Source organism: Rufibacter radiotolerans (assembly GCF_001078055.1).
GTDB lineage: Bacteria > Bacteroidota > Bacteroidia > Cytophagales > Hymenobacteraceae > Nibribacter > Nibribacter radiotolerans.
On record NZ_CP010777.1, the window covers coordinates 2,535,247 to 2,592,917 of the forward strand.

At 51.3% G+C, this 57,671-nt stretch carries 42 protein-coding genes and 1 tRNA gene (1 of these 43 running past the window's edge); 11 read left to right on the forward strand and 32 right to left on the reverse strand.

The features are described 5' to 3' along the window. Positions 1-1,083, forward strand: partial view of a M1 family metallopeptidase gene (locus TH63_RS10555; protein WP_048920918.1) — the 3' portion only. Its footprint begins 792 nt before the window's first position; only the last 1,083 of its 1,875 coding nucleotides appear in the window; its start codon lies beyond the left edge, outside the window; the stop codon is at positions 1,081-1,083. A 108-nt stretch (positions 1,084-1,191) separates the two neighbouring features. Here the strand turns inward: TH63_RS10555 and TH63_RS10560 are convergent, their stop codons facing one another. From TH63_RS10560 to TH63_RS10620, 13 genes are all read right to left on the reverse strand, one after another. After that, positions 1,192-1,899 (reverse strand): fatty acid desaturase, encoded by a 708-nt coding sequence (locus TH63_RS10560; protein WP_048920919.1) that lies wholly within the window; start codon positions 1,897-1,899, stop codon positions 1,192-1,194. 99 nt (positions 1,900-1,998) lie between these two features. Further along, positions 1,999-2,844 (reverse strand): 4-hydroxy-3-methylbut-2-enyl diphosphate reductase, encoded by an 846-nt coding sequence (locus tag TH63_RS10565; RefSeq protein ID WP_048920920.1) that lies wholly within the window; start codon positions 2,842-2,844, stop codon positions 1,999-2,001. Between the two features lie 5 nt (positions 2,845-2,849). Continuing rightward, a complete protein-coding gene (locus TH63_RS10570) occupies positions 2,850-3,557 on the reverse strand; it encodes a lycopene cyclase domain-containing protein (protein WP_048920921.1) in 708 nt (235 codons plus the stop codon). Next, positions 3,554-4,084, reverse strand: coding sequence for a hypothetical protein (locus tag TH63_RS10575; RefSeq protein WP_048920922.1), 531 nt, complete (start codon positions 4,082-4,084; stop codon positions 3,554-3,556). Before TH63_RS10575 ends, TH63_RS10570 begins: the two co-directional genes overlap by 4 nt. A 1-nt stretch (position 4,085) precedes the next feature. Further along, complete coding sequence (locus tag TH63_RS10580; RefSeq protein WP_048920923.1) at positions 4,086-4,919, reverse strand: phytoene/squalene synthase family protein; 834 nt, start codon at positions 4,917-4,919, stop codon at positions 4,086-4,088. 11 nt (positions 4,920-4,930) lie between these two features. After that, positions 4,931-6,448, reverse strand: a complete 1,518-nt coding sequence (locus tag TH63_RS10585; protein WP_048920924.1) for a phytoene desaturase family protein — start codon at positions 6,446-6,448, stop codon at positions 4,931-4,933. A 151-nt stretch (positions 6,449-6,599) separates the two neighbouring features. Next, the gene (locus tag TH63_RS10590; protein ID WP_048920925.1) at positions 6,600-7,115 is read right to left on the reverse strand and encodes a sigma-70 family RNA polymerase sigma factor; all 516 of its coding nucleotides are present in this window, start codon (positions 7,113-7,115) and stop codon (positions 6,600-6,602) included. A gap of 558 nt (positions 7,116-7,673) precedes the next feature. Then, on the reverse strand, positions 7,674-8,588 hold the full coding sequence (locus tag TH63_RS10600; RefSeq protein WP_048920927.1) for a MerR family transcriptional regulator: 915 nt from the start codon (positions 8,586-8,588) through the stop codon (positions 7,674-7,676). Positions 8,589-8,617: 29 nt separating this feature from the next. Beyond that, a complete protein-coding gene (locus tag TH63_RS10605) occupies positions 8,618-9,067 on the reverse strand; it encodes a sterol desaturase family protein (RefSeq protein ID WP_048920928.1) in 450 nt (149 codons plus the stop codon). Positions 9,068-9,251: 184 nt separating this feature from the next. After that, the gene (locus tag TH63_RS10610) at positions 9,252-10,064 is read right to left on the reverse strand and encodes an enoyl-CoA hydratase/isomerase family protein (RefSeq protein ID WP_231583459.1); all 813 of its coding nucleotides are present in this window, start codon (positions 10,062-10,064) and stop codon (positions 9,252-9,254) included. A gap of 204 nt (positions 10,065-10,268) precedes the next feature. Then, on the reverse strand, positions 10,269-12,377 hold the full coding sequence (locus tag TH63_RS10615; protein WP_048920929.1) for a ComEC/Rec2 family competence protein: 2,109 nt from the start codon (positions 12,375-12,377) through the stop codon (positions 10,269-10,271). Continuing rightward, entirely contained in the window at positions 12,370-12,516 is a 147-nt protein-coding gene (locus TH63_RS20330) for a hypothetical protein (protein WP_156180537.1), read from the reverse strand. Before TH63_RS20330 ends, TH63_RS10615 begins: the two co-directional genes overlap by 8 nt. 72 nt (positions 12,517-12,588) lie before the next feature. Next, positions 12,589-13,632, reverse strand: a complete 1,044-nt coding sequence (locus TH63_RS10620; RefSeq protein WP_048920930.1) for a PhoH family protein — start codon at positions 13,630-13,632, stop codon at positions 12,589-12,591. A gap of 112 nt (positions 13,633-13,744) precedes the next feature. On the opposite strand from TH63_RS10620, the gene TH63_RS10625 reads away from it, so the two are divergent. The 5 genes from TH63_RS10625 (at position 13,745) to TH63_RS10645 (ending at position 17,110) form a co-directional block, all read left to right on the forward strand. Then, positions 13,745-14,524, forward strand: a complete 780-nt coding sequence (locus tag TH63_RS10625; protein ID WP_048920931.1) for an SAM hydrolase/SAM-dependent halogenase family protein — start codon at positions 13,745-13,747, stop codon at positions 14,522-14,524. Between the two features lie 174 nt (positions 14,525-14,698). After that, on the forward strand, positions 14,699-14,992 hold the full coding sequence (locus TH63_RS10630; RefSeq protein ID WP_394331423.1) for a putative quinol monooxygenase: 294 nt from the start codon (positions 14,699-14,701) through the stop codon (positions 14,990-14,992). Positions 14,993-15,078: 86 nt separating this feature from the next. Then, complete coding sequence (locus TH63_RS10635; protein ID WP_076606462.1) at positions 15,079-15,618, forward strand: iron-sulfur cluster co-chaperone HscB C-terminal domain-containing protein; 540 nt, start codon at positions 15,079-15,081, stop codon at positions 15,616-15,618. A gap of 45 nt (positions 15,619-15,663) precedes the next feature. Further along, a tRNA-Leu gene (locus TH63_RS10640) sits at positions 15,664-15,744 on the forward strand. 745 nt (positions 15,745-16,489) lie between these two features. Further along, positions 16,490-17,110, forward strand: a complete 621-nt coding sequence (locus TH63_RS10645; protein ID WP_053093781.1) for a hypothetical protein — start codon at positions 16,490-16,492, stop codon at positions 17,108-17,110. Between the two features lie 179 nt (positions 17,111-17,289). On the opposite strand, the gene TH63_RS10650 is transcribed toward TH63_RS10645, so the two are convergent. From TH63_RS10650 to TH63_RS10665, 4 genes are all read right to left on the reverse strand, one after another. Continuing rightward, entirely contained in the window at positions 17,290-19,824 is a 2,535-nt protein-coding gene (locus TH63_RS10650) for a glutaminase family protein (RefSeq protein ID WP_048920932.1), read from the reverse strand. A 334-nt stretch (positions 19,825-20,158) separates the two neighbouring features. Continuing rightward, on the reverse strand, positions 20,159-21,592 hold the full coding sequence (locus TH63_RS10655) for a TolC family protein (protein ID WP_048922748.1): 1,434 nt from the start codon (positions 21,590-21,592) through the stop codon (positions 20,159-20,161). A gap of 4 nt (positions 21,593-21,596) precedes the next feature. Further along, complete coding sequence (locus TH63_RS10660; protein ID WP_076606463.1) at positions 21,597-24,788, reverse strand: efflux RND transporter permease subunit; 3,192 nt, start codon at positions 24,786-24,788, stop codon at positions 21,597-21,599. 26 nt (positions 24,789-24,814) lie between these two features. Continuing rightward, positions 24,815-25,897, reverse strand: a complete 1,083-nt coding sequence (locus tag TH63_RS10665) for an efflux RND transporter periplasmic adaptor subunit (RefSeq protein WP_048920934.1) — start codon at positions 25,895-25,897, stop codon at positions 24,815-24,817. 1,140 nt (positions 25,898-27,037) lie between these two features. On the opposite strand from TH63_RS10665, the gene TH63_RS10675 reads away from it, so the two are divergent. Next, positions 27,038-28,312, forward strand: coding sequence for a hypothetical protein (locus TH63_RS10675; RefSeq protein WP_156180539.1), 1,275 nt, complete (start codon positions 27,038-27,040; stop codon positions 28,310-28,312). 531 nt (positions 28,313-28,843) lie between these two features. Here the strand turns inward: TH63_RS10675 and TH63_RS10680 are convergent. The 13 genes from TH63_RS10680 to TH63_RS10740 form a co-directional block, all read right to left on the reverse strand. Continuing rightward, a complete protein-coding gene (locus TH63_RS10680; protein WP_048920937.1) occupies positions 28,844-29,431 on the reverse strand; it encodes a LutC/YkgG family protein in 588 nt (195 codons plus the stop codon). After that, positions 29,424-30,809, reverse strand: coding sequence for a lactate utilization protein B (locus tag TH63_RS10685; protein ID WP_048920938.1), 1,386 nt, complete (start codon positions 30,807-30,809; stop codon positions 29,424-29,426). The genes TH63_RS10680 and TH63_RS10685 overlap by 8 nt, the downstream gene beginning before the upstream one ends. Beyond that, positions 30,806-31,549 (reverse strand): (Fe-S)-binding protein, encoded by a 744-nt coding sequence (locus TH63_RS10690; RefSeq protein WP_048920939.1) that lies wholly within the window; start codon positions 31,547-31,549, stop codon positions 30,806-30,808. Before TH63_RS10690 ends, TH63_RS10685 begins: the two co-directional genes overlap by 4 nt. A gap of 3 nt (positions 31,550-31,552) precedes the next feature. Further along, positions 31,553-32,944, reverse strand: coding sequence for an FGGY-family carbohydrate kinase (locus TH63_RS10695; RefSeq protein WP_048922749.1), 1,392 nt, complete (start codon positions 32,942-32,944; stop codon positions 31,553-31,555). Between the two features lie 89 nt (positions 32,945-33,033). Then, positions 33,034-34,308: a sugar isomerase gene (locus TH63_RS10700; RefSeq protein WP_048920940.1), complete on the reverse strand. Its 1,275-nt coding sequence runs from the start codon at positions 34,306-34,308 to the stop codon at positions 33,034-33,036. A 279-nt stretch (positions 34,309-34,587) separates the two neighbouring features. Then, positions 34,588-36,714, reverse strand: a complete 2,127-nt coding sequence (locus tag TH63_RS10705) for a bifunctional rhamnulose-1-phosphate aldolase/short-chain dehydrogenase (protein ID WP_048920941.1) — start codon at positions 36,712-36,714, stop codon at positions 34,588-34,590. Between the two features lie 103 nt (positions 36,715-36,817). Beyond that, positions 36,818-37,870 carry an L-rhamnose/proton symporter RhaT gene (gene rhaT / locus TH63_RS10710; RefSeq protein ID WP_048920942.1) on the reverse strand — a complete coding sequence of 351 codons (1,053 nt, stop codon included), beginning with the start codon at positions 37,868-37,870 and terminating at the stop codon, positions 36,818-36,820. Between the two features lie 517 nt (positions 37,871-38,387). Beyond that, positions 38,388-39,326, reverse strand: a complete 939-nt coding sequence (locus tag TH63_RS10715) for a glycoside hydrolase family 43 protein (RefSeq protein ID WP_053093782.1) — start codon at positions 39,324-39,326, stop codon at positions 38,388-38,390. A 101-nt stretch (positions 39,327-39,427) separates the two neighbouring features. Further along, positions 39,428-40,741: a rhamnogalacturonan acetylesterase gene (locus TH63_RS10720; protein ID WP_231583460.1), complete on the reverse strand. Its 1,314-nt coding sequence runs from the start codon at positions 40,739-40,741 to the stop codon at positions 39,428-39,430. A gap of 133 nt (positions 40,742-40,874) precedes the next feature. Then, positions 40,875-42,023: a glycoside hydrolase family 88/105 protein gene (locus TH63_RS10725; RefSeq protein WP_197088540.1), complete on the reverse strand. Its 1,149-nt coding sequence runs from the start codon at positions 42,021-42,023 to the stop codon at positions 40,875-40,877. Between the two features lie 83 nt (positions 42,024-42,106). Next, positions 42,107-42,826: a rhamnogalacturonan acetylesterase gene (locus TH63_RS10730; protein ID WP_231583461.1), complete on the reverse strand. Its 720-nt coding sequence runs from the start codon at positions 42,824-42,826 to the stop codon at positions 42,107-42,109. 184 nt (positions 42,827-43,010) lie between these two features. Beyond that, positions 43,011-43,799 (reverse strand): rhamnogalacturonan acetylesterase, encoded by a 789-nt coding sequence (locus tag TH63_RS10735; RefSeq protein WP_048920944.1) that lies wholly within the window; start codon positions 43,797-43,799, stop codon positions 43,011-43,013. Then, on the reverse strand, positions 43,799-45,652 hold the full coding sequence (locus TH63_RS10740) for a rhamnogalacturonan lyase (RefSeq protein WP_048920945.1): 1,854 nt from the start codon (positions 45,650-45,652) through the stop codon (positions 43,799-43,801). The genes TH63_RS10735 and TH63_RS10740 overlap by 1 nt, the downstream gene beginning before the upstream one ends. A 586-nt stretch (positions 45,653-46,238) precedes the next feature. On the opposite strand from TH63_RS10740, the gene TH63_RS10745 reads away from it, so the two are divergent. Beyond that, on the forward strand, positions 46,239-47,687 hold the full coding sequence (locus TH63_RS10745; RefSeq protein WP_197088541.1) for a glycoside hydrolase family 28 protein: 1,449 nt from the start codon (positions 46,239-46,241) through the stop codon (positions 47,685-47,687). A 127-nt stretch (positions 47,688-47,814) separates the two neighbouring features. Continuing rightward, positions 47,815-48,897, forward strand: a complete 1,083-nt coding sequence (locus tag TH63_RS20850) for a PKD domain-containing protein (RefSeq protein WP_316931916.1) — start codon at positions 47,815-47,817, stop codon at positions 48,895-48,897. A gap of 70 nt (positions 48,898-48,967) precedes the next feature. Here TH63_RS20850 and TH63_RS10755 read toward each other — a convergent pair whose 3' ends face one another. Next, positions 48,968-51,922, reverse strand: a complete 2,955-nt coding sequence (locus TH63_RS10755) for a glycosyl hydrolase 115 family protein (protein ID WP_076606465.1) — start codon at positions 51,920-51,922, stop codon at positions 48,968-48,970. 640 nt (positions 51,923-52,562) lie between these two features. Between TH63_RS10755 and TH63_RS10760 the strand changes: the two genes are divergently transcribed. Further along, positions 52,563-53,507, forward strand: coding sequence for a family 43 glycosylhydrolase (locus TH63_RS10760; RefSeq protein ID WP_197088542.1), 945 nt, complete (start codon positions 52,563-52,565; stop codon positions 53,505-53,507). A gap of 151 nt (positions 53,508-53,658) precedes the next feature. Here the strand turns inward: TH63_RS10760 and TH63_RS10765 are convergent, their stop codons facing one another. Beyond that, on the reverse strand, positions 53,659-55,743 hold the full coding sequence (locus tag TH63_RS10765; RefSeq protein WP_197088543.1) for a rhamnogalacturonan lyase: 2,085 nt from the start codon (positions 55,741-55,743) through the stop codon (positions 53,659-53,661). A 652-nt stretch (positions 55,744-56,395) separates the two neighbouring features. Between TH63_RS10765 and TH63_RS10770 the strand changes: the two genes are divergently transcribed. Beyond that, positions 56,396-57,652 (forward strand): glycoside hydrolase family 28 protein, encoded by a 1,257-nt coding sequence (locus TH63_RS10770; RefSeq protein ID WP_048920947.1) that lies wholly within the window; start codon positions 56,396-56,398, stop codon positions 57,650-57,652. Positions 57,653-57,671 lie beyond the last annotated feature (19 nt).

A 57,671-nucleotide genomic window follows, 5' to 3' on the forward strand; every position in this document is an offset into this window, starting at 1 on the left:
GCCAAAGATCTAAAAGAAGGCGGCATTACGGCCGCTAATGCCCGCAACACCTGGAAGTTTACCGCCCAGAATGTGGTGGACTTCGCGTTTGCCACCTCAAGTCATTACCTCTGGAACAGCACCAGCCTGGTAGTAGACCCTAAAACTAAGCGCCGCACCCGGGTAGACGTGGCGTTTAATCCCGCGCACCATGACTTTGTGGAGGTGATTGACTTCTCCCGCAAGACCGTGGAGGCCATGAGCTACACGTTCCCAAAGTGGCCCTTCCCCTACCCGCACATTACCGTGTTTGACGGCCTTGACCAGATGGAATACCCTATGTTGGTAAACGACAACCCGGTAGAGACCCGCGAAGACGCCATCATGCTCACCGACCATGAGATCTTCCATACCATGTTCCCATTCTACATGGGCACCAACGAGACCAAATACGGCTGGATGGACGAAGGCTGGGCCACCATTGGCGAATGGCTCATCTCCCCTATCATTGACCCCAAGATCAAAGACGATTACGGCGTGCAGCCCTACGCCCAGGCCGCCGGCACCGAGGCCGACATACCCATCTTGACCTTGTCTACCCAGCAGAACGGCACCCCTTTCTTTTTGAACTCCTACCCTAAACCCGCGCTGGGCTACCTGTATGTCAAGCAACTGTTAGGCGATGAGTTATTCACCAAGGCCCTGCACCACTACATTCAGCAATGGAACGGCAAGCACCCCCTCCCCTGGGATTTCTTTAATGCCATGAACGCTGGCGCGGGCCGTAATCTTAACTGGTTCTGGCAACGCTGGTTCTTTGACCAGGGCGTGCCAGACCTGGCCATCACGGGCGTGCAACAGAAGGCTGGGCAATACCAGGTTACCGTAGAGGCCAAAGGCACCAAACACGTGCCCGTGGAACTGGTGGTCACATACGCAGACAACACCACCACTACCATCACCCGCAACATCTCTGTCTGGGAAAAAGGCAACACCTCGGTGCCGGTGGAATTCAAGGCAGAGAAAGCAGTGAAGAAACTGGAACTCAAAGGCCTGCACATTCCGGATGTAAACCCGATGGACAATGTCTATGAGGTGAAGTAAACCCAGACTATTCTAAACGCCAAAGCCCCACCCATTACTTATGGGTGGGGTTTTGGCGTTTTGGGCCTATTTTCTGAAAAACGACCCCATAACGGAAAGGCTTATGTATTACTGATGATTCCCTTTAAATCGGTCTTTCTCTTGGTACAGCTTCCACCAGGGCAGGTAGGGCTTGTCATGGTGCTCATAGTGGTAGCCAAAGAAGTAGCAGCTCAGGAAAGCCCAGAGGTGGTTTCTGGATTGGGTAGAAGATTTATGCGGGTTGTCTGAGCCATACTCTCCCCTATGCGGCAGATACGTCCCGAAATAAAACAGCTGAAACGTGGCCAGCACCGCGGGCAGCATCCAGAACAAGATGATGTTCTCCACCGGAAACCAGAGTTGCAGCAGGTTGAACGTAGCGGCCATCAGCAATACCTGAAGGACCGTGATGTACTGCCGGGCAAAACTCAGAAACCAAAGGAAGAAATTGCCGCCATGGTAATCAGGGTCCTGGTCAGTGGCCACGTGGCGGTGATGCAGATGGTGTTTAGGGTACAGCCGGCCATAGTAATTAAAGGCAAACAGCCCGGCGGTGAGCGTGCCAATAGCGGTGTTCAGCCATTTTTTGCCGGGGGCCACCACGCCGTGCATGGCATCATGGGCCGTGATGAAAAGTCCCGTGTACAGGTGCATCATGACCAGTACAGCGGCATACGTGAGCGGCGACAGGAAACTTACCTGCCAATGCAGCAGAAACCACAGCAGGCTCCCCCACGCCACCAGGATAAGGAGCGCGATGATGATTCCGGCATGTTTTCTGAAAAATAGGCTCAAAACGGATTTAGGTTCTTTAGTGATTCAAAGCGATTGCGCTGTCTTGATTACAACGAAAGGAAAAGCTTTGTTCCTTTATACTACTTCCTAGCCTAGCCATTAAAAGGCCAGCAGGGCATCCCTGACTTCCTCCATCAGCCACATGGGCGTAGAGGTAGCACCGCAGATGCCAATGGAATTCCCTTGGGTGAACCAATCTGGTTGCAGTTCCTCTACCTTGGAGACGAAGAACGTGTTGGGGTTGGTGTCTTTGCAGACCTGGTACAGCACGCGACCGTTAGAAGATTTGGTACCCGACACGAAGACCACTTTGTCAAACTTCTGGGCGAAGAGGCGCAGGTCCTTGTCGCGGTTAGAGACCTGGCGGCAGATGGTGTCATTCGCGGAGACGTCATAGCCACGGGTTTCCAGCTCGCCCTTGATGCGGTAAAAGCTGTCGGTACTTTTGGTGGTCTGGCTATAGAGGGTGATATTTTGGGGAAGCTCGTGGCGCAGGAGCTCGTCCAGGTTCTCAAAGACCACGGCCTTATTGCTAGTCTGGCCCAGTAAACCCAGTACTTCGGCGTGACCGTGCTTGCCGTAGATGAAGATCTGCTCTTTTTTATCAAAGGAAGTCTTAATACGGTTCTGGAGTTTGAGCACTACCGGGCAGGAGGCATCAATGAGGGTGAGGTTATTCTGCAAGGCCATTTGATAAGTAGAGGGCGGTTCGCCGTGCGCCCTGATGAGGACGCATTCATTGTGCAGGGTCTGTAAGGTGTCATAGTTAATGATCCGGAGGCCCTTTTTCTGCAGCCGCTCCACCTCCACGTCATTGTGCACAATGTCACCCAGGCAATACAGATATCCCTGCTCTTCCAGCAGGTCCTCAGCCATTTGTATCGCGTAGATCACCCCGAAGCAGAAGCCTGAATTTGAATCAATATGTACCTGTAGCTGAAGCATATCGTCTAAACAAATTCGCGAACGGGTTTGTTTACCCGGGCACGTGATTTAAGCTTAAAAACCTCATAGAGCAGAATCACCAGCAGAAACATGAGCATGGAGTACATACTATCTTCTGCGGGGATAGTGTAGAGTCTCAGGCCCACGTTATGGGCATTGTTGTACCAGACCACGGGAAGGGCCGTCAAGACCCCGTTCACTAGTAAAAACGGCACCAGATGTACCAGGTACGCCAGATAAAACCTGCCCAGTTTCTGGTATCTGAAAATGCCCCAATACGTCAATAATAACCCCGGAACCAGCAAGCATGTAAGCATGGTGTACCACCGGCCCCAGAAAAGGACTGCCACCACCAGGTTGGCAAGGATCAGAAACCAGGTAAGGGCTGGCGCCAAAGGTTGCAGCCACTCCCGGCGCACGTACGTGTTCAGGCATTCATATATAAAGACGCAGGCGTACGGCACCGTGACAAAGAACAGTACTTCCTCCAGGGGCAGGTTAAACACATAAATGCCCACCAGATAATCAGGATTGAAGCCCCAGACGCCGTGCTGGGTAAAGAGGATGTCCCAGGTGATAAAGCAAAGGGCGCTCAGGGCCATGGCCGGAAAAAGAAAGCGCCAATTGGTATAGAAATGGACCCGCCGGTCAAAGGAAAGCACCAGCGGGAAAAAGATGGTGAAAAGGTTTAAGTATAGGTAAATGTAATTCATAAGTTCAGGTTCTCTACCCGCCGCCGTTCATCCCCGGAAACCAGGTCTTTCCTTAGCAGGTAGTCACGCATTATTTTCATAGACTCCACCGGAATACCGGAGCGCGGGTGTCTAAGCATGGCGGCCATGAAGATCTTCTTGTCATCTTCCAGATGGTGGCTCATATTCAGGTACCGCGGTATATTGTACTCAATGGAATACCGCAGAAACCGTACCTCGGGGTCGGTTTTGTCCAGGGCCACCGCCTGCTCAAAATCTTCGGCCGAGGCCCGCAAATACTTGATCTTGTTGTAGGGGCTCCAGGCGTGTTTGGCCATAATGGCATTTGACACCGCCTTATACCCCAGTTTCAAGGGATCTTTGCCTTTGTACCTGGCCATCAAGCCATGGAACTCCTTTGCAATTGCCTCATCTTTAGCTGCTTTCTGGTAATAGGACACCAAGGCGGTATGGCTGTAGGTTTCAGCAGTTTGCCAGAAAGAAACGAAAGCGAAGCAGAAAGTTAAAAGCAAAGAAGTCAAGTACATTTTAAATGGTATTAAGCTGGTACCTAATATACGAACTTACCAGCAAAGTAAGCTTCGTTTTATCAGGCACTCTTACGCGTTCCGCCAGAATATGGGCGGCAGGCACTTGCTTTATTTTCTTAAAGAGCTTTAAATAATAGATATACGCCAGATAAACGCCAAGCCTGGTATCACGGGGCAAGCCAAGAATACCTTGGTACGCATGGTCAAAGTCCTGCTGGATGTTAGCCTCAATGTCATGTTTGTCCTGGTTACAGAAGGTAAGGAAATCTATCTCCGGGAAGTACACCCGGCCCCGGTCATGGAAATCGCTTTTGATGTCTCTAAGGAAATTCACTTTCTGGAAGGCGGCCCCCAGGGAGCGGGCCGGCGCCTTGAGGCGGTCAAACAGGGCATGGTCCCCTTCGCAGAAGACCCGCAGGCACATGAGGCCCACCACCTCGGCGGAGCCGTAAATATATTCCTGATAAAGGCTGCAGTCATAGGCGTGGTCTTCCAGATCCATTTCCATGCTGTGCAGGAACGCGTCGATGAACTCCTGGTCTATGTTGTACTGGTGCACCACCATCTGGAACGCGTGCAGCACCGGGTTCAGACTGATCTTCTCTTCCAGCGCCTGGGCCGTCTCGGTTTTGAACCGCTCCAGCAACACGGCCTTGTTGTGCATATGAAACGTGTCCACGATCTCATCGGCTAGCCGCACAAACCCATAGATGGCGTAAATAGGGTCATGGAACCGAGGGTGCAGCGTCTTTATGCCCAGGGTAAAGGACGTGCTGTAGCGCTTGGTAATGAGTTTGCTACACTCCAGCGTGGTGTTATCAAAAAGTTTCATAGCCGATAGCATCATGCGGGATGGGTTAATGGGTGTTCCTGGGGAGCAAATTCCTTTACAATTTCAGAGGCCACTACCTGGCCCGAGATCAGGGATGGCGGCACGCCGGGGCCCGGCACAGTCAATTGGCCGGTGTAAAACAGGTTGCGCACTTTTTTGCTTTTCATACTGGGCTTAAGCACCGCCGTCTGCAGGAGCGTGTTGGCCAGGCCGTAGGCATTGCCTTTAAAGGCGTGGTAATCTTTGATGAAATCTTGGTGGGCGTAGCTGCGCTTGAAAATAACGTGCGGCCTTATCTGCTGACCGGTAAGCCGCTCCAGGCGCTCCATGACCAGGTGGTAATAGTGCTCACGGATATCTGAGGTGTCTTTCAGGTCCGGAGCGACCGGTATCAGGATAAACAGGTTCTCCTTGCCCGCGGGGGCCACCGATGGGTCTGTCTTAGACGGCACCGACACGTAGAACAGCGGCTTGGTAGGCCAGGCCGGGTTGGTGTAAATCTCCTGGGCGTGCGGCCCGAAGTCCTCGTCAAAGAACAGGTTGTGGTGCCGGAGCCCCTCCAGTTTCTTGTCAATGCCCAGGTAGAAAATGAGCGACGAGGGCGCCATCACGCGGGTGTCCCAGTATTTATCTGAGTAAGTCTGGAATTCCCGGGGCAAAAGCCTGGTCTCCAGATGGTGGTAATCGGCACCTCCTACTACCACGTCTGCCTCATAGGCACCTTGGTTGGTGACTACGCTTCTGATGGTGCCGCCCTGCATTTCCAGGCGCTGCACTTCCTCATTCAGCTTTATCTCCACGCCCAATTCCTGCGCCAGGGACACCATGCCTTCAATGATCTTGTACATGCCACCCATGGGGTACCAGGTACCCAACGACAGGTCGGCGTAGTTCATGAGGCTGTAGAGGGCTGGGGTGTTCTCGGGCAAGGCCCCCAGGAACAGGACCGGGAACTCCATGATCTGTACCAACCGGGGGTGTTTAAAGTATTTGCGCACGTGCTTGGCCATGGACTGGAAAACGTCCAGCCGCAGCACATCTACCATCAGCTTCACATCCAGAAACTCCGTGAGGGAGCGGCTGGGTTTGAAGACCAGGGTGTTGATCCCTACTTCATATTTATAGGCGGCTTGCTTAAGAAAGGCCCGCAGTTTGGCGCCGGCACCCGGTTCCAAGGACTCAAAGAGTGCCTCCAGCTCGGGCATGCCCGCCGGGAGTTCCATGGTATCCTTTTCGCCGTACAGCACTTGGTAAGAGGGGTCTAGCCGTTCCAGGTGGTAATAGTCTGCGGTGGTTTTCCCGAACTTCTGGAAAAACTGCTCAAAAACGCCCGGCATCCAGTACCAGCTGGGCCCCATATCAAAGGTGAACCCGTCAGAGGCAAAGACCCGCGCCCTGCCGCCGGCCATTTCGTTTTTCTCTAACACGGTGACGGCGTACCCTTCCTGGGCCAGGCAGGAAGCGGCCGCCAGACCGGCAAAACCGGCCCCAATTACTACTACTCTTCTTTTAGACTCACCGGTTTGCACTCGTCAATGGTTTAGGAAGGATCAGATAGACTTATCCTGTTTACGTATTTCAGCCTGAATATAGCTGAAACAAAATTCATAAAACAGTACCATATTCTACCGTAAAAAGATAAATTAACATTTGCCAAGGCACTGCCCAGCGGGTAACTGACTAGTCACCTGAGGCATAGGGCGCCAACTGCACCTTCAGTTCTTTTCTGGCCAGGTGAATCCGGTTTTTAACCGTGCCAATGGGAAGGGAAAGCTTATCGGCTATCTCAGTGTACTTGAAACCGGTGTAGTACATCATGAATGGGGTGCGCAGGTCCTCAGATAGTTTCTCAATGGCCGCGTAAATATCATTCATGGCAAACTCGCCGGAGGCCCCGTTCACCGCTACCATCCGCTCATCTCCGGGGAAAGACTGCGCATAATCTGCAGTATCCAGAGAGCTGGAGCGCTTGGTCACTTTATTGTAATGGTTAATGAAGGTATTGCGCATAATAGTGTAGAGCCAGGCCTTCAGGTTGGTCCCCACTTTAAACTTGTCTTTGTTGACCAGGGCCTTGAGCAGCGTTTCCTGCACCAGGTCCTTAGCATCATCACTGTCTCTGGTCAGATTGTAAGCTGCTGGCCGGAGCGTAGGAACCAATTTTTCAACTACCGAAGAAAATTCTAACGCCGTCATTTTGTTTAACTTTTAAAGTGAACTGTTAAACAAGAATACGGAATTAATTTCTCTTTAGCTGTACTCTGTTTAATAATTTTAGTTAATCCTTAAACATTATACTGAAATCTGGGCAAAGTGCAATATTGGTACACATACTATGAAGCAGACAAAAGTCCATAGCGCGGATTTCTCTCCCGTCGCTTCAGTGCATGACAATACAAAAATTTGCTAAAAGCTGTGTTTACAGGGCGTTATATGGATTTGAGGCAAGATTCACCCCAATATATATGTGACTTGCAGACCGCCAGATTCAATAATAGCCACTTTGGAAAACCGCGTATCAAAAAGAATGCACCTGCCTGGTGTTTTGGGGCCGTTTTTAGAAAAACGGCCCCAAAACACCAGGCAGGTGCAGGAAAAGTAGAGAAGAGTATGGGTTGTAAGCAATTGCTGGTCTTACAGAAGTTGGCCTTGGAAAACCAAACTGTTTAACTAAATGTAAAAACCCTTCAACAATCCTTAACAGAAATAGAAAAGACCCAAAGGCGTTTTAAGCCTTTTTTTCGGAAAATAGGCCTAAAGCAGCTCGGCTTCTATTTTAGCTTCAGATACTTTCTGAATCCAGAGTTCCAGGGCGTCTAAGGATTTGGACAGCACCACCTTGGCAGGCATATCTTCCTGCGCATAACTGTTCAACTGGGCGCCGCAGACCAGCACCTCCTGCGCAGACACCTCTTCAGATAGCTGTTTGAGGTATTCCAGCACAGATACTTTAAGCACCGGGGTAGTGAGCACCGAGAATAGGTAGGCAGGTTGGTATTGCTGCGCGGCCCGCACCAAGTCTGCCAACGGAAGGTGCTGACCTAAATAAAGGGTAGAGAACCCGGCGGACCGGAGCAGGTAGTGGGCAAACAGCAGAGACAATTCATGCAACTCCCCTTCCGGCAGGAAAAGAATCACCCGGGGCGATTTTTTACCAGAGGGTATGGGCAGGCCATCTATGGCCACCAGCATTTTCTGCCGGATCAACTGGCTCATGAAATGCTCATGGGCCGGGGTGATGTTGGCCGTTTGCCAGAGCATGCCAATCTTATACAGGAACGGATAGACCACCTGCCGCACAGACACCGGGAAACCCAATTGTAGAATTGCACGGTGCAGCACGCGCTCAAAGAGCACCTCGTCCAGTTCCACCATGGCCACAATCAGTTGGTTGATGAACTGCTCCTGCCCCAGGTCAGTGTCGGTGAGTTTCATCACTTCCTGGGCAATCTCTGTGGGGGGTAGTTGCGCTATCTTGGAGATCTTGTAGCCTTCCTGGTACAGCAGGGCCACGTTGAGCAGATTCTTAAGATCAGCGTCATCATAATACCGGATGTTGGTATCTGTCCGTTTGGGTTGCAGCAGGTTGTAGCGCTGTTCCCAGATACGGAGCGTGTGGGCTTTAATGCCCGAAAGATGTTCCAACTCCTTTATAGAGTAGTAGGCCACAGGTGGAGAGTTTAATAAGAAACGATGTGTTAACGCTTCCGCGCGATCCTGATGAATTTAGGGTGCACCCACAGCATGCCAAAAGACTCTGAGCCGTCACGGCCCTTGGTCTTATGGTGTACCTTGTGCGCGATGTCCAGGGCCCTGAGATAGGTGTTTGACGTTTTCCCGAAGAGCTTGGCCCGCCGGTGAATATACAAGTCATGCACAAAGAAATAAGCCGCCCCATACAAGGTAATGCCTACCCCAATCCAGAACCGGTAGTCCAGTGCCACTGTACCATAGATGAAACAAAGCGCCGCAATTACCCCATAAAAGGCAAAGGATACGTCATTAAGCTCAAACAGATGGTTGTGCTTCTTGTGGTGCGATTCATGAATGCCCCACAGGAAACCGTGCAGCACATATTTATGCACCGCCCACGCCACCAGTTCCATGGTTACAAAAGTCCCTAAAACGATAACCGCGTTGATCAGCATACTCTCTCAACCAGAAGGTTTGCTAATTGTTTAAATGAAACAGAAAGTTTAAAGATACGGAGATTTCCAGAGGAAGAAATCAGATTTTTACCAAGCCCCGGCCACATGCGGGTTCTCCTGCCCGCAGGGCCCAGCATTTATATTAGAGGCCCGTCCGTGCGGAGCAGGAAGTCTTATAGTAAGCTTACCAGACAATAGACTGTTTTTCCAGGAACGCCTGGAAGCCGCGTTGGCAGTCATGCGTGGCCCGGGAGAGGGCGTTCCGTTCGGCACCGTATTCCAGGGCGTCTTTCAAAGGCAGCTCCTGCACGTGGGCGATCATTTCCTTGATGGTTTCCATGGACTGGGCCGAGTTCTGGGTGCACAGTTTCTGGGCCATTTCGGCTACCCGGAAATCTATCTCCTCCTCTGCCACCACCTCGGTGACCAGCCCTATTTCGCGGGCCTTTTCAGCAGTGATCAGGTCACCGGTCAAAAGCAGTTCCTTGGCCTTAGCCTCCCCTATTTTCCGAAGCAGGAAGATCTTCTCAATGGCGGGCAGAAACCCGATTTTCACCTCGGTGTACCCTAACCTTGCCGAAGGCACGGCATAGGTAAAATCACAGACCGTGGCCAGGCCGCAACCGCCGGCAATGGCGTGCCCCTGCACCTTGGCTATCACTACTTTTTTAAGGGTATAGATCTGGTAGAACAGCTGCATGAGGTGCGTGGAATCCTCCAGGTTTTTCTGGAAAGACATATGCGACAGTTGCTGCATGTATTCCATGTCTCCGCCCGCGCAGAAAATGGGCCCGGCCGCCTGCAGCACAATCACCTTGCATAGCTCATCATTCTCAGCGTAGTCCAGCGCCTCTTTCAGCTCGGTGACCACCTGTTCGTTGAGCGCGTTCCGTTTCTCTGGCCGGTTAAGCGTGATGTAGCCCACCCGGTCTGTGCAGACGTAAGTTATGTATTGCAACGCTATGGTTTCTGAAGGGGTCATGGTCGTACTGTTCATATTACTTTGTACGAAGCAAGGCGGTGAAAGATAAGGTTTCTTCTGCCCAAATTGCCCTTATCCCTTACTATTCTTCTGCTCCTGTCCCTTATAAAATCAAAGCCTATCCTTACCAAATACGTCAGATAATAATCTCCTGAAAAGCCACGCTGCCGGGTTTCTGTTTTACGCCTTTTTTCCAGAAAACAGGCGTAAAACAGTTTTTCACAGCCGTATCTTCCAGGCTCCGTTCTCATCCAGCACGTGCACCTGATACCCCGCGGCGCGGAGTTCCGGGGCCTTGCGTTGCACATACCACCGGGCATTGGTTTGGTCCAGCACAATGGTGTTGGTCAGGAAAGAGGTCTGTAACTTTTCTACCGTGAGCCAGGCATTCTGCTGCAGCACCAGGGCATCTACCTTTACCGGACGGGCCATCCCTTTGGGCAACCGCCTCAGCCAGAAAATCTTTTTGCCCTGCCACACAAGCAAGCGGTTCCCCTGCGGGGTGCTGTGAAAAGGCACCGGCTGTTTTGAGGCCGTTTTCCTGAAATCAGGCCCAAAACGCCGGGTATCCCGTACGCCTTTGGCCCACCAATAAGGCTGCACCTGGTAGGTGAAGGCAGAGGGTTGCGCATAGAAAGTGGAGTCTGCCAGCAAGGTCATCTTTCTCCCCTGCACCACGCTTACGGCGCTGCTTTTGCGTGCGCTGTGTACTACCAGTTCCCGGGTGCGGCCCTGCCGATGGGCCTTGGATAAATGGGTGCCGGTGAAAAAGGCCAGGCAGAGCACAGAACTGGCCAGCCAGGCCAGCTTTTTCCGGACCAGGAACATAACCCCACACCCCATGAGCAGATACAGCGCCAGTACTTGCCCCGGGGAAATGACAAACCCGTCCATTACCGCATGCGGCCAGGCCTCCAGCCAGAGCAACAATTCATTTAAACCCCACAGCGTCCATTTCAGGCACCAGCCAACCTGCGCGCCCAGGTACGGGACCCAGAACACCAGCATGAACCCAATACCCAGGTACAAACCCAATGACGTGAGCGGCACCGCCACCAGGTTGGCCAGCCAGAAATACACCGGGAACTGATGGAAATAATAAAGGCTCAATGGGAACGTGGCCATCTGCGCCGCTATGGAAATGGCCAACAACTCCCAGATCCACCGGACTAGCTTTACTTCTGGCCGCCAGAGCTTCAGAAACAGAGGCTGCAATAGCACAATGCCCGCCACTGCCAGAAAGGACAACTGAAAGCCCACGTCAAACAGGAAGAACGGGTCATACAGCAACAGCACTACCGCCACCACGGCCAGCGTGTTCAACACCGAGGCTTTCCGGCGGAAAAGCTTGCCCACCTCTACCAGCGTGAACATACCCACCGACCGCAGCACCGAGGTAGACATTCCCGTCACGAAGGCGTAAAACCAGATAATGCCCAGAATCACCAGCACTACTACCAGCCCGCTGGTCTTTCCCCTCCGGAAACGTTTCAGAAAGAAAAGCAGCACCCCGTACAGCAACCCTACATGCAGCCCACTGACTGCCAGCACGTGCATGGTGCCGGTACGCGCGAAGGCATTGCGCAAGGCGGCATCCAGATCATCCTGCACGCCCAATACCAGCGCCTGGGCAATGGCCCCCTCGCGGGGAGAATCTATCACTGCTTTGAAGGCGCGCTCCAACTGTTTTCTTACCTGCAGACTCCAGGCCACTACCAAACTAGGTGGGGCATACCCTACCGCTTGCCACGTGGCCTCTGGCAGATAGGCCTGCCATTGAATATGTTTAAGGGTAAGGTAGCGCCGGTAATCAAACTGGTATGGGTTGGCAGGTGCGGCAGGCGGGGCAAGAGCACCGGCTACCAATAACTGCCGCCCGTACTGCAAGGCATCTGCCTGCGGCGAATGCGGAAAGAAAAGCGCGATCTGGCCTTTGGCGGGGTACCATTTCCCCTGCGCCCGTACCGCAGCCAGTCGGCCAACTGTACTTACAGAGGTTGGTTTCAATGCCACCGCCTTCACCAGCGTGACTTGGTAATGCGTGATCTGGTTTGGCGGCACAGGCAGGGTTTCAGGGGTGTTTTTCTTAAAACAAACCCAAACCGTTAAAAAAGTAAGTGCCAACAGTCCTGCTGCTCCGGCCCAGCGGCGCCTTTGGGCCAACGGCCGCTTCCTGGCTAACCACCAGAGGCCCAGGAAAAGGAGCACAAAAAAAGCGGCGGCCTCTCCTACTAAAGGGAAGCTACCGCCGGAAATAAAGTATAGCAGGAAACCCGCCAAAAAGCTTACCACCACACGCAAGGTGCCGGTGGCAAACCCGTTAGCCATTACATTCCATTTTGTAGTGCTGGAGATCACACTCCGCGTCTGCGGGCATGTTCTGCTCCTGCCCAAGCGCTTCTTTGCGTGTCTTAAAGGAAGCGGCTTGTTCTGCGGGGTTCTCTATCTTTTGCGCAGCTATGGTCATGGCAATGCATCCATGTAAAAAGAAACGCAGGCACCTCTCCATCAATGGAAAGCATGCCTGCGTCCTTATCAATTAGTCTTCGCGGTGTCTGAAATTCTGGCGGCGGCGTGGGGCGTCCTGGTTATTTTCGGCCTCGGCGTTCTCATTCAGTTCACGCTCCTTCTGTTTCCGCTCATCATTCTTAGAGTAGGCTTCCACAATGTTCTTCACCAATTGGTGGCGTATCACATCCTGGGCGCTCATGTCTACAAAACCAATGCCTTTCACGTCACGCAGCACAGACATGGCGTCTATCAAACCAGATTTCTGGTTGCGCGGTAAGTCTATCTGGGTACGGTCACCGTTGATCATCACCTTAGACGTTGGGCCCATACGGGTCATGAACATCTTAATCTGCATAGGGGTAGTATTCTGGGCCTCATCCAGGAGCACAAACGCATTGTTGAGCGTACGTCCGCGCATATAGGCCAGGGGCGCAATCTCTATGATCTTGTTCTCATAGTAGTACTTGAGCTTCTCCACCGGAATCATCTCCTCAAGGGCGTCATAGATTGGCCGCAGATACGGGTCTACCTTGTCTTTCATGTCGCCGGGCAGGAACCCAAGGCTCTCACCGGCTTCTACCACCGGGCGGGAGATGATGATTTTCTTCACCTCTTTGTTTTTAAGCGCGCGCACCGCCATGGCCACTGAGATAAAGGTTTTTCCCGTACCAGCTGGCCCTAGCGCAAAGACCAGGTCAAACTTAGAAACCGCCTCTACCAGTTTGTATTGGCTGGGGGTCTTGGCCTTGATCACGCCGCCCTTGCTGCCGTACACAATCACGTCTGGCGAAGTGATCACCACATCTTCCTCAAAGTCGTTATCAGCGGTCAGGAATTTATGCACGCTCTTGTCAGTGATTTTCCCGTACTGGTGGTAATGCTCAATAAGGGAGGCAAGGATCTCGTGTATTTTGGTAATCTCAGGGGTTTGCCCCTGAATCTTTATCTCATTGCCGCGTGAAATGATTTTGCTGCTTGGGAAAGCGGCGGCCAATTGTTTTATATTCTGATTTTCCAGACCCAGGAAATCTATCAGGGAGATATTCTCTAGGGTTATAGTTTTTTCTACCAACGGCTAGTATTGTTTAAAATGTAGGTTTTAGAACCATTCTACTGAAAATATAGTAGATTTGTTATAAGACAAATATAGCGATATTAAAGTTCTTTTTTGACCGACCGTTCCAATGGGATTTATTACATTTTTGTCAGACTTTGGCACCAAAGACCACTACGTGGCCGCCGTAAAAGCTAAAATCCTGACACTCAACCCTGCACAAGTCATTGTTGACATTTCGCACCATGTTGAGCCGTTTAATATTGCCTATGGGTACCATGTGATTAATTCGGTATTCCGGGATTTCCCGGAGGGAACGGTGCACCTGTTGGCGGTAGACACCCACGGCACCCGCAGCGGCCGCTACCAGGTGGCCCGCCACAAAGGCCATTATTTTGTCTGCGCCGACAATGGCCTGCTTTCCCTGCTCACGGAGGGCGACCCTGAGCAGCTCATAGACCTGCCGTACCAGCCGGAATCCTCCTCTCCTGCCCGTGACATCATGGCGCCCGCCACGGTGGCTCTGGCCCAGGGAAGCTCCATGGCCGAAGTAGGCGAACTAGCCGATGGCATGGTGCAGCTCATTAACCGCCAGCTAAGGCTCAATGACCACGCCATTACCGGCCACGTGGTACACGTAGACCATTACGGCAACCTGATTACTGATATTACCCGGGATAGCATTGACGCCATAGGGCATGGCCGCCGGTTCAAGGTACAGTTCAACCGTGAGGTGATTGACCGCCTGAGTACCCGCTACAATGAGCCCGGCGAGGGCGACTGCGTGGCTCTTTTCAACCGCCAGGGCTACCTCACCATCGGCATCAATAAAGGCCACGCCTCAGAACTGCTGGGCATGTACTTTGACTCCCCGGTAGAGATCCATTTCGCCCCTGAACCGGTGGAGTAATTAAGAATTAGGAATTAATAATTAAGAATCCATTCTGAATTTCTGCCTTAGAAAAAGCATCAGTTTCCGTTTTGGGCCCGTTTTCAGAAAAACGGGGCCAAAACGGGAAAACCATATGATAAACCTTCCACTATTCTTTGTTTCCAGGGAACAACCTAATTCCTAATTAAAAAAATGCTGTTGATACGCGTGGTGCGCATGACGTTTCACCCAGAGAACGTCCCCGCCTTTCTGGAGATTTTTAGGGCTTCCAAAGACCAGATTGCTGCATTTCCCGGTTGCCGCAGCGTAGAGTTGCTGCAAGACTACCACCACTCTCACGTTTACAGCACCTACAGTCACTGGGACTCAGAAGAAGCCCTGAACAATTACCGCCAGTCTGTGTTGTTTGGTAGTGTCTGGAAACCTACCAAGGCCTTGTTTTCGGCCCCGGCCGAGGTCTTTTCATTTAAACCGGCCCAAGTTTAAGGCAAAGGACGGCAGGCTGGTGTATCTTCCGGCCAGATTCTTACGTCTAGGTAATTATAGCTAACCTTTTAGCACCCACAACCACCGTGAACTACTTTCAATTTTATGATATGCAGGAAAGCTTTCTCCCAGATGAGAAAGCCATCCAAACCAAATACTACGCCCTGAGCCGGGAGTTCCACCCAGATTTCTATACGCTAGACTCTCCGGAGAAGCAAAAGGAGATCCTGGAGAAGTCTACGCTTAACACCAACGCTTACCGCACCCTCTCCCACTTTGACAAACGCATGCAGTACATTCTGGAGCAGCATGGCCTGCTGGAAGAGGGCGGCGACAATGACCTGCCGCAAGACTTTCTTATGGAGGTGATGGACCTCAATGAGCAGCTCATGGACCTGGAATTTGACTTTGACCCTACCACTTTTAAGATAGTCTCTGACCAAACCGGGGAAATTGAGGGGGAATTGAAGGCCCAGATATGGCCAGTGCTGGAATCTTACAAAGATTTAGCCCCTGAGGCTCAGGCCGAAGCCCTGCAAAAGGTAAAAAATTACTACCTAAAGCAGCGTTACCTCTTGCGCATCAAAGAAAGTTTAAATAAGTTTGCATCCTCTTCTGACAGATAAAGGCGTTTATCGCCTGGTTTTTCAGAATCTACCAAAAAGTAAAATGCCCAGATGGCGGAATTGGTAGACGCGTTGGTCTCAAACACCAATATCTTTGATGTGCCGGTTCGACTCCGGCTCTGGGTACAAACCCCTTTAGCATCTCGCTAGAGGGGTTTTCCTTTTTATATCAAATTTACAACCTATCCCATAGCTTCTGAACCAGATTTTCGGTTCACCCTAGCCTTAGTTCCTATGAACCTCTACTCATCTGGGCTTGGTTTACCCACTAAAGCTTGATCTGCATAATACCCAAAAGCCGCCAAAGCAGAAATAAAGAACTTTCTCTTTTGCCTGAGTGAATTAGTATTATTTACTCAGGGGGGAATTTTTCTAGGCACATTTGATCCCTAACCTTACCAGACGAAACCTCTAGATAGTCGAGGGCAGAGAAAGATAAGAGTAAACGATAATACCACTTCACCTACTTCCTTATCTACCACTTTCAGCATTTAAGAAGAACACAATAAACTAATTAATTCTATATAAGGATAGTAAAATATCTAAAATAAAGGTTGCTATAGAGCAATTACCTCTTATTTAGATTTTCAATTACTTTCATAAATAACAAGACCAAAAATACTTATTAATAAACAATTAACATTAGCCTCCATTTCAAACTTGTTCAACAAAACGGCGATTTTATTACTGCACTATCAATAATTAAATGTTTTAATTGCTTAATTAATCCAATTCGCAACTAATTACAAGACAGAAGTTTAAACGAAAATTATTTCAACAATTCCCCAATTATTGAAATCCAATAGCCTCTACATGTTCGTAGATAATGTTTTTAATAACAGTCTAATTAGTTTCACTAATTTAAAACATTATGAAAAACTCAACACTAAAAAAGACTTACAGTTTAGCGGCAGCTGTTGCCTTCTTGTTCACGCTGAATGGTTGTGAATATGCTGATGTAGCACCAGATGTAGCACCAGATGTAGCACCCACTGGAACCAATGCGGCTGATGCGCGCAACGAAGCCTCGCTCAACCTAAATAAAATGTATGAGGTAATCTTTAGTTCTCTCAACAACTCTGGGGTAACCGGCATGGCAACCCTTACCTTAATGGGAGACCAATTAACCGTAAATATCACCGCTTCCGGAATGACCCCTAACCAAATGCACCCGCAACACATACATGGCTTTATGGATATGAAGAAGAATTCAATCTGTCCGCCTATGAGTGCTGACACAAACGGTGATGGAATTGTTAGCGTGGCAGAAGGCGTGCCTTTCTACGGTGCTGTTCTACTTGAGCTTACTCCATTTCCTGTAGCTGATGTTAATGGCATGATTAGCTATCAACAAACCTTTACTGTTTCACCAGACCTTATGCCGTTGCAAAACAGAACAATTGTGCTTCATGGCTTAATGGTAAACAGCATGTACATGCCTAGTGTACCAGTAGCTTGTGGCCAGATAAGGGTAAAAAATAAGGGAATGTAAAATCAGTTGAAAATTAAGAAGCAGAGGCCTCCAGGATATTGTTCCCCGGAGGCCTCTGCTCATTTATATACTTTAGTTACCAACGTAAGCGCTTGGAAAATAACTTACGGGTACTTTCTGTTTTGGGCCCATTTTCTTAAAAACAGGCCCAAAACAGATATTACCTAAATCTGTAACATCTATTTCTTACCCAACTTCTCCTTCTCCCCCATCTTCACGGCTAACAATTTCATGAAATAGCCGCCCACCACACTTCTGGCCTGGAAACCCATGAACCTTCCGTATTGTCCGAACACTACCTGGCGGCCATTGGTGGTTTCGTGCCAGTCAGTGAGCGGTACGCGGTTGGGGCTTTCCTGGCTGAACCGTGCTACCGGGGCAACCAGGGCGGCAAAATCCTGTTGGTTTTTGGCCAGCGTAGCCGTCCAGATAATCCAGTCAGATTTGGTGTAGGTTTTGCGGCTGTCCAGGGGCAAGCCAAAGTCATTTTGCATTTTAAGGTAATAGGCCACTTCTTTGTCCCGCACTTCCTGCGGAAAGAGGTTCAAGCCCAGCACCGTGTCCCAGACCAGGTTGTACTTTTGGCTCCAGGTGCTGCGGTCATCAAAGGTGAGGGCATAGTGGTCTCCAGCATTGGCCAGTTGCATCCAGTTTTTCGCCATCCCTTCGGCCATGCCGTTAAACTTTTGAGCGACGTCTTTTTCCCCCAGCATCTGTGCCAGCAACCCGTAACTCCTGAGCCCCACAATGGCCTTCACTGACAAGTTAGCGTTGCGGGCCAGGTGCCCGGCGAAGTCATCGGTGCAGAGTTGGTTGGCGGGGTCAAAGCCTTCTTTGGAGAGGAAATCGGCCCAGATGGTGAGGGTTTTCCAGTGCTTTTTGGCATAGTCAGCGTTGCCCTCTGCTTTGGCTATGGCGGCGGTGAGAATAAGCATGTTTCCGGCCTCCTCCACGGGCATGTCTTCCTTGTACATCACGCCGTTGGCGAGCGGATAGGTTCCTAGGTCATGCGCCGGGAAAGGCTTCTTCCACTTGCCGCTTTCACTATAGTAAAAAATGCCGTTGAGCATGCCCTTGAGCAGATCAGGATTGTAAAGCAAAAACAGCGGCGCCGAAGGGTACGTGACATCTACCGTGTTCATGGCCGCCCCGCTGAAGTTCTCCTTAGACAGAAACAGAAGTTCGCCCTGGGGGCTTTTCACCAGTTTGTGCGCGGCAATGGCCTGCCGGTAGCCCAGCACGCACAGGTTGGCATAATCCTCACCTCCGGCGGCTTTGGCATCTGCGTACATTTTCTTGTCAAAATTATGGCATTGCTGCATAATAACTTTATAATCTTTGGCCGCCTGCGCGAGCTCCAGTTCCATGGCAGTGCCGGCTTTCTCCTTCCACCAAGGCTTTAGGTTCTGCCCGAAGAACTGCACGCTCTCCACGTCATCATAGCCCACCATCACAAAGGCCTGCGCAACGTTCTTGCCCACTTTGCCCAAGGGTAGAAACGCGTCCATCATTAGGTTTTGGCCCGTAGCACTTGCGCTGGCAAGAAGGGCATTCTTCAGGAACTGATCTATGGCCTGTGTCCCTCTGGATACTCCTACTTTGGCCCCTACCACATCAGGGACCGCCAGGTATACATGCCCCCAATCAATCCGGCGGTCATCACCGTCGGTTTTCAAAATAGGTTGTTGGGTAGTACCCGCTTTCACCAGGCCTAGATTCTGACTAGTGTAGGCCTGCGCCGTCACTTCCTGGTCTGGGATGTTCACGGCCAGCGCCGAAGAAACGCCAAAATAAAGATCTGTGGAATGGGTAGCCCCATCTGTGGAAGTGGCCTGGAACGAAACATAGGAGACAGGCCTTGAAAGCAGGTGCAGGTCATGGAGCAGCAACGGAGAGGTGAAGGTCACCTTCAGATCAACAGGCCCGCAGGTGAAGGTATATTGGGTCTGGGTGGCCGTGACCACCAAGCTGTTCTGCCTGGCCTTGGAAATGACAGGTGCTTTAGAGCCTTTCTTTCCTGTGACCAGCCCCACATCCAACCAGTTGCCGGTCACAGAACCGGCGGTGTAAACCGCCAGTACATTCTCGCCTTTCTTCAAGGCTTTAAGAGCAGCCTTTGCCAGCGGAACATAGGCAAAATCACTGCCGCCCGTGGCTGCCGCATGGATTTTCTCCCCGTTCAGGTAAACCTCGGCTTGCCCGTTGTGGCTTATTTTAAGGAAGAGGTTTTTCAAATTTGGGTCTTCCACAGAAAACGTTCTTCTCAGCCAGATACCGTTGGTTTTCCAGAGAGTGCGGGGTTGTCTTTCAGTATCTCCAAAGGGAGCGCCGCCGATTTTCCATTTGTTGGCGTCAAAACTGAGTTGATGCCAATTGGTGGCCGGGATGCTCTCTGTATAAGCAGCGGTATAGGCATTTTCCTGGCTGGTGGGCAACACCGTTTGGTAGCGCCCTTCTTCTTCCTGGCCTAAAAACCGGTACGTCTTTCCGTCTACCTTTATCAGGCCCAAGAGCGGTTGATTGGCATAACTCCAATGCTTGGTGGGGCTGGCATTCAGCTCATCGGTGGTGGACCAGATACTTAGGTAGGGGTCATGGGTGATAAGCGGATAGGCCGGGGCACGCCGCACCTGCGCTCCTACCAAATGACTTAAGATCAGGCATAGAAATAAGAAGCTGGCAGTACACCTGAATATTGGTCTGCGAAGGGACATAGCGGGAGGAGATTTAAAGTTATCAAAAACAGGGTTCTTCTCTGGGAAGTTATGAAAGCCAATTTGATTCTAAATTTTGAGTTAGGCCACTTCCTGAAAAGAAATACAGAATATTGACAGCTAAATCTACAATTGTACCAGCCTATGCTGGGAGAAGAGGGTTGTAAAAGGACTTATTCCCTTCCCTTTTGCAAAGCTGACTCGGCCATGCCCAAGAGATTGAAAAAAATCAAAGCCTATAAAAAAAAAGCGGAGGCCATTCTACATCTCTGTAAAATGACCTCCGCTTTTAAAGTAATAAAGGGAATAGCTCTGTGGCTAAACTGCTTATGGATTATTGTTTCCAGCCGCCGCCCAGGGCCCGGTAAATGTTTACCATGGCGTTCATCTGCTGGATCTTGGTTTCAATCAGATCAAACCTGGACTCCAGCGCCTCGCGTTGGGTGAGCAATACTTCCAAATAATCTGCCCGGGCAGACCGGAACAGCTGGTTGGAAATATCAATGGATTGGGCCAGCGCCTCCACCTCTTTAGATTTAAACTGGTAGCTCTTCTCCAGGTTATTGATTCTGGCCAGTTGGTTCACTACCTCTATGTTCGCGTTGAGGATGGTGCGTTCATAGTTATACACCGCCTGCAATTGCTGGGCATTGGCCCCCAGGTACATGGCCTTGATGGCGTTCTTATTCACCAAAGGCGCGGTAATGTCGCCGGCTAGCGAAAACAGGATGGACTCCGGGTTCAGCAAATGGCTGGGGCTGAAGGCCTGCAAGCCAATGCCCGCCGTCAGTCCCAAAGAAGGATAGAACCGGGCTTTGGCCACCTGCACGTCCAACTTGGCTGCCTCTAACTGCAGCTCGGCCTGCTTAATGTCCGGGCGGTTGGCCAACAGCTGCGCCGGAATACCCGCCTGAATGGTCTTGGGCACCAGGTCCTCAAACGTCTGACTCCCCCGCTGCACCGGCTGCGGGAACCGGCCCACCAGGAAGTTGATCCGGTTCTCGGTCTCCACTATCTTTTGCTGGATGTCATATTGCAGGCTCTGGGTATGAAGCACCTGGGCCTGGAACCGGCGCACCGCCAATTCGGTGACCCGGGCGGCTTCTTTCTGCACCTTTACAATCTCCAGGGCGTTGCTTTGCAGCTTCATGTTCTGCTGCACTATGGCCAGTTGGTTGTCCAGGGCCAGCAACTCATAGTAAGAGTTGGCTATCTCGGCAATCAGGTTGGTGACCATGAAGTTTTTACCTTCCACGCTGGCCAGGTACCGGTTCACGGCAGATTTACGCGCATTGCGCAGCTTGTGCCAGATGTCCACTTCCCAGGTAGCGTAGGCGCCTCCCATGATATCCGTCAGCGGCTCCGGCATTTCGCGGCCCGGCTCCATTTCAGTGGTGGCCTCCATGGCGCCAATGTTGGTGAACCTGGCCACTTTCTCCACGCCGGCACCGCCTCTCAGCCCCACCGACGGCAGATACTCCCCTTTCCGGGCAAGCACCTCGTTCTGGGTGATCTGGATTTCCTGCAGGGTGATGTTCAACTCCTGGTTGTTCTGCAAGGCGGTGTCAATCAAGGCCGTAAGGCTAGGATCGGCAAAGAACTCCTGCCACTTTAACTGGGCTGTGTTGGTGGTATCCTGCGAGTTGACATAGCTCGCAGGAACCGCCTTGCTGGCCGTCTTTTGCACCAACGTGGGCAAATTACAGGCCGTAAACGTGAGGGAAACGAACGCTACCCCCACCCATTTATATATTCTGTTTTTATCCATGATCTTACTTTTCTTCAATGAGCGGGAAACTATCATCGGCGTAGACATACCCTTCGGTTAATGGGGTTTCATGCTCGTCCCTGATCAGGTGACGGCCGTCCGCCATCTTCGCGAAGATGTAGTACAGCCCCGGGATGATCACCACCCCAAAAATGGTCCCGAACAACATGCCGCCCAAGGCAGAAGCACCAATGGTTCTGTTACCGATAGCCCCTGCGCCGGTGGCCACAATCAAAGGAATAAGACCGGCCACAAACGCGAAGGAGGTCATGAGGATAGGACGGAAACGCACGCGGGCCCCTTCAATGGCGGCCTCCAGAATGGTGTAGCCCTGCAGACGCTTCTGCACCGCAAACTCCACAATCAACACCGCGTTTTTACCCAGCAGCCCCACCAGCATGATCATACCTACCTGGGCATAAATGTTGTTCTCCAGCCCCATCAGCTTCAGGAGCAAAAAGGAACCGAAAATCCCGACCGGCAAGGAAAGCACAACCGCAAACGGAAGGATAAAGCTCTCATACTGGGCCGCCAACACAAAGTAGACAAACAGCAACACCACCAGGAATACATACAAAGACTCATTCCCCCGGATGGACTCATCATAAGAAAGGCCTTCCCAGGCAATGTCATAGCCTTTAGGTAAGCTGGTAGCGGCCACTTCCTGCACCGCCTGAATGGCATCTGCCGTGGTGTAGCCTTTGGCCGGAAGCCCCTGGATGGCCGCGGAATTGTACAGGTTGAAGCGCGTTACCTCATTGGGTCCCTGGGTTTTCTTCAGCTTCATGAAGGCCGAGTACGGGACCATCTCGCCCTGGTCGTTTTTGACAAACAGGTTCAGGATGTCAGAGGGCATTCTTCTGTATTTAGGGTCTGACTGCACGTACACCTTGAAGAACTGGTTGAACTTGATAAAGCCCTGCTCATAGGTACTACCAATCATGATGTTCAGGTTCTCCATGGCCTTGCCAATGGACACGCCTTTCTGCATGGCCAGGTTATTGTCAATCTGCAGTTCATACTGCGGATAATTGGCCGCGAAGAAAGTGAACAAGCCGCTGAGCTCTTTCCGCTTAGCCAGGTTCTCCATGAACTCCTTGTTGATTTTGTCAAACTCATGGTAGTCGGTGCTGGAGTTCTTGTCCAGCAAACGCATGGAGAAACCACCCGAAGAGCCGAATCCTGGAATAGCGGGCGGTTCAAAGAACTCTACCACCGCGCCCAGCCCTTTGGATTTCTCCTCCAGCTCTTCCATGATTTCCTTTACAGTATGCTCCCGGTCTGACCAGGGCTTCAGGTTGATCAAACAAGTTCCCGCGTTAGAGCCGCGACCTTCGGTCATGATCTCATACCCCGCCAAGGAAGACACAGATTCTACCCCTTCAATTTTGGAGACTACTTTCTGGAGCCTATGCGATACCTGGTTGGTGGTTTCCAGCGTGGAACCGGGCGGGGTCTGGATAATGGCGTAAATGGTACCCTGGTCTTCGTTGGGGATAAAACCCGCGGGCAGAATCTTGTTCTCAAAGAAAATACCTACCCCGAAGGCCAGGAGAATAGCCCAGGTAAGCCATCTTCTGCTCACAATGGACCTCAACAAGCCCACGTATTTGCCCGTCAGTTTCTCAAAACCGGTGTTAAAACCGTCCAGGGCTCTGGTCAATGGGTTACGCTTTTTGGGCTTGCCATGGTTGTTCTTCAACAGCATGGCACACAGCACCGGCGTGAGCGTCAAGGCAATCACCGCCGAAATCACAATGGAGCTGGCCATGGTGATGGAGAACTGTTTATAGAAAATACCCACCGGGCCCGACATGAACAGCAAGGGAATGAACACCGCGGTCATTACTAGCGTGATGGCTATGATAGCCCCGCCAATCTCCCGCAACACTTCAATAGTAGCCTTGTACGGGGAAAGGTGCGGCATTTCCTCCATTTTGGCGTGCACCGCCTCCACTACCACAATGGCGTTATCCACCACAATACCAATGGCCAACACCAACGCGAACAGCGTGATCAGGTTAATGGACAGGCCGAAGAACTGGATCACAAAGAAGGCCCCGATCAGTGACACCGGCACCGCCAGAATAGGAATCAAAGTAGAACGCCAGTCGCCCAGGAAGATGAACACCACCAGCGCCACCAGGATAAAGGCATCCCGCAGGGTGTGCAATACCTGGTCAATGGATGCATCCAGGAACTGCGACACGTCATAGCTGATCTTGTAGTCCATGCCCGGAGGAAAGGAGGCTTTCATTTCCTCCAGCTGGGTTTTCACATCTGCAATCACGTCACTGGCATTACTGCCGTAGTTCTGCTTCAAGACAATAGCCGCGGATGGCATGCCATTCAGGTTAGAGTAAATGTCAAAGAACTCACTACCCAACTCCACGGTGGCAATGTCCTTCAGACGAATGCTTTCGCCTTCGGCGTTGGCCCGAACGATGATGTCTTCATACTCGGCTGGTTTGTTGTAGCGGCCTTTGTAGGTGAGCACGTATTCCAAGGACTGGGCGGCAATACCGGAGCTTTGCCCCAAGCGGCCTGGACGGCCGATGATGCTTTGCTCGGCCAAGGCCTCCATTACTTCCTCCACTGAGATCTTGTAAGCGCGCATACGGTCTGGGTTCAGCCAAACACGCATGGCGTACCGGCGGCTACCCAGAATCTGCGCCCGGGCCACGCCCTTGATCCGCTGTATCTCCGGGATCATCTTCACGGTGGCGTAGTTGAACAGGAACTTCTCATCCATGCTCTTTTCCTTGGAATAGAGGTTCACGTACATCAACATACTGGGCTGGATAGGCGTGATCACTACGCCTTCGCGCTGCACCAGTTCTGGGAGAAGCGGCATGACCTGGTCCACCCGGGTCTTCACCCTGATCACCGCGTCATTGGGGTCGGTGCCCGGCTCAAAGATGATCCTGAGCGTGGCCTCACCGGCACTGGTGGCATCTGAGGCTATGTAGCGCATGCCTTCCACCCCGTTAATGGCCTGTTCCAGCGTGATGAGCGTAGAGTTCACCAACACGTCTGCACTGGAGCCTGGGTAGGCAATGAAGATATTGACCGTGGTAGGCGCAATGTCCGGGAACTGGGAGATGGGCAGCTGTTTAATGGCCAGCCCGCCCACAAAAACAATCATGACCGATATTACAATTGCGAATACGGGTCTATGGATAAACTTACTAAACATGTCTTCTGGTTTTTGGGAACAGGAACCTACTCCGCATATAATTCTAACTGAGACATCACTTTACCAGGCTCCACAAACTTGGAGTGGATTTTCTCTTTTTCCTTCACCAGGCGCAAGCCCTCTAAAAGGATCTTATCGCCTTCGGCCAGGCCTTTCTGCACCACGTAGATGTGCGGCAGTTCGGCGGCTACGGTAATCTCCCTGGAGTGTATCTCATTGTTCTTGTCCAGCACGTAGACGTATTTCTTGTCCAGCACCTCAAAGGTGGTTTTCTGTGGAATGAGCAAGGCGTTCTTCATGGGCACCTCCATCCGTATGTTTCCGGTGGACCCGTGCCGCAACAGACCCTGGGGGTTAGGAAAGGTGGCCCTGAAGGCGATGTTCCCGGTCTCATTGTTGAAATCGGCTTCTATGGTTTCTACAACGCCCGGGTAATCAAACAGCTGTTGGTTGGCCATCACCAGCTTTACCTTTTGCATGTTGTTGCCCTTCAGGCTGGTTTTATAGTCCAGGTACTCAGACTCAGGCACATTGAAGTAAACCCACATCTGGCGGTTATCCGAGAGCGTGGTCATCAACTCACCCTCATCCACCATGCTGCCCAGGCGTACCTCAAAATGGTCCATAATGCCTTCAAAAGGCGCCCGTATCTGGGTGAACCCCAGGTGCACCTGCGCCAGGGAAACCTCGGCCTTGGCCTTGTTCAGTTTTGCCTTGGCCATGGCCAGCTCATTGGGAGACACTATATTACTGGAGGCCAGCTTCTTGGTGTTCTGAAACTCAATCTGCGCGAAGCTGGCTTCGGCCTGGGCTTTCTGCACTTCGGCCTGGTAAACGGTTGGCATGATCTGGAACATAAGCTGTCCCTTCTTGACCAATTGCCCTTCGTCTACAAAGATTTTCTGCAGGTAGCCCTTCTCCAGGGCCCGTACCTCTATGTGGCTGATGGCGTGTACCTGGGCCACGTATTCCTTGGTTATCAAAGTGTCCTTTTTGAGGGGGCTGGTCACTAGAAACTCGGTTGCCTCCTCCTTTGCCTCTGTTTTTGACTCACAGCCTGTATGGAACAACAAGGCGCTCAAACTCAGTAGCATGAAAATTCTCTTCATGGTAATTTGCTTTAAAAAATAAATTAGGGATGGATGAAAGGAACAGCTTGCGCCGTTGATAAGGCTGAGGCTACAAGGCGCAGGTCTGCTGGAAAAGGGTTTAGGAAATAAGATTATACCAATAGGCACATAAGATTCTTGCCATTGCCGGCCATAGAAAAGCGCCTATGGCAAGAAAGGAAACAATGCGGCCAAACCGCCTAAAGCCATGGCTTGTAGGGTTGGGCTAAACCTGGAAATTGCTAAGGGAGCCTGGCAAAGCTATTTGCCTGACGGAGAGTGGTTACATCAAATCTGGAGAACCCCAAATTTGAGAAACAGTTTTTGAGAGGAGAAATTTAAACAATTCTTACAGAAATGAAGAACCCTTTTAAAGGAGCATAAAAGGATGGCCAGTAAGTTGGCAGAGAGCACCGCAATAAAGAACTGACTGTTTGCGGTGTTAGCATTGAAAAAGTTATCGACTTCGTCTTCTTCTATCTCACTTTCAGTGGTATAGATCTGGATCTGGCTTTTCTCCTGACCAACGGCGGAGTACCTGGCAACGGATCTCAGGCTGTGTGGTCCGCCTACAAGACTATAAGCGGTTAAGGATCCCTGGGTGTTTTGCCGGATGTAAGAAGAGTCGCCTTGGTTATTGGATTGGGCGTAGAGAAAACCATATCCCCCCAACAGGAGGATACATAGCGACAGAAGATATTTTATGAACGCCTTACTCATCTCTGGGGCGCAAAAGTAAACCAGACTTCTGAGAAAGACAAGGATTGCACTTTTATTAGTTGGCAAAGGGGTGGCCGATTTTGTTCTGGTTGTCTCTCAAATGAGACTGAGAAAATTAATGAAAATGACCAGATTCAAAGTGATTGCTGCCTGCATTGCGTTTGAGTCCTACTTCTGCATCTTGACTTTTACAGTACCTTGAATCATGCTTCCTTCTAAGATTCCTTGCTTTAATTTATTTCTTCTTCGTCAGTAGCAGGCAATTGTCTATCCATAATCTTCAGTCTTATTTAAGGCTTTTATCCCGCCAGTAAAGGCAACTATTTACCTTATCAGCTTAGGAGAAAACTGGCCTTATTTATTACATTTGAAGGATAGACTTTCACTAATCTTCAAATCCTAAATATCTTGCTCCCCTTTATGAGAGAAGTTTACCTTTTCCTGTTGCTCTTGTTTGGTATAGTTCAAGCGCATGCCCAGGCACCCACTAAAAATTCAAACCTACGGGTATTTGTTGACTGCCAGGCCTATTGTGACCAGGATTATCTTAAAAGGGAGATCACGTATGTAGACTATGTGAATGACCGTTTCCAATCTAACGTGTATGTTTTGATCACGTCTCAGCAAACGGGCAGCGGCGGACGCGAGTACAAGCTGCAGTTCTCAGGGCAAGGCAGGTTTGTGGGGATGACGGACACACTATCGTACATCAGGCCGGCTACTGCCACCGATGATGAAGACCGGAAACAGGCGATTGAAAAAATAAAACTGGGGTTACTCCCCTTCCTTCTCAAAACCGACAAGGCCAAAGACCTGGTCATTACCTTTAAAAGCAGTGAAGAAGCCGCTGCCACTTCCGCTACTACCTCAGCCGATGATCCCTGGAACTTCTGGGTTTTCAATGTAAACCTGAGGGGCTACTTTAGCGGTGACAAAAACTACTCCAACAGCAATTTGAACGGAAGCTTTAGCGCCGGCAGGGTGACAGACAAGCTGAAAACCAATTTTTCTATTAGTGCAGACCAGAGTAAGAACCGGTACGGCGAAGGCGAAAACGAATTTAAGTTCTCTAACCGCCGCTACGACTTCAACAACCTAACCGTCTGGTCCCTCACCGATCACCTCTCCGCGGGCGGTTACCTGAGTGCCCAGCGCGCCGATTACTCCAATTACGACCTCACCCTGGCCGCCTCGCCGGCTATTGAGTATAATTTCTTCCCGTACAAAGAATCTAATAACAGTTATGTAGGCCTCATGTACAAAGCAGGCCCGCGGTACTTTGACTACAAGCAGGAGACCATTTACTTTAAGATGAAGGAATTGCGTTTCCAGCAGACCTTGTCCCTGGACCTGAGTTTCAACCAGAAATGGGGCCAGATCAGCGGGTCTACTTCCTACAGCCAGTACTTCCATGACTTTTCCAAAGACCGGCTTTCGTTTTCAGGCTACGCCGATATCCGGATCTTCAAAGGCTTTTCCTTTAACCTGGGCGGGTATTACGCCTACCAGCGGGACCAGCTGAACATCATAAAAGGCGACGTGTCTGATGAAGACCTGTTCACCAGACGCCGGCAGCTGGACTCTAATTTTGATTTCTTCTTCAACTTCGGGATCAGGTACCGGTTTGGCTCCATCTTCAACAACGTGGTCAACCCCCGCTTCCAGGGCGGGGGCGGGTCTTTCTTCTATTTTTAGGGGGCATACTAAATGTTTGCACTCCATTTAATCCCGCAGAAAAACGCGCAGAATCCTCCCTTTAAAAGGTCTTTGTAAAATATTGAGCGAAAGGATTAAGGTGTTTTGAGCCTGTTTTAGCCAAAACGGCCCCAAAATATCAATCAACTTCATCGCTTCCGTCCTAAAAAGAGAGTCCATTAAGTGCCATGGTGACTTTGGCCAAGCTGCCAAAACTGCCTTTCATGTCAAAATCAAGGCTACTCTTAACAGTAACCTATTTCCTCTCCTAACTGGGAGGGAATAGGAAGTATGCTTTCCGTTTTGGGCCTGTTTTCCAGAAAACAGGCCCAAAACGGAAAGCCTTCTAAAAGAGAGACTGTTTTTTGGGGTAGTTACAGGCCCTTCAAAGACCTAAAGATGGCAACAAGCCAATATCCTTTCAGACCCAGTAATTACACTTGAGGTTTGAGTGGCAAGCCAGGGCCTATCCTTATGAGTTCCTTTTCAGGCGAAGGCGAAACCTTCGGTCAGAAATTAGAAACCCTTGATTTATCCCAGCAAAAATACCGTCAAGGTTCTGGGCCCATGAGCACCAAGTACCAGAGATTGTTCAATATCTGCCGTTTTAGATGGTCCGGCGATGAAGACGCCGTAGCCATAGTCAGCGTTGCCGATTTGGGTATACGCGTCATGCATTAAAGGGAGAATTCCCTCTTTGGGCAAAATAATGGCCAGGTGTTGGCAAATGAAGGGAACCACGCGCACTCCTAGTAACTCCTCGGTGACCCAGGCGGCGCCGTTTTCGGCTACTCCAAAATGAGCTTTCACAATGGCCAGGTCCACATTCTCCAATTGGTGCCGGTCCTGATCCTGCAACAGGGAAGCATCGGCAAAAGAAGCCAATTCTGATACCTTAGAGATGATTCTGTGGGTGGGGCTGAAATCCTGGGACAAAATCTCCCGCACCTCTTCATAGCTTTTAACCTGGAATACACGGCTCCCGATACTGATGGCCACCTGCGTGAATTTCTCCACCAGATCAGGTGCCTCCAAGTGAAAGGAAGGCACTTCCGGCATGGGGGTTAGGGCGGGTTGATTATTCGCTACAGCGGCAAGTATTCGGTCTCTGCTACTCATCTTGGGTGCGGTTTTGGCGGTACCATTCCCCAAAAGACTGTTTGGGCGGTTGGGGCATTTCGCGCTGTTTGTACCACGGGTTAAAGGAATTACTCACCAAAAACGGAACGGTTTTCAGAAACCATCTCCCCGCTTTGCCAGATAATTTAAAAGTCTTGGGAGAGGACAGCACCGTGGCCATCGCTTTCATGCTGGCCACTTTCTGCGGGGTCACATAGCCTTCTTTCACCACTACCTGCCGCCATTTGTACAACTGGTTATGGATGTCAATCTTGACCGGGCACACGTTGGTACAGGAACCGCACAAGGTAGAGGCAAACGGTAAGTCGGCGTGCTTCTTCATATCCAGGTTAGGGGCCAGAATAGACCCGATGGGCCCCGCCACTGCACTCTGGTAGCTGTGCCCCCCGCTGCGCCGGTACACCGGGCAGGTGTTCATACAGGCCCCGCAACGTATGCATTTCAAGGAGTTCCGGAAGTCTTCCCTGCCCAATTGTACGCTACGGCCGTTGTCCACCAGCACTATATGCATTTCATGGCCGGGCCTTGGTCTTTTAAAGTGGCTGGAGTAGGTGGTGATAGGCTGGCCGGTGGCGCTTCTGGTCAATAACCGCAGGAAAACGCCCAGGTGCTCGCGCTTGGGAATCAGTTTTTCTATGCCCATGCTGGCAATGTGCACGTCGGCGAGGTGCACGCCCATGTCGGCGTTGCCTTCATTGGTGCAGACTACAAACTCGCCGGTCTCGGCAATGGCAAAGTTCACCCCGGTTAAGGCCGCGCGGCGGGTCAGGAAGGTTTCCCGTAGGTGCTGGCGCGCCGTCTCGGTAAGGACCTGCGGGTCAGACATGCCGGCCTCAGTGCCCAGGTGTTTATGGAAAATATCGCCTATCTCCTCCTTTTTCAGGTGGATGCAGGGCAGCACAATATGGCTGGGAGGCTCTTTGGCCAGCTGTACAATGCGTTCGCCCAAATCTGAATCAATGACCTCCACGCCGTGCTCCTCCAGATAGTCGTTTAGGTGACATTCCTCCGTGAGCATAGACTTGCTTTTGACCATGCGGTCTACGCCGTGTTTCTGGAGAATGGAATGCACAATCTTGTTATGCTCCAGGGCGTCTGCTGCCCAGTGCACCATCACGCCATTCGCCTGGGCCTGGGCTTCAAATTGGGTTAGGTACTGGCTTAGGTTAGAAAGGGTATGGAATTTGATTTCCGAGGCCGTTTCCCGCAGTTGTTCCCAATCAGGAATGGCAAAGGCGGCCCGGTCGCGTTTTTCTCTTATAAACCAGAGCGTCTTGTCGTGCCAGTCTACGCGGGGTTCGTCCTGGTTGAACACATCGGCTAAAGCCGAATGGTCTTTAGTAGTTCCTTCTTTCATGCGGGCACCTGCGCATTTAAAATCTCGGCAATGTGCATCACCTTCACAGGGCTTTTCTGTCTTCTCAAGATTCCCTCCATGTGCATCAGGCAACTCATGTCGGCGCCAGTGATAATTTCTGCGTTATTTCGTAGATGATCGGTGACGCGGTCTTTGCCCATTTTCACCGACACCGCCTCTTCGGTCACGCAGAAGGTGCCACCAAAGCCGCAGCACTCGTCTTTTCTGGTGAGAGCAATTAGTTCCAGATCCTGCACCATGTTGAGCAGCTTTTCGGGTTTGGAAAACGCCGGAGCCACCAGCTCAGACATCTGGGCCAGGCCCAACCCACGTTGGCCATGGCAGCTTTGGTGCAGCCCTACTTTGTAGGGAAACCTTGCCGGTAATGATTCTATTCTCAGGACATCCGTCAGGAACTCCACCAACTCATACACCTTACTCCTGATGGCCTGCGCCTGGGCCTCGTACTTGTTTGAGTGCAAGTGGTCTTTCACGTGCAACACACAGCTCCCGGAGGGCGACACGATGTAATCAAACTTCTTGAAATTCTGGATAAAAAGGTTGTTGCAGTCTTTGGTGAGGTGCTCAAAACCAGAGTTGGCCATGGGCTGGCCGCAACAGGTTTGCCGCACCGGGTACACGACGGTCACCCCTGCTTTCTCCAGCAGTTCCAGCGTGGCCACGGCCGCGTTGGGGTAAAATTGGTCTACAAAACAAGGGATAAAAAGCCCTACGGTCATAAGTTAAGCCTCTTGGTGCGCGATGGCGTAATACTTCAGTTCAATAATGTCATTGGGCAGGGGCTTGGTGTTCCAATGTTGATGAATGGCTAGGGCCGTGCCGATGGCCGTGGCCTGTGCCATGGAAGCCGCATATACTTCCTTGTCCGGGAAAGCGGCCGCCAGCAGGTTCATGTAAATGGCGTTCTTACTGAAGCCACCATCCACGAAAATGCGTCTCACGCCGGTGCCCTGCAGCACCAGTTTAGAAGAGGCCACCTGCTGGGCCACCAAGTCCAAAATAAGCTGGTGATAGGCTTCAATACCAGTGACAAAGGAAGTCAACTCCCGCTCCGCGAAACCAGAGGTGGGCAAGGCTTTTCCGTCTGACAAGGTGGTGGCGCTGGGGGCCTGCTCGGTAATCAGTTTCTGGATAAGGTCGGGTTCATAGGCCACCGTCTTGAACACCACCGAGCTCATGTTGAAGTGCGTGGCAATGCGTTTCACCTGCTGCTCGTGCTCATACCCGCCAAAGAACCTGGACGCTTTCACGGGCTTCCCTTTATACTGCAGGTAGCTAAGGCAGTCCTGCTTCAGTTCCTCGCTGGTCAGTGGGGCGGTGTTAAACGGGTTCAGCGTGATGCACCAGGTACCTGTAGAGATAAGCGCGAAAGGCTCGTGGAAATTTACCAGGTACGGAATCAAGGCGGCAGAGCTGTCATGCAGGCCAATGCCTACTTTGTAGCTGTTTCCTGGAAAACAGGCCGGAAGCACTTCATCGGCTCCTTTCAAAGGTGCCAGTTTCTCCCTTATACCTTCCTGGTTTACCCAGTCATGATAATCGCCCGTGGCGAAGTCCCAGAGGTTGGTATGGCAGCCAATGCTGGTAATATCTGTATAGAACTCCCCGGAGATAAGGTAGCTTAAATACTGTGGCAGGTGCAGCGCGCACTTCAGCTTTTTAAAAATTTCTGGCTTCTCATACTTAAGCCGGTACAGCTGCATCCCCGAATTCAGACTGCCTAATACCGGCGAGGCGGTGGCTTTGGAGAATGCCTCTTCGCCGCCGTAGGTGGCGTAAAATTGTTGTTGCAGCGCTTCTGGGTAAGGCTTCAGGTAGTTGTAAAGCGGAGTCAACGGTTTACCGTCCTCATCCAGGTACACAAAGCTGGCCCCGTAGGTAGAGAAGTTGATGGCCTTTATCTCAAACTCATTGCGCTTGAATACATCTCGCAACGAGTCAAAGACCGATAGCCGCAGGCTTTCCAGGTTCTCGCAGGGCTCCCCGTCTTCGTCTACCGTTTCCAGAAACCGCGCCGACCGTTCGTACACTATTTTGTAGTGCTCGTCAAAGAGGAACAGTTTCTTGTTGGTCTTGCCTACGTCAAAAATGGCGACTACTGGAATCTTCTGCATGCCTGGTTTAATGAGGGATTGAGTGAAGGAGAGAATGAAAGCGTTTGATTCTACTTCCATTCCCCCTATCAAGTCTACATTTAAAACACTTATAAACCAGAGGACACCGTTTTCAACCCTCTCTCCTGAATCAGGTTCTCGCGCACCTTTAACTGGCGGTAAAGTTGCAAGGCGTTGGAGGCGCCACCGGCTCTTACCTGGGCTTCTGCTACCAAAGCCCGCACATCGGTACGGAAGGCGTCTTGCAGGATTTCCTGTGCGCGGGCCACGTCATTGTTCTGTTGGGCCTCGGCCAGGGCCGTTCTGTCTACGATCAAGGACTGCGCGTAGGCAATCATGATGGCCTGCACCGACTGCAGTAAATCTTCCAGCGGGTCTTTGAGGTTATGGGAGGCGTCAATCATCCAGCCCAAATCAGTGGCGTGGTTCATGCCACGGGCGTCCATACCTTCTACCAGTTCATTGAAAATCAGGAAAAGCTGGTAGGGTTTGATGCTGCCGGCGGTGAGGTCATCGTCTGAGTACTTGGAGTCATTGAAGTGGAATCCTCCCAGTTTTCCTTCCATGAGCAGCAAAGAGACAATCTGCTCAATGTTGGCATTAGGCAAATGGTGGCCCAGGTCTACCAGGGTATAAGCTTTGTCGCCCAGTTTATTGGCCAGTAGCAACGATTGGCCCCAATCACCAATGGTGGTAGAGTAGAAATTCGGCTCAAAGGCTTTGTACTCCACGTACATTTTCCAGTTATCGGGCATGGCCGCGTACACTTCCTGCAATGACTCCAGGGTATTCTGGAACGCCTTCCTGAAGTTCAACTGACCCGGAAAACTGGAGCCATCGGCGAGCCACACGGTCAAAGACTCAGAACCCAGCGCGATGCCGTGTTTGATCACTTCAATGTTGTGGTCAATGGCCTGCTGGCGCACCGCTTTGTCAGTGTGCTGCATAGAGCCAAATTTGTAGCTCTTTTGCTGGTTAGCCTGGTCCTGGAAAGTGTTGGAATTGACGGCATCAAAGGTAAGACCGTACTGCGCCGCCAGGGATTTGGTGGCTTGGTAATCCTGGGGGATGTCCCAGGGAATGTGCAGGGAAATAGCGCCGCAGGAACGGTTCAGGGAATGAAGTAAACCCACATCCTCAATCTTTTCTTCCAGGCTGCGGGGCTCACCGCCACCCGAGAAACGCCCGAAGCGGGTTCCGCCGGTGCCCAACGCCCACGACGGAATGGCAATCTGGAAATCCACTAGTTTCTGCAGCACGTCCTCCACGTTGGAAAGGCCCTCGGCCAGGAACTCAAATTTACGGGTATGCGCTGCCTGCTGGGCGTAATTGAATTCGTCTATCTTGTATTTCTCTAATTGCATGGCTTTGTTTGTTAGGCTTCTCTCCTACTTTGATCAAGATTTAGAGAAGTAGCTGCAGATGTTGTTTTGAGGCTGTTTTCAGAAAAACAGGCCCAAAACGTTGAATAGGGTTGTACTTAAAATCTTGCTTCTTCTCCTGGCCCCTTAAAAATGAACTTTAAAGAAGAAATGAAACACATCTCTGCTTAAAAGGAAAATTCCCGTTGAAAGTCAGAGTCAAAAAAAATCCTGTTTCGGGGCCGTTTTCAGAAAACAGCCCCGAAACAGGAATATAACCATTTACCGCGGGAAAGCCATGGCTACGCCGCCGTCCACGTTGAGCATATTGCCCGTAGATTTGCTCAACAAGCCGCCCACAAACGCGAAGCAGGCATTGGCGATGTCTTCCGGCAAAATGATTTGGTTGAGTAAGGTGCGCTTGGCGTAATACGCCGGAAGTTCCTCTACCGTGATACCATAGGCCTTGGCACGGCCCTCGGCCCAACCGCCAGCCCAAATATTGCTGTCTGAAATCACGGCGTCTGGGTTCACCACGTTCACCCTAATGCCATCGGCACCCAGCTCAGCGGCGTTCAGGCGGCTCAGGTGCAGTTGGGCGGCTTTGGCGCTGCCGTAACCGGCGTTGTTAGGGCCGCTTACCAAGGCGTTTTTGCTCACAATGTTCAGGATATCACCCCCGATGGCTTGCTTGCGCATTACCTCTACGGCGGCCTGGGTCACGAAGAACTGGCCTTTTACCAGCACGTCATACAGCAGATCCCAATCCTTCTCTTCATGGGCCTCAATGGTTTTGGAGATGGACAGACCGGCGTTGTTAATCACAATGTCAATGCCGCCAAAGGCCAGGGCCGCGGTAGCAAAGGCTTGCTCAATATCCGTGCTGTTGGTCACGTCCAGGCGGGCAGCCACGCAGGAATCCTTGCCATACTTTTTATGGAATTCATCGCAGGCGCCTTGCAGACGCTCCTCGTTCATGTCGTTAAGGATAACCACGCCGCCTTCATCCACAAACTTGCGGGCAATGGCTTTGCCAATACCACCGGCACTGCCCGTGATGAGGGCAATCTTGCCAGAAAGGGCTTTGGGCTTGGGCATGCGCTGCAACTTCGCTTCTTCCAGGAGCCAGTACTCAATGTCAAACGCTTCCTGACGCGGCAATGAGGTATACTCAGAGATGGCCTCGGCGCCCTTCATCACATTGATGGCGTTAAGGTAAAATTCTGAGGCCACACGGGCGGTCTGCTTGTCTTTGGAGAACGAGAACATGCCCACGCCCGGGAACAGAATAATCACCGGGTTCGCGTCGCGCACGGCCGGGCTGTTGGCGTGTTTGCAGGATTCGTAGTACTGGGTATACATCTGGCGGTACTCGGCAAAGGCCGGGGCCAAACGCTCTTTCAGGGCTTTCACATCAGACAGGTCCTCACCGGGCTGCAGGTCCAGGACTAACGGACTGATCTTGGTGCGCAGGAAATGGTCTGGGCAGCTGGTTCCCATAGGGGCCAAACGGGCCAGGTCATGGGAATTGATGAATTCAAGCACGCGGGCATCATCGGTGAAATGGCCAATCATGTGGCGCTCACTGGAGCAGAAGCCGCGCAACACCGGGGCCAGGGCCGCAGCTTGTTTCAGACGCTCATTGGCGGGTAGACTTTCCAGTTTGGCTCCGCCAAAGGCTGGGCCGTTCTGTGTGAAGTTATCTTCCAGGTTCTCAGCGCAAAGTTCTATCACCTCCAGGGTATTCAGGTAGCTTTCATAGGCGGTATCGCCCCAGGTGAAAAGTCCGTGGGAGCCAAGCATGATGCCCCGTATGCCCGGGTTCTCTTCCAGGCACTGGCGCAACTGGAGACCCAGGTCAAAGCCCGGACGCTGCCAGTCTACCCAGCCAATAGAACCCCCAAATAACTCCTGGGTGATTCGCTTGCCGTCTTTGGCCGCCGCAATGGCGATGGCCGCATCTGGGTGCAGGTGGTCTATGTGTTTGAACGGCAAAAATCCGTGCAAAGGAGTGTCAATAGACGGAGCCTTAGAACTCAGGTCAAAGATGCTGTGGTTGAAAAGCTCCACCATCTCATCTTCGTGCTCTATGCCACGGTACACATTCTCCAGGCTGTGCAGGCGGTCTACGTACAAAGCCGCCAGTCCGCTTTTCTTCAAGGTACCCAAATCACCACCTGAGCCTTTGATCCACATCACCTCGGTCTCCTGACCAGTCAATGGGTCTTTGGCCGTGGTCTTGCAAGAGGTATTGCCACCCCCGTAATTGGTCAGGCGCAAATCGGCCCCCAACAAGTTAGACCGGTAAATCAGCAGCGCTACTTCGTCGCCTTCAAGTCTGGCCGCTTCGGCCTCGTCCCACAAATAGCTCACGTGCTTGTAGGTGGTTTTTGTCTTTACTTCTGACATATGCCTCAAATGAATGTGTTAATGATAATCCCCTCTTCCCGCGGGAAAGGCTTTTTGGTTTTCGTATTATTTTATAAAATCAGGCTATAAATGCGGTTTTCACTTACAGGGAATTCCCTATCCCTACCACTACAATGGAAGTCATGATGATGGCCACTCCCGCCACAATGGTCTGGAAGGTTTTGCGCTGCACCCCTTTCCACTCGCCTAAAATCATGCCCCACATATTGGAGATAAGGATGATGAAGGCCATGTGCAGAATCCAGGAACTGGCACCGTTGCCCAGTTTGCTCTCACCCATACCGTAGAAAAAGAACTGCATGAACCAGGTAATACCGGCCAAGGCCGAGAAGACGTAGTTTCTAAGAAGGGGCGTGTTTTTCTTGGTATAATCTCCGAAGGTCTTGTTGCGGGCATTCAGGATCATGCACCAGATAAAGTTGGTGGTAAGGCCGCCCCAGAGAATAACCACAAAGGTCACGTTGTTCTGGAACAACGGGTTACCGCCGGTTTGCACGGCCACCTCGGCCAATGGCTTGCCGGCCTCAATGCCGTAGTTGAAACAGGCGCTCAGGATACCGGAGATTACCCCTACCGTGAAGCCTTTCTTGAGGTCAAACTCTTTCACGCCAACTTCTTTCTGCTCGGTGGTGAGGTCTTTCTCCTTCATGGTACCGGCCTTTCCGCAGACCGCAATCCCAATCAGGCAAATCATAATACCGGCCAATACCACCAAACCACCCGTGGTTTGCAGCATACCCGTAAACGTTTCGCCTTTATCGCTGCCCACAATGTCTCTGTAGATGGGCGGCACCAGGGCCCCAAAGGCAGAAGAAAAACCCAGCATGAATGACATACCCAAAGAAACCCCCAGATACCGCAAGCCTAGCCCGAACGTCAAGCCCCCAATCCCCCAGAGCAAGCCCATGAGGTAGGTCCAGAACACGGTTTCACTGCTGGCGTTGGCAATGATGCCCATGAAGTCTGGGACGGTGAGATAAGCCGCCACCAGGGGCGCCAGTAACCAGGAGAAAATCCCCCCTACTATCCAGTAAGATTCCCAGGCCCACCCTTTTACTTTTTTGTAAGGAATGTAAAAGCTACCAGAGGCGAAGCCGCCAATAAAGTGAAAAATGACGCCAAGAACCGCTTGCATAAATGGGGTTTAGGTTGAATGATAGTCCAAGATAGAGGGATGTTAGAAAAACACTATCCTGTACTGTCATGGCAGGCCGCCATTTTTTGAATAACAGGGGGATATGGCGGCTCTTTTTTTCAACCAATATCACCGTTGGCGGAAATATTAATTTATCCTTAAAATTAGGGTCAAGGGCTAATACCGGGGAAAGTGTGTAAAAGACAGAATCTGGTGTTTCCTTAAATATTGGGGCAGGTAGCGAACTGTACCGGGCGGCCATGCATCTCTTTCTTCTGCTGAGGTTTGAGCTTAGGGTGCTAATAATAATGGGACTAGAACGCCACGGGCACTACTGGCACAGATGCTCGCAGTTCCTCCGGACGCAACGAGGTCTTGTTAGTAGCTTCTTTGTGTTTTGGGCCTGTTTTAAGAAAAACAGCCTCAAAACAGGCTTAACTGCCAAAGCCGTCATCCCCCTTCCCCCGCTAAAGGGGGACGAGGAAGAGGGAAAAAGTGGGCTACTGGTCTTTAAACGTTACTTCAGCAATTTCTCAAATTCCGCTTTAGTGACTTTGAAGATTGTGCCGTGGCGCATGCCTTTGGGAAAGGAGATTTTATTTGAAATATCTTCCCAGGTTTTCAAATCTTCTGATTGCACGGCGCCCATGGCATGGCTGGTATACTTATCAAAGTACACTAACCATTTGTTGCCTAATTGCAAGGTAGTAGGGCCTTCTGCCCAGTATTTACCAGTTATGGGAGCGCTGGCGGCGGTATAGGGCCCGGTTAAGTTCTTGCTGGTGGCTACTTTCAGGTTCTTCTGGGCGGGTTCACGGGTCTCGTCTTTCAGGAACATCACGTACCCGTCACGGCCCTTCACAATGCTGGCATCTATCACGTTAAAGCCGGGCTCGTACAGGAGCTTGGTGGGGCTGTAGGTTTTGAAGTCTTTGGTGGTGACGTAATAGATGCGGTGGTTGTAGCCGGCATCCATCTTAGATTGCGTCTCGGGGTAGAGGCCGGTAATGGTGGTAGCCCAGTAGATCATGTACTCCTTGGAGCGGGCATCATAGCTAATCTCCGGGGCCCAGGTGTTGCGGGCGCCTTCCTCATGCGCCATCACCGGCACGAACTTCTGTTCAGACCACTGCAGCAAATCCGGGGAACTGGCGTAGCCTATCCCCTTTTCGTTCCAGCTTACGGTCCAGACCATATGGAATTTGCCATCACCGCCCCTAATGATGCAGGGGTCGCGCATGAGTTTGTCTTTGCCGGCGGTAGGCTTCAGAAAAATGGAATCGTTCTTCAGGGCTTTCCACTGGTAGCCGTCCATGCTGTAAGCCAGGTGCAGTCCGTCTCCGTTGCCCTTGAAGTAAGAAAACAGGAACACTTCTTCCTTTGCCCCTGTTTTCTGCAGCACCGTGCAGGAGAAAAGGGAAAAAACTAGTAAAAGGGAGCAAAAAAATGGTTTCATATACTGTATTGTTGGCAGCTGGCTAGCCGTGAAAACCCTTGTAGATTTCTCCTGTTGCCTGCCCTTTTTCTTTATCCTCGTATTTGATAATTTAATCACTTTTAATTACCGTCTGGCTTTAACAGGCTGGTATTAGGGCTGGCCGGCCACTGGAAATCCTGGAAGGCATCTGGTTTTTTTGGGTCAAAAGTGGGCATCTCTACCAAGTAATTAGCCAGCTTCAGTTTATTGGCTTTAATGCCTTCTGCTACAATTTTGGCTATTTGGTAAGCGCCATACGGGTTGAAATGCGTGTTGTCGTTCAGGTTCTGCTCCGGGTAAATGACAAAAGCGTTTTTAGAGCCTTCCACGCCCAGGGCTTCATACATAGTAGTAGTGTGGGCCGTAAGGTCTATCAGGGGGACGTTGGCTTCCAGAGCTACTTTCCTGGCCGCATCTGGGTAATCGCCGTGCGAATTGGTCATCACGCCATCTTTGAAAGACCGGCGGGCTGTGGGCGTTAAAATCACCAGATGGCCGCCTTTGCCTTTCACCTCCCGGGCAAAGTGTTGCAGACGTTCGGTGTAAGACTTATAGGGGCCGGCATTGGGCCCTTTTTCCTTTTCGTCATTGTGCCCAAACTCCACAAACACATAGTCGCCGGGCTTGATCACACTCAAAATCTTGTCCAGGCGCCGGCTACTGATAAAACTGCCCAACGACAAACCCGATTCTGCATGGTTGGCGATGGCCACGCCCGGCTTGAAGAACCGCGGGATCATCTGACCCCAGGATGCCCAGGGCTCATTTTCCTGGTTCACCACCGTAGAGTTGCCCGCCAGGAAAACAGTTATCTGGTCCTCCACCTTGGTGATCTCCACGGCCGCCAGGGCTGGCTGTAAGGCAAACTCCAAGGTAAGTTTATTGTCCCAATCCAGCTTAGACTCTTCCCTTTCTTTCAGGCCTACTTTAGTAGTGCCATTAATTTGCCGGTCTTTGATATTGACAATAAAGGTCTTGGTCACAAACTCTCCAGCATTGGTGGCCACCTTCTCCAGCATTAACCGCCGGGATTCTGCTTTCACCGTGGTGGTGGATTTGCTTTTGGAATCTCCCAGGGTTACAGTCACTTTATAGTTACCCTCAGGAACCTTAACCGAGAAATAGAAGGGCTTTTCACTGGTGATGTAATCCCGTTTTAAGGCATCTTTTCCCCCGCGGTCTACCTCCTTCACCGGCGTGCTGGCCTCAAAACCGAAGCCTGTTTTTTCTGAGTAAGTATCTGCCGCCGAGACCCGGGTATAGCCCTTAGCTACTTCTTTCCCCCCGAAATCATATTTACAGGTAGCTTTTTGGGCCAATGCGGTAGACCCAACCAATAAGAGGGCCAACAGGCAGACGCCTGGTCTTTTCACGCTTTTCATAAGGATGCTCATAACGTAAGGGGAAAAGGAAATCTCCTTTGAAGGAATGATCCTGTTTTGGGCCCGTTTTCCGAAAAACAGGCCCAAAACAGAAATTTCATTTTTCAGGGTAATGGTTGAAACGTTTATGACGTTTAACTACCGTTTATTTCATTTTCATGATCTCGGTGCCAGCCAGCAGAAAACAGCCTAAACCATAGTCCTCAAAATCTGGCTTGCTGGTGTAGCTCACTGGCTGACTGTCTTTGGGCTCTTTGCCTGTGCCTTGTAAGTATCCCAGGAACCCGTTGGGGTGCACGGCCTCTTTGATCATGGCATTCCAGGCCTTGGCAATAATGGGAGTGTACAGCTTCTTATCCAACAGGCCATTGTTCACGCCCCAAGCCATGCCATAGGCAAACAAGGCGGTACCGGAGGTTTCTTTTCCGCCAAAATGATTCGGGTCATGTAAGCTCACGTTCCAAAAGCCATCTTCCCGTTGAAGCGGTACGAGGGCCTTCATCATTTCAAGGTAGGTTGTCTGGTATTCCTGATAGTTGGGGTGGTCTTTAGGCAACATGCTCATCACGCGTACCAACGCTCCTACTACCCAGCCGTTTCCTCTGGACCAGTAGATATCTTTCCCGTTTGGCGATTTCACCGGCGGTACAAAATCTTTATCTCGCCACCACAGGCCATGTTCTTGATTGTATAGGCCCCCGCCAATCTGGTTTTTAGTAGCCAGATACATTTCGTGCATTTTTTTGTAGTAGCTGTCGGCACTTTCCGGGTACACTTGTGCTAACTGGGTGTACAGGGGCATCGCCATCATAAGGGCGTCAATCCAATCCCAGTCATTCACTTTGGTGCTGTTCACCATGTTATCCATAGAGGCCTTGATAGACCGAATGCGCTCTGGCTTCGGATCTATTTTATACAGGTCAATGAAGGTTTGGCCGCAGGTCTGGTAGTCAGCATGACGTATATTGTCGCCCCCTGTCAGGCCCCATTTGTGTTTCTGGCCCCAATCCACCGCGTACTCATAATACCGTTGCTGCGGGTCTGAGCGGTAGAGTTCCATGAGGCCAATGTAGTAGATTCCGCGGGTCCAAATGTTGCTGGGCCGGGTTTTATTGGTCACTATCTCCTTGCCCGGGTCTGGCCACTTCTGCATGAAGTAGTCATTGGTGAGCCGCAGGGTCTTCAGTATTTTTTTCTTTTTGGGTAACCGCTCTGTCTGGGCCTGCGCCACGGTGCAAAGAAACAGGACACTTAGCAGGAAAAAGCTTTTGAGGGAAGCTGCGCGAATCGTCATTAAACTAGGCTTTTTATTTTTAAGGGGGGAAAGGTTCTTGATTTAGGCTTTACTATAATTGGTTCTCACCTAAAGACATTTACCTACAGCGGAAGAACATTAGTCTTTGATAACAGGTATTTGTTCAACTCCAGCTTTTTGTTCTGCCGAATACCCTCTGCCAAGGCGGCGGCGTTTACTTGGGCTCCGGCCTGTATGGTGTGGGTGTTGTCTTTGGAATTGAAATAAGTGCTTTTCACTTTCTCCTCCCCTTCTTTTTCATATCGGTCACTAATGATCTTATTCAAATCAATGAAAAGCGCCTTTGTCTGGCTGGCGGCCTCAGAGGCCCAGAGGCCATAGCTGTCCTGGTTGCGGTTGGCTTTGCCGTCTTTGAAGGTATTTCTGGGAACCGGCGACAAGACAATGGCCGTAGCGCCTTTGGCCTGCACCTCTGTGATGAACTGCCTCAGGTACCAGCCATAGGAGTGTACCACTTCCGGCTTTTTGGTGAGCAGGTTTTGTATTTCCTGCACGGCATCGCTGTTGTTTCTTATGGTGCCGCGGGCCCTTGTGGAGTCATTGAGAGGGCTGCTGTCATTATGCCCAAATTGCATCAACACAAAATCCCCGGCTTTTACTTTAGGCAGCACCTTGTCCCAGTGGCCCTGGGTACGGAACGTGCGGCTGCTGGTGCCCCCTAGCGCGTGGTTTTCAACGGTGATTCTGGTGGTGTCAAAGTGCGCGCCCAGAAAGCTACCCCAACCCCAGAGGCCTCCGTCTCCTTTGCCTTTGCCGTTCTTTACCGTAGAGTCCCCAATCAAAAAGAGGGTGGGTTTTTGCTTCTCAGTTCTCAAAACCGCACAGGAAACAGAAAACAGGAAACACAGAAAAAGCAGACCGGCAGTTAAGGCCTTATTTGAAAGGTGGTGTGGCATGGTACGCGGGATGAGCTGATGTTAATTAGCGTTTTAAAGTTTTGGGCTTGGCCCGAAAAAAGCAAGAAGCTCAGGCCTTCTTTACATATTTATTCAACGGATGCTTTTTGTTCATTTTCAACCCTTCTACCACTGAGGCAGCGTTTAAGCGGGCTCCGTCCGGGCTGGTGTGTGTATGGTCCGTTGGGAAAAGCGCCTTCACCTGTTCTAACCCCATCTGGTTGTATTTGTCGGCTGTGATTTTATTGAGGTCAATGAAGAGCACTTTCTCTGATTGGGCTACTTCAGCAGCCCACTTTCCAAAATCCTTGTTAGCCAGCATTACCTTGCCGTCTTTCCATTGGTTTCTGGGGATCATGGAGGCAATGATTGGGGTAGCGCCTTTGGCTTTGGCTTCCTGCACAAACTTGCGCAGGTACCAGCCGTAGGTATGTACTTCTTCTTTTTCGCCGTTTTTCCACGTAAGCTCTTTGGTTTCGGGCCCGGTGCCGCGTAACACGCCCCGATAGCCGGCTTTGCTGGTGTCTGGCACGCTGCCTTCATTGTGGCCAAACTGCATGATCACAAAGTCGCCTTTCTTAAGAGTAACCAAGACTTTGTTCCAGCGGTCTTCTTTGATAAAGGTGCGGGTACTGCGCCCAGCCATGGCCTGGTTGCTCACACTAATTTTGGTGGTATCCAAGAGCTCTGCCATATAAGAGCCCCAGCCTCCAAACCCTTCACCGGTATTCCGGACAGTGGAGTCCCCGATAATGTATAGAGTAGGCTTTGATTTGGGCTTCTGGATAAAACCAACCAAAACAGTGGTTGCTATTACCAAAAGCAGAAAGGGGGCAAGAATATTTTTTCTCTGTATCATTATTGTAAGGCGGTTTTAGGCTTATTCACTTTTATCTGGGGGCCCTTGACAGGTTTCATTCCCTCTCCAATATGGAAACTGGGGTGCGGAGGCTGATTATACCCCACATTCTGCCAGGCAATGGCCATTCGGTACTGCGGGTCATGCATGAGAGTGGGCAACCGGTGCTCTGTAGGGATGGTGGTGGTAAAGATGCGCAGTTCCTTATTATCAGTGGTTCTAAAAATAACCTCTTCCCGCCAATCTCCCAGAATATCGGCGCTTAACGCAGGGGTGGATTTGGTGCCGTTGTTGGAGGCGCATCCAATAGCCGTGAACAGGCGGCCGGCGTTGTACTTATCAATGCGGTTCCCGTTGAGCAACTCCCGGGAAAGGTCCCCGTCCCACCACACCAGGAAGTTGGTGGAGGGCTGGTTCTCCCCTATTTTTTCGCCTTTCAGGTTCAACAGTCCGTCAGAGCCGGAGAACCACATTTCAGCGCCCGGATTCGTGGGGTCAATATCGGCGGCCACGCCTCTGCCAATATCCTCGCCTTCCATACCCTGCCACAGAATCTCGCCGGTTCTGGCGTCATACAAGGCCGCTCCCGGGCCCGTGGTGTGCTCTTCAATCTCATGCACGCCAAAAACCTCTAGGCCTGGACGGGTAATATCCAAGTCACCCACATGCAGAGCATCTCCATGCCGCAGGCCGGTGGTAAAGAGCCCCTGGCCGTTGTCATCCACCACCATGGACCCGTAAATTACTTCGTCTTTGCCGTCCTGGTCTACATCTGCTATGCTCAGGCTATGGTAACCCTGGCCCGAGTAAGGGCTCTTCCCGTCTTTGGAGTCAAAGACCCACCTGGAGGTAAGTTTCCCGTTACGGTAGTCCCAGGCGGCAATGACGCTTCTGCCGTAGTAGCCGCGGCACATGAGCACACTGGGCAAGGTACCATCTAGGTAAGCGGCCCCGGCCAGAAAACGGTCTGAGCGGTTACCGGTAGCGTCATTTTTGCCGTTGCCGCCCACGCCTCCCCAACCGCCTAAGTTTCCGCGGGCGGGCAGGTAATCGGCGGTAGCCATGGCCGCCCCGGTTAACCCGTTGAACACGGTAAAGAATTCAGGGCCTTGAAGTATTTTGCCATTGGCATCGCGCCAGTCTTTGGAGACATCGCCTATTACTTTGCCGGTACCATCTACGGTGCCATCGGCGGTTTTGCAGGCAAATTCGGTTTTGCCGTCGCCGTCCAGGTCTATGACGATGAACTGGGTGTAGTGGGCGCCCTCCCGGATGTTCTTGCCCAGGTTAATGGTCCAGAGCAGGGTGCCGTCTAGTTTATAGGCCTGAAAAATGGGCTCATCGGTGAAGCCCGGCGAAGGCGTATCCCGGCCCCGGCCCGCCTGGTGCAAAATAATTTCATAGGTCCCGTCTCCGTCTACATCTCCTACAGAGGCATCGTTAGGTGTGTACCCTTTTGGGGTTTTCAGGGGGATTGACAGGTAATTTTGCGCCCAGACGCTGGCCACTTCAGAAGCGGCCTGCTCCTTCCCTTTTAAGACCGGTTTTACAAAGTAGACAGGCTTTTGGGCCATGTCTGCTTTGGGGTCTATGTAATTGGTGCTCCTGGAGATTGGTTGCTTGGTTAATTTAACCGGCTGGCTTTTCCCGGTTTTCCGGTACACGTTGAACGTTACATCCTCTGGCTCTGTGCCCAATAGCCGCCAGCTCAGGTACACCGAGTCTCCCTGGATTTGCACCGCCACCAAACCTCTGTTCAGATATTCCATTTGCCGCTGTGCCAGTACCTTGCCCGCAGATAGCAGGACCAGACCAAGGCATAGGATTTTACTCAAAAAGGCAAATATCTTCATTGTATTAGGTTAAAAGCACTTTGGTATCGAGGGCGTTTTAGGGCAGATTTTCAAAAAATAGCCTAAAACGGGTTTTGGTCCGATGCATTTAGGAGCAGAAACTTTATTGGAAAACAGCCTGCCAGGCACTTTGTCCGGCGCCCAGCCAGCAGCAGTTTTCTAAGTATTGCTAAAGTAAGGCTAGAAAACGCGCTTTCTATCCTGCACTATCCTGCTGTTTCGGTTTTTAAACCTACTCCGCTTAGGCCCGGCCACAAAAGCGACGGCACCTCCCCACTTGACTGGCTACGCCGAGAATAGGAAGTGAAGAGGCGGGGTTAGCACTTACCAAAGCGATGGGTGCAGGAATCATACCAAAGGCGTTTTGGGCCTGTTTTCAGGAAAACAGACCCAAAACGCCTAAGTAAATTTCCTTTGGCTTTTTTTATAAGCCCCTACCGGATAGTACAGGATACTTATGCCTGACCGGTTGCCTACATTTAGAGACTTACAAAGACTGGTTTCCTGGCAAGGCCCAATAGACGCTAAACTGATGCTTGTTGACACCCTCTTTCCTTCTTGATGACCTTTTCATAACCTATACAGAATGACCATCATCAAACCTTTTATGAAGCGCCGCGAAGCCCTTGAAGCAGGTGTAAAGCTCATGGCCGTAGCGGCCCTTAGCATCGCCGCAGGCCCTCTCCCCTTGTGGGCACAAGACAAAAAGAAAGATACCGCCGTTTTTAATGTGTTAGATTTTGGCGCCGTGGGCGATGGAAAAACCCTGGATACCGCGGCCATTCAGAAAACCATCAACGAAGCCTCCAAAGCCGGGAACGGAGCACGCGTGTTGGTGAAAAGCGGCCGTAAATACCTCATTGGCACCCTGGAGTTAAAACCCAACATTGACTTCCACCTGGAAGGCGACGCCGAACTGCTGGTGAGCACCAACCCCCAGGATTACACCGCTGAGGCTGCCGCCATTGTGGCCCGCGATGCCCATAACCTCACCATCTCCGGCACAGGCAGCATCAACGGACGGGCCCTGGAGTTCATGACCCATTTTGACGAGGCCAACGAATGGTGGATCCCGAAGGACTGGCGCCCCAAACTTTTCATCCTGACCGCCTGCCAAAACCTGAAGGTAAAAGATATCACTATCAACAAAGCCCCCAGCTGGAGCCTGCACTTAATGGGCTGCGAAAATGTGCTGGTAGACGGCATCAAAATCAGCAACAACCTGGACGTACCCAACTGCGACGGCATTGACCCAGACCACTGCCGCAACGTAGACATCAGGAACTGCCACATTGTGTGCGGCGATGATGCCATTGTGATCAAAGCCACCCGCCAGAACGAGAACTTCGGGCCGTCTGCTAACATCACCGTGCGGGACTGCGTGCTGGAAACCCAGGACTCGGGCCTGAAGATTGGCACGGAAACTACTCAAGACATTTATAACGTCAAGTTTGAGCGCATTGAGATTAAAACCGGCTGCCGCGGCCTTACTATCCAGCTGCGCGATGAAGGCAACGTGCGCAACATTGATTTCAGTGACATCACCTTTGTGTCTCGCTATCACTCCGCTCCCTGGTGGGGCCGCGGCGAGGCTATCTCCTTTACCGCCATTCCCAGAACCGCGGGTGGTAAGATTGGCGTCATTGAAAACGTGCGGGTGAAAAATGTGAAAGGCCGCGCCGAGAACAGCGTGCGCATTAACGGCACCAAGGAAAGCCGCATTAAAAACGTCACGTTTGAAAACGTAGACCTCACCTTTGACCGCTGGACTAAGTATCCCGGCAACCTGTTTGACAACCGACCTACCACCGCCTACCCAGATATTGAACCGCACACCAACCCTGGCTATTATGTGCGCTTCGCGGATGGGGTCACCTTAAAGAACTGCAGGGTTAAGTGGGGCAGCAACGTGCCTGATTATTTCACCCATGCCCTGGAAGCCCACGACGTCACCGGCCTGAAGCTTAAGAACTTTAAGGGAGAAGCCGCGCACCCAGCCAAATACAAAGCCATTTCCATAGAAAAGCAAAGCTAGCCTTTACCCCGTTTTCTTACGAAATTTGGAAATCCTATCTTTTAGCTGTTTTGGGCCTGTTTTTCAGAAAACAGGCCCAAAACAGCTTCCTTGCTTCAGTTGTTTCAAGCCACCTCTTATGCCTTACGTGTCCTCTGTTTCTCGGGTCTTTCATCTTACGCTGGCCCTGCTGGTCATCAGTACCTCCCTGGGTTGGGGACAGGAGAAACGCAGCTACAAAATTTTCCAGTTCCCGGCTAACATGATTCCCCGGGTAGATGGAAGCAAAGACGACTGGGCCATGGTGCCAGACACGTACACCGTGGGCATGGACCAACTGGTAGATGATACCAAAAAATTCCTGAAGCCTGACCCCAAGAACCTGGACGTGAAGGTGAAGGTGGGCTGGGTGAAAGGCCTGAACCGGCTTTACTTCCTCTATGAGGCCTATGACAATTACTGGAATTTCACGCACCCAGACCTGCAGAACGACATCTTTGAGGTGGTGGTAGACGGAGACCAGTCCGGCGGCCCTTTGATTGACCGGTTTCACCCCAACAAGACCCTGGACCCCATGGAAGCCTATTTTTCCTTCCATGGCGTGCATGCCCAGAACTACCACATTTTTACCCCCGCCGAGGGCAAAGACTGGGCGCTGGCCTGGGGCAGCCAGCCCTGGATCAAGGATCTGCCGTATGCCAATTTCGCGTATGGGTACAACTTCAAACCAGGCCAGGCCGGCAAACTGATTCTGGAATTCTGGATCACGCCCTTTGACTACGCCGGGGCAGAAGGACCTAACCGGGCCGTGGAAACGAAACTGGTAGAAGGCAAAGACATGGGCTTAAGCTGGGCAGTGCTTGACTATGATGACGTGAACAGCAAAGAGCATAGTTTCTGGAACCTCTCCAAAGAGCACACCATGTACGGCAACGCCTCTTTCCTGCTGCCCTTCCGGTTGATGCCGCTGGAAGACACGTTCAAAAAGAAACTGGAGGCCCAATGGTCGTTCAAGGTCACGGACATGAAACGGCGTCTGGTCTCGTTTGTGGATGAATCAGAGGGCAACATCACCTCCTGGAAATGGGACTTCGGGGATGGAAAAACCTCCACTGAGCAGCACCCCAACCATAGCTATGAAAAGGCAGGGCTGTATGTGGTAACGCTTTGGGTGGAAGGGCCCGCCGGGAAATCACGCCGCGCCAAAGTGTGGGACGTGGCCGTGAGGTAAGGCAGAGGTATCTAGCAAACTACTTCCATAATCCGCTCCGGAGCCTCGTTGTCCATTGCGCAGTAGCTAGTTATTTCACCGTTTCCGGGATAATGGAATAGGCCTTTTTCAACCCTCCCAGATCTATGGTGATGTAATCCAGAACCACGCCTGGGTCTAGCAGGTAGATTTTAAGTGTGTGTTTTCCGGGTGCCAGGGAAGGAGACTTTACCTGCCGTTTGGCCCTGTTTTCCAGCACATTCACTTTCCATTCTTCGCTTCGGCCTACGGTCTTAAAGTCAAGTACCTTTATCGGCCCGTCATCTATGGAAACGCCGTACCGCATGCTAAAGCTGCTTGTGACCGGGTGGGTAGGCAGCGTATAAACAGAAACGATGGGAGCTGCCGCGGTAAGTGAGTAGAAATCATATTCCACTATCGGGGCGTTTTCTTTGATTTTCTCCGGGTCAGTGACGGTAGCAGCAAAGGAAAGCGGTGCCATCAGCGCTTTTTGGGTATGCCCCAGGCCAGCTACCGGTTCCCAGCTTCTGCCTTGTTTCTCTATTTGGCGGGTAAAATTGCCCGCGAAGATGGAGACATAGCCATTGTTTTCCATGAATCCCCTATAGAAATCCAGGTCAGGAGTTTCAGGGGCGGAAGCTACGTTTACCTCTAGTTTTATCTTAATCCCATTCGCTTTAAAGGTGATATACCCCTTGGACTTTTGGTGTTTGGGAACCTTGCTCACATCTATACTGACCCACAGGCGCTGCTGTTTCTGGCCCTCCGCCGAGGTGAGTTTTCCCTTCTCGGTAGACAACTTTATCCATTTGTCTGAGGCGTTGGCCTTCCAGGAAAGAGGTTGGCTTCCGGTCAGGAACACATCCACAAAGTAGCGTTGTCCGCCCCAGGGCTGGAACATGGGGAGCGACAAGGTCGGCCCCGGTACCAGCGAAGAATCTTTGGTGACAAAACCCTCTGGCGCCACCCCCCATGGTGCAGTAGGGTTCAACTTGATTTCAGGCAACACCGGTGCCTGGTAGGCGGGTAAGTCGCGGGGCTTCATAGACATCATGCCCGCCCATTTGCCATTGGCCAACTGGTTGTTGTAGAAAGCTGTCTCTTTTACAATTTCTTCATACGCTTGCCGCGAAAGCTGGGCGTACTCTTGGGCACTGGCTCTCTGCTGTTTGGCAAAGAGGTAACTTTTGTCCCGGTAGAGAAATTTCTTGTTCATGAGCGATGCCCCCACCACCGGGTAGTACACCAGTTGGTAAAAGGCATCGGCTTTTTGGGCGCTTATTTGGGTACGAAGCTCCTTTACCTGTTTTTCCAGGGCCTCGTACCGGTCCAGGCGCCGTTGGGCTTCATCGCCGTAGAAGAAATGGTTGTAGGCGGTGTAGGTGGTTTGGGTGGTAGGTTCTGTGCGGCTCCAGCCCATGAATTCGGGCTTGCGCTCAAAGGCCAGTTGATAATATTCCCACAAAAGGGAACTGATGGCAGCGGCCTTTTCCTGCCCAAAGGTTTCCTGGGTCCACTTCTGCAGGTGCTTTTGCACGGAGCCGCTTTCCTGGAAGGCCGGGGCGTAATAGGCCATGTCCAGGAACAGTTCCAGATTGTACTCCTGGGGCTTGAGGTCTCCCACGTTTACCACCCACAGCTTGTCAGACTTTAACGCATAGGCTTTCATCATTTCCTCCCTGATTAGCGATGGGTGCGTGGTGCTGAGCCAGAGGTAATCATGGGGCCTGCCCCAGTAAGAGGCATGGTAATATACCCCAGACCCACCCGGCCGTTTCTGCTCCTGCGGGTTGCTCAGCCGGTGCAGGTACCCATAGTTGTCATCGGGCCACACCAGGGTAATGTCTTCAGGTAATTTCAGGCCATGGTCGTAAATATCCAATACCTCCTTGTAAGCAGTGAAGACCTGCGGTACCGCCTCCACGTTTTGGTTTATGTGCTTCTGGAGCATGGCCCGCTGGTCAGAAATGATGGTTTCCAGGATAGTAGCGGCATCAGCAATGGTCTTAGCGCCCTGCATGCCGCTGTCATGCTCGCCGCGCATGCCCATGGTGTAAATGGCATCAACGTTTTTGGCCTCTTTCACCCGTTTCTCCCAATACTTCTGCACGCTTTTCCTGTTTTTGAAGTAATCAAAGGCCCCCATGGTAGCAGACTTCCATTCATCCACGTTGTTGCGGAGCATGGGCTCTGCGTGCGAGGTTCCCACCATAATGGCATAATCATCTGCTACTTGGGGGTTACCTGGGTAGTGGAAAAAGGCTTTGGTACTGGGGTGCATGGCCGGCCAGATAAGGTTCGCCTTCAGGCGCAGCAGCAACTCAAATATTTTGGCGTACGTGTTCGGTCCAATGTCTTGGATGTCTTTGTCCAGGCTCCGGGCTGCCCAGGGCTGCAGACCCCAGTCTTCGTCATTCAGGAAAATGCCGCGGTATTTTACCGAGGGCGGGCCTTGCACCAGCATACCCGGCGTCACAAATAGGTCTGCTTTGTGGGCTGGAGCCACATCGGCCCACCAGACCCAAGGGGAAACCCCCATCAGGCGGGAGAGCTCAAACGCCCCGAAGGCCGTTCCACGGCGGTCGCTGCCGGCAATGACCAGGGCCTGGGCTACATTGGCAAAAGGCTTCTCCACCACGGCCATGGTATAGCTTTCCCACTTGCCCTTCACATCGCCTACCAGTAGTTTCTTCTCCTTCACCAACTGGTCAATAAGTGCTGATTGCCCCAAGGTACCCATGATCACCGGCAGACCAATGACTTGGTTTGGGCCTGTCTTTCCGATTTCAGGCGTAAAACCGGTGACTGCTTTTATATCTTCGCCCAAGGCCCTGGCGGCAATGCGCACCACCTCGGCATCTTTCCCGTCCACCAAAATGGGGGCGGCCTTGCCTCCCTGCACCAAAGGGAAAGCCCCAGGCGAAGCTACCGTAGTAACCTGCAGTGTTGCCTTGTTTTGGGCCCGAACTGAGAAGTTGGCTAGAATAGCGAGGATTAGAAGAACTAGGGAGAATTGGCGTTTCATGTATATTTTTAAAAGGAGGATAAAGCAGCAGCACCTCAAAGCTAAAAGAGAAAGGCTTTCAATTAAAAGACCAACCTTTTAAGGCTCGACAGCTTTCTGCAATAATACAACGCTCCGGCACAAAGCTATCCTGTACCTACATGACTGCCTGATCAGGTTTCGAGGATAAGAGATGCGGTTCAGGATATAAGTACCAATGAATGTATTGATTATCCCCGTTTTTTTCATGGTCCGCAACGCTTTGATGATGCCTTCTTTTGATATCGGGCCGTTTAGCCATTTCCATTAATAGTGGTCTGAAAGCTTTCATTATTTTTTTGAATAAAGTACCCTTACCTGGTTGAGCCTCTTCTTTGCAAACAAATAATCCAATCCGCCTCTAAGTCCGCCTTCACTTATACCACTTTCAACCACCATCACAGGATAGCACAGGACAGTGAAAAGCAGAGTAACTTTTACTTTTAATCAGGAGCTCGATTATAACAAACAGCCTATAAGCAGAATTCTCCCCACGTTACCCATGCTGAAGAAAACAACATTGACCTCATTCCTTTCTTCTTGTTTTGATATAAAGGAACCAAAAACACTCCTTCTATTACTGATGATGCTTCTGTCATTAGGTGCCTGTTCTCATAAGAGTGTGCCCCTGCAAGCAGTAGCCAAACCCTTATTCTCCGACCCCATTTATGACGGGGCCGCAGACCCGGTGATCGTCTACCATAAAAAGGAAAAGAAATGGTTCATGCTCTACACCAACAGGCGGGCCACCAATGCCCAAGCCGAAGGCGTGACCTGGGTGCACGGCACCCGCATAGGTATTGCAGAGTCTTCTGACGGAGGCACCACCTGGACCTACCGGGACACCGCCAATATCAATTACCGGCCGGTAGCGGCCTACACTCACTGGGCCCCTGACGTGATTGAGCATGACGGCACTTACCACATGTACCTCACCTATGTGCCCGGCATTTTCACTGACTGGAACCACCCACGGCACATTATCCATCTAACCAGCCAGGACCTGTTCAACTGGGATTATCAATCCACGCTGCCGCTGGTAAATGACAAAGTGATAGATGCCAATGTGTTCCGCCTCCCTGACGGCACCTGGCGCCTGTGGTACAACAATGAACGGGACGGTAAATCCATTTACTACGCAGACAGCAAAGATCTGTACCAATGGCAAGACAAAGGCAGAGCCATTAAGGCCCGAGGTGAGGGCCCTAAGGTCTTTCAGTGGAAAGGCCAGTACTGGATGATCATTGACGCCTGGAAAGGCCTGCAGGTCTATTCTTCTCCAGACCTGCTCACCTGGAAACCCCAGGAAGAACGTCTCTTGGAAGAACCCGGCCAAGGCAAAGATGACCAGGCCATAGGCGGTCACCCAGATGTGGTGGTGAACAATGGCAAAGCTTACCTTTTTTACTTTACCCACCCGGGCAGGGCAAAAGCCAATCCGTCCCCAGCCAGTTCAGTAAATGCCAAAAGAAGCGTTATTCAACTCGCAGAGCTGCAATACCAGAACGGAAAGCTAACCACTGATAGAGACAAACCTACCTACATTCACCTGAAACCGGGTAAGTAGAAGTTATTAAACCTCAAAGGTTAAAAAAACCAACCTTCTCCTGAAGAATGCCTTACGAGGGAAGTAGAAAGCAACATCATTTTAAACCAGAGGTTCTGTTTTAAGGCTGTTTTTCTAAAAATAGCCCTGAAACAGAACTTTGAACGGTTGCTTAAAACGTAGCTGCGGCGGGGGCCGAAGTTACTTTTCTACCGCTGGCATCATACCCGTCAACCCAATAATAGTAAGTGGTTTTATTGGGCAGGTTTTCATCTAGAAAAGACTTCGTGGCCCCATCCAGCCTGGAAATGAGAACCCGGTTGGCTGGATTTGGTTCTGGGCTTCGGTACACTTCTAGCCTAGCTACTTTATAGTTGATAGTAGACCAGCCCAGGTAGGTTTTAGACTCTCCGCCGCGGGCGGTTAGATAAATAGCGGGGGCCGTTGGTCCTTTGTCTTGTACAAGGGCTATAGCCGGAGTGGGTGGTGCTGACATGCCTTCGCCCACATAAAAACTGGTATGCGGAGGCTGGTTATAACCTACGTTTTGCCAGGCAATAGCGGTGCGGTATTGGGTATCATGCATGAAGGTATACAACCTATGCGGGGTGGGAATAGTGGTAGTGAAAATCAGGAGTTCCTGGTTATTGTTATGCCGGTAAATGACCTCTTCCCGCCAGTCGCCTAGAATATCAGCACTTAGGCCGGGGTTGGACTTAGTCCAGTTGTTCCTTTCGGCGCCATAGGTGTGGGCCGAGAGTAGTCTTATTTGGTTGCCATTGGCGTAGCCCCATTTATCAATGGAGGTGCCGTCCAGCAGTTCGCGCTGCAAATCGCCATCCCACCAGCTGGCAAAGTTCATGCTGCGTGGTTTGTTTGTAGAAATAACCTCGCCTTTGGCATTATACAGACCTCCTCTCACGGCGCCCCAAACCTCATAGCCTTTGTGGCGCGGATCAATGTCGGCGGTCATGGCGCGGCCAATATCACCGGTGGTGGGGATGCCCCATAGTTTTTCACCGGTGCCGGCATCGCGCATCCAGAGACCGTTGCCCTGGTATTGGCCCTGCGATTCATGGGCCGTCCAGGACTCCAGACCCGGACGGTTGGGGTCAAGATCGCTCACGTGCAGGGCGTCTCCATGGCCTAAACCGGTACTGTACAAGCCTGTACCGTTATTATCTATGGTCATAGAGCCATAGACTACTTCGTCTTTGCCGTCTCTATCTACGTCATTGATACTGAGGCTGTGGTTGCCCTGGCCGGCATAGGGTCTGTTTTCGGGGGTGTTGGTGTCAAATATCCAGCGCTGGGTTAATTGGCCATTGCGCCAATCCCAGGCCGCCACTACGGTGCGGGTGTAATAGCCTCTGGACATGACCAGGCTGGGCCGCTGACCGTCAAAATAGCCAACTCCCGCCAGAAAGCGGTCTACCCGGTTACCGTAACTATCTCCCCAACTGGCCACGTTGCCACGGCCCGGCACATAGTTGGTGGTTGCCATGGATGCCCCGGTCTGGCCATTAAAAATGGTCAGGTACTCAGGGCCACTCAGAATATATCCAAAGTTATTCCTGTAATCTGCCAGGGGGTCACCAATCACGGTCCCGGCCCCGTCTATAGTCCCGTCGGCGGTCTTACAGGCTAGTTCGGCTTTGCCGTCGCTGTCAAAATCATAGACCATATATTGGGTGTAATGCGCGCCGGCCCTAATGTTTTTGCCCAGGTCAATGCGCCAGAGTTGGGTACCGTCCATTTTGTAGGCATCCAGGTAGACATTTCCGGTATAGCCCCTATGGGAGTTGTCATGGGTATTGGAGGGGTCCCATTTCACAATGATTTCATATTCGCCGTCTCCATCTACATCTCCCACACTGCAGTCGTTGGGGCTATAAGAATATTCTTCGCCTTTGGGCGTGGTGCCGTTGGCGGGCCGTTGCAATGGAAGGCGCTTGAAAGGTTCTGTCCAGACGGTGGCGGGTGCGGAGGCGGCTTGCTCCTTCCCTTCTATTACCGGGCGTACGGTGTAGACCTCATTGCCGGTGGTGTTATCCAGGTAATTGGTGGCCCCCGAAATAGGCGTTTGGTTGAGTTTCAATTTCCCCCGGTACAGGTTAAAGGCAACCTTTGGTAAATCAGTGCCCAGAACCCGCCAACTCACGAACACTTGGCTGTCATTGGTCCGGACGGCCACTACTCCGCGGCCCAGATTCTCAACGTGCCGTTGCGCGAAGCCAGCCGTGCAAACCAATATCATAAAAAATAACAGCACGGTGCACCATGCCCTTTTGGTGGCAGAGGGGGTCATAAGGGATATTCTTCCCTCTGCTGTTCTTCCTCTTGCGAACAGAGCAAAGGGCTTAGGTAAAACGTGGGCTCTGGGAGTCATTTAAATTTATCTTAGAAACGCATTCAAAAATTAGGATTAGCTGCCGTTTAAAAGAGAAACCTTTGCTTACACCAATAAGGTTAAGGTAAAAGCCACTTTTCCAGCAGCATCTAATTTACTTACCATTTAGAAAAGGATTATCCTGCGGCATCCTGTACACTTCAGGAAATCTTCCTTCCTCTTTCACATCTTCCAGCCTACCCTGTTTTAAGCCTACTTTCTTAAAAACGGGCTTAAAACAGGGAGGCGGTAATCGTAGACTTACCAAAGGCTAGGACTAGGTATTTTATTCAACCTTAAGCCCTCCACCTAACCTTTTCTACCTAAACCACTTCCTAACAGGATATGGCAGGATAGAAAAAAGTAAAACATATAATACCTTTAAGGTGCGTCAAAAATATGCAGGGGGACTTCGGTAATGGATGGCCCAACATGGATTTGCTGTAGGCGGAAAAGGTTTTGCAGACCTGTCCCAAACCAGTGATTTACTCCTTTAAACTTTGCAAGCCCCTTATCAAGTATGAAGAAATTTCTCCTATCCCTCCTCTTTGCGGCCACACTGGTTTCATCTCAAGCAAAAGACTTTGTGATTACCAAGTATGGCGCCTGCAAAGACAGCACTAAACTGAACACCCTAGCTATTCAAAAACTTATAGATAAGGTGCACAAAAAAGGCGGAGGCACCATTGTCATCCCCAAAGGGGTTTTTCTCTCCGGCGCCCTGTTCTTCAAACCGAAAACTAACCTCCGGTTATTAGAAGGCGCCGTGCTGAAAGGCTCAGATGACATTGCCCACTACCCCTTGATTCCGTCGCGGATGGAAGGCCAGAAGCTGGATTACTATGCGGCCCTGGTCAACGCCTACCAGGTGAACAATTTCAGCATTACCGGCCCAGGCACCATTAACGGCAACGGGGAAAAGTTCTGGAAACAGTTCTGGGCCTACCGCGATTCCCTTAAAAAGTTGAACCAGGTGGCCACCAATCTTGACGTGCATCGCCCCCGCCTTATCTTTATCTGGGGCAGCAATAATGTGACCATCAAGGACGTGAAAATTCGGAACGCCGGCTTCTGGACCACCCATCTGTACCAGTCAAACAACGTCTTGATAGAGAACTGCGACATCCGCTCCCCTTACAGGCCGGTCCCGGCCCCCAGCACCGACGGCATTGACATTGACGTTTGCAGAAATGTCATTGTCAGGGGGTGCTACATCTCCGTGAATGATGACGCCATTGCCATTAAAGGCGGGAAAGGGCCAACGGCACATACATTACCTGAAAACGGACCAGTGGAGGATATCCTGATAGAGAACTGCACCTTCGGCGAAACACACTCCGTCTTGACGCTGGGCAGCGAGAGTATTCATGCGCAGAAAATTACCATGCGCAACTGCAGGGTAGACAACAACGCCCCGCTCCTAAGAATGAAAATGCGCCCAGACACCTACCAAACCTTTGAGAACATCACCATAGAGAACATCACGGGCAAGTGTGGATCTTTGGTGAACATGAGCCCCTGGAAACAATTCTTTGACCTTGGCGGAAGCTCTGAGAAACCCTTCGGCACCATCAGAAACATTATCTTTTCTAACCTTACTATACAGTGCAACAATCTGGGAGTGCTGGAAGGAAACTCCTCAGATGTGGTAAGCGGTATTGTTTTCCGGAATAGCACAATAAAGGCAGAAAAACCTACCCTAAAAAACGCTTACCCGCAGGTGGAGATGGTGAATGTAACGGTAAACGGAACTGAATTGGTCCTTAATAAAAACTAACGGCGGTTGGGCTTCCAGA

Coding starts and splice junctions, on each gene's coding strand:
- TH63_RS10645 (WP_053093781.1), top strand. CDS start 16,490: ATGAAAAACTCAACACTAAAAAAGACTTACAGTTTAGCGGCAGCTGTT.
- TH63_RS10575 (WP_048920922.1), bottom strand. CDS start 4,084: ATGTACTTGACTTCTTTGCTTTTAACTTTCTGCTTCGCTTTCGTTTCT.
- TH63_RS10705 (WP_048920941.1), bottom strand. CDS start 36,714: ATGTCAGAAGTAAAGACAAAAACCACCTACAAGCACGTGAGCTATTTG.
- TH63_RS10580 (WP_048920923.1), bottom strand. CDS start 4,919: ATGAAACTTTTTGATAACACCACGCTGGAGTGTAGCAAACTCATTACC.
- TH63_RS10745 (WP_197088541.1), top strand. CDS start 46,239: ATGACCATCATCAAACCTTTTATGAAGCGCCGCGAAGCCCTTGAAGCA.
- TH63_RS10630 (WP_394331423.1), top strand. CDS start 14,699: ATGCTGTTGATACGCGTGGTGCGCATGACGTTTCACCCAGAGAACGTC.
- rhaT (WP_048920942.1), bottom strand. CDS start 37,870: ATGCAAGCGGTTCTTGGCGTCATTTTTCACTTTATTGGCGGCTTCGCC.
- TH63_RS10735 (WP_048920944.1), bottom strand. CDS start 43,799: ATGATACAGAGAAAAAATATTCTTGCCCCCTTTCTGCTTTTGGTAATA.
- TH63_RS10615 (WP_048920929.1), bottom strand. CDS start 12,377: ATGGCTAACGGGTTTGCCACCGGCACCTTGCGTGTGGTGGTAAGCTTT.
- TH63_RS10650 (WP_048920932.1), bottom strand. CDS start 19,824: ATGTCCCTTCGCAGACCAATATTCAGGTGTACTGCCAGCTTCTTATTT.
- TH63_RS10625 (WP_048920931.1), top strand. CDS start 13,745: ATGGGATTTATTACATTTTTGTCAGACTTTGGCACCAAAGACCACTAC.
- TH63_RS10660 (WP_076606463.1), bottom strand. CDS start 24,788: ATGTTTAGTAAGTTTATCCATAGACCCGTATTCGCAATTGTAATATCG.
- TH63_RS10720 (WP_231583460.1), bottom strand. CDS start 40,741: ATGAGCATCCTTATGAAAAGCGTGAAAAGACCAGGCGTCTGCCTGTTG.
- TH63_RS10565 (WP_048920920.1), bottom strand. CDS start 2,844: ATGCTTCAGCTACAGGTACATATTGATTCAAATTCAGGCTTCTGCTTC.
- TH63_RS10695 (WP_048922749.1), bottom strand. CDS start 32,944: ATGCAGAAGATTCCAGTAGTCGCCATTTTTGACGTAGGCAAGACCAAC.
- TH63_RS10665 (WP_048920934.1), bottom strand. CDS start 25,897: ATGAAGAGAATTTTCATGCTACTGAGTTTGAGCGCCTTGTTGTTCCAT.
- TH63_RS10655 (WP_048922748.1), bottom strand. CDS start 21,592: ATGGATAAAAACAGAATATATAAATGGGTGGGGGTAGCGTTCGTTTCC.
- TH63_RS10715 (WP_053093782.1), bottom strand. CDS start 39,326: ATGAAACCATTTTTTTGCTCCCTTTTACTAGTTTTTTCCCTTTTCTCC.
- TH63_RS10700 (WP_048920940.1), bottom strand. CDS start 34,308: ATGCAATTAGAGAAATACAAGATAGACGAATTCAATTACGCCCAGCAG.
- TH63_RS10765 (WP_197088543.1), bottom strand. CDS start 55,743: ATGATATTGGTTTGCACGGCTGGCTTCGCGCAACGGCACGTTGAGAAT.
- TH63_RS10675 (WP_156180539.1), top strand. CDS start 27,038: ATGAGAGAAGTTTACCTTTTCCTGTTGCTCTTGTTTGGTATAGTTCAA.
- TH63_RS10570 (WP_048920921.1), bottom strand. CDS start 3,557: ATGAATTACATTTACCTATACTTAAACCTTTTCACCATCTTTTTCCCG.
- TH63_RS10770 (WP_048920947.1), top strand. CDS start 56,396: ATGAAGAAATTTCTCCTATCCCTCCTCTTTGCGGCCACACTGGTTTCA.
- TH63_RS10680 (WP_048920937.1), bottom strand. CDS start 29,431: ATGAGTAGCAGAGACCGAATACTTGCCGCTGTAGCGAATAATCAACCC.
- TH63_RS10690 (WP_048920939.1), bottom strand. CDS start 31,549: ATGACCGTAGGGCTTTTTATCCCTTGTTTTGTAGACCAATTTTACCCC.
- TH63_RS20330 (WP_156180537.1), bottom strand. CDS start 12,516: ATGACCATAGCTGCGCAAAAGATAGAGAACCCCGCAGAACAAGCCGCT.
- TH63_RS10610 (WP_231583459.1), bottom strand. CDS start 10,064: ATGAACAGTACGACCATGACCCCTTCAGAAACCATAGCGTTGCAATAC.
- TH63_RS10725 (WP_197088540.1), bottom strand. CDS start 42,023: ATGACGATTCGCGCAGCTTCCCTCAAAAGCTTTTTCCTGCTAAGTGTC.
- TH63_RS10590 (WP_048920925.1), bottom strand. CDS start 7,115: ATGACGGCGTTAGAATTTTCTTCGGTAGTTGAAAAATTGGTTCCTACG.
- TH63_RS10605 (WP_048920928.1), bottom strand. CDS start 9,067: ATGCTGATCAACGCGGTTATCGTTTTAGGGACTTTTGTAACCATGGAA.
- TH63_RS10755 (WP_076606465.1), bottom strand. CDS start 51,922: ATGAAACGCCAATTCTCCCTAGTTCTTCTAATCCTCGCTATTCTAGCC.
- TH63_RS10740 (WP_048920945.1), bottom strand. CDS start 45,652: ATGAAGATATTTGCCTTTTTGAGTAAAATCCTATGCCTTGGTCTGGTC.
- TH63_RS10685 (WP_048920938.1), bottom strand. CDS start 30,809: ATGAAAGAAGGAACTACTAAAGACCATTCGGCTTTAGCCGATGTGTTC.